We start from the raw sequence: 57,671 nt of genomic DNA, 5'->3' as shown, positions 1-57,671 counted from the left end.
AAGCGCCAGCTCTTTTGGTCATTAGTTCGGTGAACGCAACGTTTCCTGAAGGCGTTTTTTTGAGCTGAGCGAAATCATTTTTTATTGGAGAACTGTCATTTAGTTGATTCAAACTTGCAAGATTGTTTATTAAATCATTTTCTACTGTATTTTCAATCCAATCAGGATGACCTGTATTTGCCAATAAATTCAGAGCATCAACGACTTTGTTTAATATAATTAAGGATGCATCAAGTCTTCTCGATAAAGAATGCCCAGCATGTCTGGCAAAAAGGTTTTGGTCCCCCGGATAAGGTGTTTTATCCTCAACCCACTGCTGCATAGTTGGTACGGTTAGTTTCTCTGCGATTTTTTTAATCTCATGGATGGTATTGGATAACCACAATTTCTTATCCGAATTAAGATGCGAGGTGGCTAATAGTATCTGACTGTATGTTTTATCAATGTTGCTATTTAATTTGTCCAGTAGGAGTGGGTCGGCGCCTGGTGTTTGTTTATTATATCCTTTTTGTCGAAACTCTTGCGCTTCGGCTAAATGTTTATCTCGAATATAAGAGAACAGGTCAGAAAAAAATTATCTCCTTCCTCCTCCTCCACAATATTGTGTTGAATTGAGGGTGCAGTGAATGAAATATTACCTCTATTACTCCCTTCTACATAATTAACGTTACTGCCTCGTTCAGCAATTACAGATGTAGTGGTTTTTTCTACTTTTTTATTCTTGTGCTCATTACCCATGGTGTTTACCTCAAATCTTAATGACTGTCAGCATTAGACGCGAATTAGTTAATACATGTTTTTAACTACAGTTAAAGGCATGTCTGGGAGAGGAACAGGGGGAGAATACATAATTTAAATAAAGCCTGGGGTGCTATAAATGTCAAGTATTGCATGTGACATTCAAGAAAAATGTAGGGGGGGAAATAAAGCACTGATTTAAAAAACAGTTTGAGACAAATAAAGCGCATTGAAAGGAAAAGAGACAATGTATTGGGTGACTGGGTATGGTATGGATGACGGTAGGCAATAAAAAACCCGTAACCTGATGAAGGTTACGGGTTGAATGCTATTCAGTACAGCAGTGACAAATTACTGTGCAGGCTGCACGGTGTTTTCATTGGTCACCGGGGCTGCTGCGGGTTGTGCATCCGCTGCTGCATTGGCTTGAGCTTGCAGAGGCGCATCAACTGGCGTCAGTGGCTCTTCTTTCGGCGTTGCCATGTCGTTTTCCGCTACGGCAACCGGAATGCTCTGCGCATTAGGTGCACCAGCGGTGACTTTGGTTGGCATACCGCTGCGCGCCTGAATCGAGCTGTTCACCAGGCTCTGGTCAACACTCGCATCAGAAAGCAGTTTAGTGACTGAAGCGGTCAGGTTGATTGGCACGATTTCACGTGAGTTAAACTGCTCTTCCGTGGTGGAAAGCGGGTTATGCACTTCAACATAACGTGAACCGTCTGGCTCAACGGTAGCTTTAACCGGCTGATCGATGAACTGCACGCGCGTCCCTACCGGAACATGCTGGAACAGCCATTTAATGTCGTCAGCACGCAGGCGCACACAACCGTGGCTCACACGCAGGCCGATACCGAAGTTAGCGTTGGTACCGTGGATGGCATACAGGCGACCGATGTACAGGGCATAGAGGCCCATTGGGTTATCTGGGCCAGCCGGGAAGACCGCAGGAATGGTCTCACCGCGTGCAGCATAGTCAGCATGCATCTGCTTAGTAGGCGTCCAGGTTGGGCCGTCTTTCTTACGCTGTACGGTAGTGGTCCAGTTAACAGGCGTATCTTTGCCCAACTCACCGATACCGATTGGCAGCACAACCACGGTCTTGCTGCCTTTCGGGTAGTAATAAAGACGCATTTCGGCGCTGTTAATCACAATGCCTTCGCGTGGCGCGTCTGGCAGGATCAACTGTTGTGGAATGGTCATTTTGGTGCCAGCCGCAGGCAGATACACATCTACATTTGGGTTAGCTTCCAGCATGTTACTCAGGCCCATCTGATACTGAGCGGCAAAGGCCTCCAGTGGCAGTTTGCTATCCTGAGGAACGGTGATTTCGAAATTTTGCCCAATCAGACGACTGTTAGCCGCCGGTAATGGGTAGACCACAGCAAAAGCAGACTGACTAAAAGCGGCCAGTGCTAAGGCGATGGTGGCGAACGCGCGAATGCTCATTTTCATATTTTTCAACAAGTTATTGTTTTTCAGACGGCTTATGGATACGACTACCCCGATCTGGCAACTGGCCAGCTCTTCATTATAAATGCTTTGCATTGAAGTTGTGAATCTTGTTTTTATTCTTACGAGCTATTTGCGTAACTATCTGTTTCTAAAAGAAAAGATAAGCTCTGGAAATATTCGTAAAAAATAGACAACAATTGGGGTTTTACTATACTTAAAAAACATCACCACTTGCCCCTTCTGAGTGCAGTAAGAATATTCATATTTTCCCTGGTTATTATTCTCTGTGCATTTTCAGAATAATTTATTTATAAGTCTTTTGCGCGAGGAAATATCATGAATGACAAAGTTGTGAAATCTACTGAGCATCATAATGAACATTCAGTTAACACAGCGGAAGAATTTAAACCCAGGATCAGGGGAGATGGAGAAATATACGCAGCAGATTTGGAGTTAACCATTGATGACCTGGCAAGTAAAGTGCCAGAGGGTATTGTTAATCTATCAATCACAAAAACAGAGGCTTATATTTATGATGCTATCTCAGTTATTAAGTATATAACCAATGGTATGGTGAATACGACCAGTTCATTGCTGAGAAGTAAAGTGGCCAACATTATAGATAGTATTATTCATTCGGGTTTTCCTGCTTTAAGAAATTATCCTGTTATTTCAGATTTAAACTTCCTGTATCCTGTGTTTAAATCATTAACTGACACACCCGGGATAATAAATAAAATAAAAATCGCGATGGAGCAGGCTGCTCTTTTTGTCGCCAGGCTACCGCTAACAATTACCGGGAGAGGGTTGATTTCTGTTTATTTCCAACATCTTAAACTCATTCTCCCCACAGCAGTATATGCAATTCTTGATACTATTGAAGAATATAAGGAAATGTTTTCATCCTGGCTGAGTTTTATTCCTGGCTTTGAAGATCTGGATGTTGGCGATCTCAGCGTAGTGTTACTTTGTCTATTTTTATGGAGTTTTTTGATTAAATCAGGCAGTGTCCCCAGGCTCAAAACAGCTTTAGGAAAATCCATCCAGGCTGCATATAATATGACCAACTGGCTACCCTCATTCTTCGGCTGGTTGGGGTTGTTAAACAGCCCAGCGGCTCCCGCCCAGTTAGGTGATTCAGGAGGTATAGCGGTATCGGTTACGGAAGGTGAGCGAGACAGCTTCGCATCCACATCCCAGGACGACAGCGATGAACCAAAGGAATCTTCCTCCTGGTTGTCGAAATTTCTTAATAGCTTACAAGATCCACTCAAATTCCCTACTGCAATGGCAACTGATCAGCAGTCCGATGGTTCGCAAGTGGATAATTTGGCGGAGCAACAAAATAATGAGGTGGACGAAAATGCGAAAAATGAAATCTATCAATCGATTGACCATTTTATATCCGCATTACGCTCACCAGAAAAAACAGGCACCCTTTATGGGCTGAGCCTGGTGGCTATGAATGAATTAAAAAATGACCAATTGAAAACGTTAGATGTTAATAAAGCATTCAATTTTCATGTGGAATATGATGCATTTAACACGATAAATTACAAGTTTGTATTTTCTGGACGTGATTCAAGTAATAACAGTGTCGTAGTAGAGTTAACACATTTTCAGATCGCAAATTTCAGCTTGAAAAATGCATCAATATTCGAACCCACGTTTCAAGATTTTTCAAGAAAGATGGTTTCAAAATTTATTCTGCTTGATGGCCATTTTGAAAATAGTTCTTTTAGTCGAATTTTTCCTGAGAAAAAAAATTCTCCTGACAACAAAGCGTATATGTTTAATCCTATTGACGATGAACGGGTTATTTATATGAATGAAAATCCGTCATCTGCATTTCAACTTGCGGAAAATTTATATTTCTCTCCAGCGATGTCTCATCCAGATAAACAGATAATTGATAATATCTCATCAGCACTCTATGAAGTTAAAAAAATATTTCAATTTTCAAGGTTTATACATGATCGTGAATTAACTTTCCATGGGCTGAATGTTGCAGAGGTTAATGATTTTTTAAGTGCTTGTTATATTGATTTTGATTGGGATGAGATGTTCAATCTTGAGTTGCAGTATATAAACGGTGGTTACCACTTAAATATTTTCGCTAAAGATAAAAGAAGCAATGCTTTTGATGAAAAAGTATTATCTTCGACTGACTATTTTTCTGATTCTGGTTCAGTAAACACAAATGCAAATAAAGTTTTGACTGTTATTAAAATTTTGATTAATAGAGCTTCGCCAGAAGCATCACAGCGCCAGGAAGGCTATATCATCAATGATGCTGGGTTAGTGAAGTTAACACATCCAGAAAATTTCCGTCAGGATCATGCAGTTTATGCAGCCAATAAAAGACAACAAGATATCGGGAATGCAGAAAGTTTTTACATTAGAAACCAAAGTACACAAGGTCATCCTGTATATGGGATTTTCCCCGGATTTAGAACTGATGTGGAAAATTACGGGGATAAAAAAACGTATACTAAAACCATATCTGATACAGTAGTTAACCAACCTGGTTCGAAAAAAGCCTCCTTGCCCAAAGTACGAGAGCTTCTCAGTGACGAGATAAATGCGCTATTTGATTCTCTTCGTGAATATATAATTAATTATATGTTAGACCGTGGGTACCCATTGGAAAGTTATTCTTATATGGAGGCCATGTATTTAAAAGAGTTTGCAAGGAATGCCGGGTTGAACATTACCATGAATTACAGATCTAGGGTTCAATACAATAATGGTGCATGGAAAAATATAAGTCCGATTGATACATCTGGGGATTTTAATTCTTCAGAAGAAAAGAATTTTCAAGGTTATGAAAAAGTAATAACTGATTCTTTGGTAGCAATGCTAGAGTCGAGAATAAGTAATGAAGGGTTTAGTTTGCCAGTTTTTTACCCAACCTCACTACACTTCGATATAACAATCAATATTCGCTATCCAGATATTAACAAAGATGATTACAAGATGAGTGATCATTACACAAGGGCTTTTGGGATAAGTTATGATAACTTAAATAGAAAAGGCGTTTCGGGATACTCCTCAATAGAGCAGACAAACAGAGCTCTGTATCAGAAAATAAGCCAGGAACTCAAAGATAACCACAATATTTTGAGCCGCTCACCGACACTTCAGTCTGCGATTACTTACACAAATAGCTCACAACAGGGTACTAATTCTGATCAAATAGATGAAGCTGTTGTTCGGGAATACTATAAGTTGCAGGCAAATCAAATTGGATTTATGCAAGAGCATAAATTGCATACTTTGAAGTTTCAAAAGGAATTTTTAGAAAAATCATTAATGGACTATCTTAACATTAATGAATCAAAGTATGATGATTTCAAAAATATGGAAATTGGTGTTGCTCGGGTATCAGTAGGAGGAGAAAAAGCATTTAACAGAGATGTGTCATTCCTTGAGTTGTTATACAATGATGTATTGCGCAAGGCGGTAGGTAATTCATTTTTTTATCCCTTGAGGATAAGGCGCTTCCGGGAGCCATCACGCTATCCAGGAGGTCGTTGGAAAACCGACAGTTGGATAGGTAAAAATTCCCCTGAAATTATTGCTCAGATGGGTGGGTATTTATGGGACAATAGTTCTCCGGAGGTCATTGCGCAGTTTTTTGTTGATTGTAAATTAGTTAATGAAAGCGAGAAATTGGCTTTGCAGCAGAAAATGCAAACCTTGTTCGTAGATAAAATGGATACAAAGGTAGTACCAAAAGAAATTGCTAACCCGGTAGGAGAGTATAAAAAACGCAATGCTGACACTATCGATGAGATTATCGGTGAAGTATCAGCGCTGGAGGCTGATAAAATATTACTTCTCTCTGCGGATGCGCCAGAATCTCTTTACAAAGGTAATGTTAAATATGTTCAGAGATCTGAAGGTATCGATGCGAAATCATTGCTAACAGCGAATGATTTGAGAAAAATAGATAATAGAATGAAGGTGGTAAAAAATACTTTGGAAGCGGCTTATAATCATACTGTCATTGATTTTTATACTGATGATAATGTCTGGACTATGAATGATTATAAAGATCTTTTTATTCAATTGCTTCGCATCTTACCATTAGAAGAAACTCAGGCTGCAATGTTAATCTATGATATTGCCTCGGGAGCGGGTATCGAGCAAATTTCTGAAGATTTTATTTTTGTGATTGCACCATTTTTAGATGAGTTTCGTGTATTAGGATCATTGAAGTTAGGTGAGTTGCTTCAGGATGGCGTGCAGCTAAAAATATTAGCGGACAGTGTTGTACAGTTGGTTGATGCATGGAAGAAGGGAGATGCTGAAGGGTTATCAACTGCACTTTTAGGTGTGGGAATGTCAGGTCATGGCCTCATGAAAAGTGGTGCAAGAATTGTTATGCCGCGCAAATATGAGGTGCCTTACCAGGTTCATGACATCAATGGTGAGAAATTCGTTATTACCAGTGATGTTTCAGAGAGAGTGTCTTTTGATGGTAACGATAAGCCTGTAATACGCAAGGGGGGGCTAATAAAATCCTCAGAAATGACGGCCTCAGGCGAAATGACATTTTCCGAAGAGTGGGTGATCGATGAGGAGCAGGCAAAAGAAACCTATAAATGTGAAATCTTTCAAGTAAGAAGCCGAAAACGCAGGGGGCTTGAGGCCTGCCTGGTGATAGAAAATACGGCATTGACCTCGTTTGATTTTGATACCAATCAAAACCCATTGCCTGTTGAAGGAACAGATCTTCCACAGGATACGGAATTTCACCCCTGGGGAGCTGACTGGAAAATATCAGCCACTAAAGTAGATGGCACCTCAAAAAAACAACCCGTTACTGCCTGGATTCTCCCTTATGAAGGTAAGTTTTTTAAGGCAGAGCCAACAGCAACAGATAGAGTACCAAAAGTATTAAAAAGCACTGAGCTATCAGATTATAAACTCCCGCAAACACCTGAGATGCATGCGACGGTTAAGCCTAAATTATTACATCGCAAGGGTTATAATGGCCATGTGGAAATCAATCAGTTAGAAAAAAACTTACCCGATTCTAAGGCAACGTTACCTGTCTCTATCCTGCCCAGAATGCAAGTTGATCCAAATGCGCCGCAGGTGACAAATACAGGCGGTAATAATAGCCCCACGGTTCGTGTCACTGAAGATTTCGTTATGAATTTTGATGATAATTGGTATTTTGGTACAAAAACCAGAGGGGATTCAGAAAGTACAACTATTGATGAAATGACAATGAAGAGTGATGTTCAGCTCTCACCAGAGGAAAAAGAGGCGAAAAAATTACATGCCACATTAATGAGTGCCAGCTTTCATCACAAGAAATTACAAAGTCAAACCTTTAAAAAACTTGTTGCAACAATAGATTCACATCCGGTTGCTCAAAGTAGTGGTATTCAAACAAAGCTACATGATGTTGACCTGTCTACAGGAGAAAAATATCTCTTTGATAAACAACATCGCGTTACATTGCAAAAAATGCACCGGCAACAAGGAGGGAGTGTATGGGAATCTTATGACTCACCAAATTTTAGTTCTGATGATACTTATGCGGTTAACTATAACAAGGATATTATGGAGGCACTGTATCCGGATAATCTTGATTTCGATACAACCAAAAGCGATAAGGATAAAAATGTATTTTTGAAAGGGAAAAACTATGTGCTATTTACTATGGGGGATGAAAGTTTTCTTGTTTTATCCGGGGCGAAAGTAGAAAGAAAGTTTATACCGAAGGTCTTCGAGGACACTAGAGTGAGTGATAAGATTCCAAATATCAAAGTTGAAGTTACGCTGAGTGGTAATAATAATGTTGCCAGTAAGGGGAAAAAACATTATGTGACTTTCGTTAATCTGGATCCTGATTTAAACACAAAAATCACAGATATAAATAGTAACCTTGAATATCCACCTGCTTTACCAACCGCAGCAACCCCTGAACAGCTTGGCGAGCCGGTTAAAGAGTTTAAGGTGACTTTCACCCGCGAAAACGACTCTGAGAGAATGCTTGCAGCCTTCATGGCAAGTTCAAAAGTAATCGAAAATGGTCAGGATATTTTTGTGTTCAATCGTAATGATGCCTGTAAATCTTGTGCTGCTCTGCTAGAGACTCTATTTAATAAAGCGCGAGATGCAGGCACAACAAATATCAGGCATGTGTTTATCTTTCCTTACGATAAATATTAATACTCTATCATGGCTGCCACTGCGTCTCCTCGCCGCTCAGTTTGCGGTTGAGGAAGAACGCCGCGCTGATCATCGCCAGGTGGCTGAGCGCCTGGGGGAAATTCCCCAGCGCATGGCCGCGCACGTCAAACTCTTCAGCAAACAGCCCGAGTGGATTGGCATAGCTCAGCAGCTTTTCAAACTCAAAATGGGCCTCGTGGATCCGGCCCGCACGTGCCAGGCATTCAACATACCAGAAGGAACAGGCGGCAAATGAACCTTCTGCGCCTTGCAGACCATCTGCTGGAGTTTCATTGATATTATAGCGCTTCACCAGACCATCACTGACAAGGTGGATTTTGATGGCATCCAGCGTGGCTAACCAGTCGGGATCGGTGGCGCTGACAAAACGCACCAGCGGCATCAATAACATTGAGGCATCGAGATGTTTACCACCGCGTGTGGAGACAAAATGGCCCTGTTCTTTGTGCCAGAAGTTTTCCCAGATGTCCTGGCGGATCGCGCTGCGTGCGCTATCCCAGCGGGCGTAAGGCATCGGCAGCGAGCGTTTCAGCCCGAGGCGCAGCGCGCGGTCTAACGCGACCCAGCACATTAAACGTGAATGCAGGAAATGTTCAGGTTCGCCCCGCATTTCCCAGATACCGGCATCTGCCTGCATCCAGTTCTCACTCACCCAGTCAATCATCCGCGACACGTGCTGCCAGCCACGTTGCGAAATCGCCTCGCCGTACTTATTCGCCAGATAAATGGCGTCCATCAACTCCCCATAAATATCCAGCTGTGTTTGTTGCCAGGCATCGTTGCCGATACGCACCGGGCGCGAGTTGCCATAGCCTGAAAGATTAAGCAGCTCCATTTCATGCAGTTCTGTGCTGCTGTCCAGGCGGTACATCACCTGCAATCGCATCTCATCGGTATGGCTGTGCTCGACGCAACGGCTGACCCACTGCGTAAAGTGTTGGGCTTCATCCACATAGCCCAGACGCATCAAGGCGTACATGCTGAATGAGGCGTCACGAATCCATGCGGCACGATAATCCCAGTTACGCACGCCGCCTAACTCCTCGGGTAAACCAAAGGTCGCGGCGGCGGCAATGGAACCGTGCTGCCATGAGGTGAGGAGTTTGAGCACCAGCGCAGAACGCTGCACGTTCTCCTGCCAGCGTCCGCGATAGGTGCTTTGGCGGCTCCAGTGCTGCCAGTAGTGCAGGGTTTCGTCTAAGCAGTGCAAGGTGTTTAGCGCCGTGACGTGGGGATCGTCGCTGCTTCCAAAAATAAATACCACATCTTCACCGGCTTTGAGGTGAAAACTGCCGGTGGCGGCGTGCTGATCCAGCGTCATGTTAACGGTTGCCGCCAGCCGTAATGTTGGCTGGCCAGGGGCGCTAAAATCGATATAGCCAGGTCCGGCAGATGCCGTGGTTTGGGCGCGCGCGTAGTCGTGGCGTGGTGAGCAGTGGAAGGTAAAGCGTGCTTCGCCCCGTAGCATTTTTACGCGACGAATCAGGCGGGGCAGGCTGTCATGCTGCCGACAAATGGGCATGTAGTCCGTCATTTCTGCCACGCCTTCCGGGCCGAGCCAGCGGGTTTGCAGAATATTGGTATCTGGCAGGTAGAGTTGTTGCTGACGGGGATGTGCCCAATCGGGTGCCAGAGAAAACAGCCCGGCGTCGTCACTGTCCAACAGCGCCGAAAAGACCGAAGGACTGTCAAGATTGGGCCAACAGAGATAATCCAGTGTGCCGTCATTGGCGATTAATGCGCAGGTGCGCAGATCGCCAATCACACCATGATCTTCAATTTTGCGTTTAACATCGCTCATTATTCCGCTCCCTGATGACATCAAACCTTAACTATAGCCTGTTGTCCCAGCGAGGCGGGGCAATGGGTGCTAACCTGCCCGACGGTTATTCCAGCGGCGAATAAACCAGCGCAGTATCAGCGCAAACACCAGGGCGGCGATCAGCCATAACAAGTGTTTGAAGTGCTGATCGAGCTTGTGCAGCCAGGGCGTGACGACCTCTCCGGCAAAATAGCCCAGTGAGACAAAAATCAGTGACCACAGCGCGGCACCCACCAGATTCAGCACAAAGAACTTCAACGGTTTTAAGCGGCTGGCACCAATAATCACCGGGCCGATCAGGCGAAATCCGTACATAAAACGCACGCCAATCACAAACAGGCTGGGGCGACGTTGAATCAAACGCTTTGCTTTGGCAATTTTGTCGCGGTGCTTGCCGAAACGCCGCAGAATTTTCGCGCCCCAACGCCGGCCCACCCAGAACAAAATCTGATCGCCTAAGGTGCCGCCCACCATTGCCGCTAACAGCACGCCGCCGTAGTGTAATAAGCCCTCATGCGCAGCAATACCGCCTAACAGCGTAAATGTTTCCCCTTCGGCCAGACAGCCAATTAACAGCGCCAGATAACCATACTGGCTAATTAATCCATTGATATCGATATGCAAAGTATCCTCTCTGTTTTTGGTTTCCCCGTGTTCAAGTCTATACCGCATTCAGTAAAGCGTGACGCCCGGTTGATAAGCGAATTTTCTTTCCTGCGCCCCGGCAAAAAAACCAGTGCCGTTTATACTTGTATTGAAGTTGCCCGCCTGGGCAGCCAGTCGCATCAGAGAGGTGATTTTATGAATCATGTCTGGGGACTCATTGCGCATCCGGGCCAGGAAATGCGCGATATCAAACAGGAAAACGAAAGTGTTTCCCATCATTATACCCATCACGTGTTGTTGATGGCGGCGATTCCGGTGCTCTGTGCGTTCATCGGCACCACCCAGTTTGGCTGGAATCTCGGTGAGAATCAGTTTGTACAACTCAACCTGCTTACTGGTATTGGTCTTGGCATCCTCTTCTATTTGATCATCCTGGGCGGGGTTGCCGTCATGGGACGGGTCATCCACTGGATGGCGCGAGACTACCCGCAGCGTCCATCAATTCAGCGCTGCACGGTGTTTGCCGGTTATGTGGCAACGCCGCTGTTTCTCAGTGGACTCGTGGCGCTTTATCCACTGGTGTGGCTGTGTGTTCTGGTGGGGGCGATGGCGCTGGTGTATACCGGTTATCTGCTGTATGTCGGTATTCCGGTTTTCCTTAACATCGACCGTGAAGAGAGCCTGCGTTTTTCCGGTTCTACTTTGGCTATCGGGCTGCTGGTATTCGAAGTGTTGCTGGCGCTGACCGTGGTGCTGTGGGGTTATGGCCCACGTCTGTTTTGACCTATCCGTCCTGCCGTCTTTCGGCGGCAGGACGTCACGTGATTTTTAACGGACAGACACATTCATTCCAGGAAATTTCATAGTGGAACGCGTATGATGCTGCGGCCAGCTCGTGCGCGTTTTGCTGTGCGCGGGCGGCCTGTGTTCAACACAGCGCACATTTCTAGACCGGTAACTTTTCGATGCCTGTAAAACTCCGTACTTCTTTGCTCTCTCTGGCATTGCTGTTTGCTGCACCTGCAGCGATAACCCCGGCGGTTGCCGCCACCGGAATTGAGAACCTTGCACCGATTGCTCAGCCGCAAATTGCGTCTGGCAGCGCGATGATCGTGGATTTAACCACCAATAAAGTGCTGTTTTCCAGTCATCCCGATCGTGTCCGTCCGATCGCCTCTCTGACTAAGCTGATGACCGCGATGGTGGTGCTGGATGCCCATCTTCCGCTGGATGAAATGTTATCTGTGGATATCAGCCATACGCCTGAAATGCGTGGTGTGTTCTCCCGCGTGAAGCTAAACAGTGAAATCAGCCGCCGCAATATGCTGCTGCTGGCGCTGATGTCTTCGGAAAACCGCGCCGCTGCCAGCCTCGCGGCCCACTATCCCGGCGGTTATGATGCCTTTGTTCGGGCGATGAATGCCAAAGCGCGCGCGCTGGGAATGACACATACGCGTTACGTTGAGCCAACCGGTTTATCCATTCACAACGTTTCGACGGCAGAAGACCTGATTAAACTGCTGAAAGCCACCCGCGAATATCCCCTGATTGGTGAGCTAAGCACCACGAAAGAGGAGACGGCGCTGTTTAGCCATCCGGCTTACACCTTGCCGTTCCGTAATACTAACCATCTGGTCTATAACGATAAGTGGCGGATTCAGCTGACCAAAACCGGTTATACCGATGAGGCTGGACACTGCCTGGTGATGCGGACCTTTATTAATAACCGTCCGGTGGCGCTGGTGGTGTTAGATGCGTTTGGTAAATACACCCACTTTGCTGATGCCAACCGCTTACGTGGCTGGCTGGAAACCGGCAAAGCTGCACCGGTTCCGGCAGCAGCCTTAGCTTATAAAAAACAGAAGTCAGGTCTGGTTGTCAGCAACCAGGAGTAACATTTTCACGCAGGGCAGGGAGGCTCTGCTGCACTGACCTCGGGGGCATTTACGCCGTGATTCCGATAGCACCGTCACGCGCGAAGGCCTAAACTCAGCGACAGTGGGCCAGGGAATTTCCCCTGCTGTCGTTTTTGCGCTGGAATCTGATTTTCATGTTTAAGCTACGTGCCATTCTCGCTTTACTGCTCCTGACGTTGGTCACGCTAACGCCAACACTTAGCCTGGCTGCTGACGATCCGGCAGCGCCGTCGCAAGATGAGGCGACGCCGAAGGTCAATGCGGCAGTTGAACTGCCAAAAATGCAGAAGATCCTCGATAAAATTAAAGGCCAGGTGAGCGGTGATACCAACGATAACCAGCTCTCCCAGTTGAACGAAATGGCACTGGAGCTTTCGGGCAACGCCGACACGCTGGGCCAGGCTCTGATTCCACAACGTCAGCAGTTGGATACCCAGCTGGCCGTGCTCGGCCCAGCCCCAGCTGCTGATAGCCCAACCAAAGAGACGCCCGAAGTTACGCGCAAACGTAGCCAGCTGGAAAACCAAAAAAGCAAACTGGATGACCAGATTAAACAGGCAGAAAGCCTGAAAAATGGGGGGCTGCTGCTCTCCTCGCAGATTGCTAACCTGCGCCGGGACCAGCTAAAAAGCCAGTTGGCCCTCAACTCAGGAAGTATTCTTGGCCCGCGTTTTTGGGCCCCCCTGTTCAGCACCCAGGATTTAGACGGCGAAAAAATCAGTGACTTCATTGCTGAACTCAAAGATACCGCTGCGCTCTCCTGGGAGCCGGGCTGGCGCTTTGGCACTGTAGGCTGGATTCTGGCGGCGATGTTGGTGATGACGCTGGGTCGTCGCTACAGCGAAGAGTTCCTGGCATGGGTCAGTATTCATAAATTGCCGGAAGGTCGCCTGCGCCGGAGTTTTCTTGCAGCAGCAATCGCCTTGACGACCTTAGCCGCCGTCGTAATTACCTTTAACTTTACGGCACTGGCCTTTACCCGCCGCGATGAAGTCTCCAGTGATGTGCAAGACTTTGTCGATCGCCTGGTACAACTTAGCGTGTTCTGTGGCCTGATTGCGGGATTAGGGCGTGCCTTCCTCTCCACGCGTCGCCCAAGCTGGCGGTTGCCGCATATTTCCAATGCGGTGGCGCAGGCCCTGAAGCCCTTCCCACCAATTACCGCAGCGCTGGTGTTTATCTTCCAGACGGCGGAGGCGTTTAACAACAGCGTCGGCACCAGCCTGAACACCACCATTGTGGCGAACGGCCTGACGGCGCTATTGATTGGCAGCACTGCGTTGTCAATTAGCGTGCGTACCCAGCGTGTACGCCGCCGTCTCGCACAAGAGGGGGAAACGCTGGAAGAGCGTTCTACGCTGGCCGGGCTTATCCAGATTGCACTGACCTTAACTGCGCTCGCCATTCTGATCGCGCTGCTGATTGGTTATGTGATGCTGGCGCGCTTCCTGGCTTATGAAGTGGTGTGGTGTGGCATTCTGTTTGGTTCCTTCTTCTTCCTCAGCCACCTGATCAATGACGGCTGTGAAAGCCTGTTCTCAACGCAGAACAGCACCGGTAAGCGGCTGCAAAATACGCTGAACATTGATGAGCGCCACCTGCAACAGGCCGCAACGCTGCTGGCGGCAGTAGGGAAAACCCTGTTGATTATGATTGTGGCGCTGGCGTTGTTTAACGGCAGCTTCGCGTCATCCACGCCGATTGAACTGCTGCAAAAAGCGATTGAATTCTGGGGCGGAAAAGGGCTGGAGTCACTGAATATTGTCCCTGCGCACATGGTCTCTGCGCTGGTCTGTATGGTGGTGGGCATCTATATTCTGCGGTCGGTTCGTCGCTGGCTGGACACCGAATTCCTGCCAAAAACCACCATGGATATCGGCATGCGCACCTCGCTGGTGACGCTGATGAGCAATATCGGCTACGTGCTGATTATCCTGCTGACGCTGTCGATCATGGGGCTGCAATGGAACAAACTGGCGTGGATCGTCAGTGCCTTGTCAGTGGGTATCGGTTTCGGCTTACAGGAGATTGTGAAGAACTTTATCTCTGGTCTGATTTTGTTGACCGAGCGCCCGGTGAAGGTGGGTGATTTGATCACCATCAGTGGTATCGAGGGTGACATTCGTCGTATCAACGTGCGTGCGACGGAAATTCAGATGTCGGACAAATCCACCGTGATTGTCCCGAACTCGCAGCTTATCTCGCAAAACGTCCGTAACGCCACCATGGGGAATGCGCAGGGGGTCGTCACCATTCTGCTGACCTTCCCGCTGGATATCGACCCGGTACGCGTGCGTGAGCTGTTGCTGGAGGTTTACAACGAGAATGAGCGCATTCTCGAACTGCCTGAACCTTCGGTGTCATTTAAAGATCTGTCACCTCAGGGCATTGTGCTGAGTGTCACCGGCAACGTCGCCAGCCAGCGCCAGATTTCTGGAGCCAAAAGCGACCTGCTGTTTGATATTCTCACCCGCCTGCGCAAAGAGGGCATTACCCTCTCGACGCCACAGACGATGGTGATTGAACGGCGGCAGCCGGTAGTGACCACTAAACCGGACGACGAGCTGCTGCCGTAGCCGGTTAAGGCGCTTTGACCGCCCAGCCTTTGAGTTTACTGGTCTTACCGATACCAGGGTTAAAGCTGTTGGTGGGGTCAAGCTGGCGATAAAATGCCTGGAGCTGCGGTTTCGCGGCGTAGAGATGGCCGACATTGTGCTCGGCGGGATACTCTGCACCGCGTGCCGCAACCAGCTCCAGCATTTTTTCCTTCAAAGCGTGTACATCCACCCCTTTCTTCACGATGTAATCCTGATGGAAAACGTGGCAGAAGAAGTGCCCGTAGTAGAGCTTATGGCTGATTGAATCCGCAATTTCGGCGGGCAGGGTTTCAAACCAGTCACGATCGTTACGCCGCAGGGCGATATCCAGCGCCAGAATATCTTCTACCTCATCAGCATGTACCGCATGGTAACGCACTGCCGCACCGGCAGCGGCAAAGCGGTGCAGGAACGCATGGGTTCCCTCTTGTGGGGTACATTCGAAAAACTCCCCACCCCCTTCACGGAAATAGTCGCGCAGATATTCGCGCGCTTCTGCAATACCGTCTCCCGACATCTTCAACAGCAGGTGATGTTCGAAACGTGCGCGGTACTGCGTCATTCTGTCCGGCAGGTGTGACGGGAAAAGACGACTAAGACGCTGTAACTGGCGATCGACAAAGTGGGGTTTTAGCCAGGGCACTTTTGCCAGCCAGGCATCCATACGGCCTTTCAGGGTGAAAAACTGCGGCATTTTATCGGTGCCCAGTTTATCGATCATCAGGAAGGTATCTTTGCCGTACACTTCGGCGATATCGTAAATATCACGATGCATATATTCCGCTGCCACCGGCAATTGCTGGAAATGGGCCAGAACATGGCGGCGAATTTCGGTCAACATCTGGGCATCATTGGTACCGATGTAAAACACTTGCTGCTGGGGTTCGCTGGGGAAAGTATCAAGACGCACCGCGAACAGTGCCAGCTTGCCTGCACAGCCAGAGGCCTCAAACAGGCGACGGGCATCGGCATTGAAGCGTGCCGGCGTATCGGCATTCACATCGCGCACGCGTTCGGCATATTCATGGTCAGAGGCGTGGCGGCCATCATCGCGTACCGCATCTGGCTGCCAGCGATCATCATCAAGACGGCCCAAAATCTCTTCCGGCGAGGTGCCGAGGTCAATACCGAGATGATTCACCAGCCGTAACTGGCCGTGGGCATCAATTTGCGCATACAGTGCCAGTTCGCTATACGCTGGGCCGCGTTTGATCAGTGAGCCGCCAGAGTTATTGCAAATGCCTCCCAGCACCGAAGCACCAATGCAAGAGGAGCCAATCACTGAATGCGGCTCACGTCCCAGCGGCTTCAATGCTTTTTCCAACTGATACAGGGTGGTACCAGGAAACGCCAGGACTTGTTTGCCGTCGTTGATCAGTTGCAGTTTATCAATACGCAGCGTGCTGATGATCACTACAGGACGATCATAATCATTGCCTTGCGGGGTCGAGCCTTCCGTAAGGCCGGTATTGGCGGCCTGAAGTATGATGATCGCATCGGCTGCCACCAGAACCTGCAACACCCGCCACATTTCCAGCAGTGTACCGGGGAAGGCCACTGCCACGGCTTCGCCCTCGCCAGATCGGAATCCCTTGCGATAGCGGGCGGTTTGTTCTGGTTCCGTCAACAGATGGTTGGCGCCAACCAGACGACGTAGATCGGTCAATAGGGCGGTCTGATGCGATGCTGCATATTCCATGAACGTTTTCCTTTTAAGCCTGTGCGTATTTACTGTAGCACGGAGCTGTGACGCCTGTATCTGGCTGCTATCCTCTGGTTATGGCACACTGCCGCCGTTGATTTTTTTCCTTTTATGCCGTTTTTAAGAGACCCAATCTAATGAAATGGATTTGCTCTGTATCTCTCGCTGTTTCCCTGGCTATGCAACCGGCTTTTGCGGTGCAGAGTCTGCCTGCACCCCACGCGATGACGGAACAGGCCCGTGATGCCTTTGTTTCCCAACTGCTGAAAAAGATGACGCTGGATGAAAAAATTGGTCAGCTGCGCCTGATTAGCGTCGGCCCTGATACGCCAAAAGAGGCGATCCGCGACATGATCCAAAAGGGGCAGGTGGGGGCGATCTTTAATACGGTTACCCGCCCGGATATTCGTGCCATGCAGGATCAGGTAATGCAGCTTAGCCGCCTGAAAATCCCGCTGTTCTTTGCTTATGATGTGGTACACGGTCAACGCACCATTTTCCCTATTCCGTTAGGGTTAGCCGCCAGTTGGGATCGGGATGCCGTGAGTGAAGTCGGGCGTATCTCCGCTTATGAAGCGGCCGACGATGGTCTGAATATGACCTGGGCACCGATGGTGGATGTGAGTCGTGAACCGCGCTGGGGCCGTGTTTCCGAAGGCTTCGGTGAAGATACCTATCTCACTTCGGTGATGGGCAGCACCATGGTGAAGGCGATGCAGGGGAAAAGCCCGGCCGATCGCTACTCTGTCATGACCAGCGTCAAGCACTTTGCCCTGTACGGTGCGGTGGAAGGTGGGCGGGAATATAACTCGGTCGATATGAGCCCACAGCGGATGTTCCAGGACTATCTGCCACCGTATAAAGCCTCACTGGATGCGGGCAGCGGCGGTGTCATGGTGGCACTGAACTCGATCAACGGTGTGCCAGCCAGTGCCGACAGTTGGCTGCTGAAAGATCTCCTGCGTAAGCAGTGGGGATTCAAAGGCATTACCATCAGCGACCATGGTGCGATTAAAGAGCTGATTGATCATGGTGTCGCCAGCGATCCACAGGATGCGGTGCGCATCGCACTTAAGTCGGGTATGGACATGAGTATGAGCGATGAGTACTACAGCAAATACCTGCCGGGCCTGGTAAAAAGCGGTGCGGTGACGATGCAGGAACTGGATGATGCTACGCGCCATGTGCTGAATGTGAAATACGACATGGGGCTGTTTAACGATCCTTACAGCCACCTTGGCCCGCAAGAGAGCGATCCACAAGACACCAACGCAGAGAGCCGCCTGCACCGTGAACAGGCGCGTGATGTCGCGCGTAAAAGCATGGTACTGCTGAAAAACCGCCTTGAGACCCTGCCGTTGAAAAACAGCGGGACGATTGCGCTGATTGGCCCGTTGGCTGACAGCAAGCGGGATATTATGGGGAGCTGGAGCGCTGCTGGCGTCACTGAACAGTCCGTCACCTTATTGCAAGGGATGCAGGCAGCGACGGCGGGCAAGGCCACCTTACTCTATGCCAAAGGGGCCAATATTACCGATAACCGCAAAGTGCAGGATTTCCTGAATCTGTATGAGAAAGGCGTCACGGTGGATAGCCGTACTCCGCAGCAAATGCTGGATGAAGCGGTAGACAAAGCCCGTCAGGCGGATGTGATTGTTGCGGCGGTAGGGGAGGCGCAGGGCATGGCGCATGAAGCCTCTAGTCGGACCAACATTGATATTCCACTGAGCCAACAAAAGCTGCTCGCGGCGTTGAAAGCCACCGGTAAACCGCTGGTGATTGTGCTGATGAATGGCCGTCCGCTAACGCTGGTCAAAGAAGACCAGATGGCAGACGCGATGCTGGAAACCTGGTTCAGTGGCACGGAAGGCGGCAACGCTATCGCTGATGTGCTGTTTGGTGCCTACAATCCGTCGGGCAAACTGCCGATGACGTTCCCCCGTTCCGTGGGGCAAATTCCCCTGTACTACAATCATCTTTCTACCGGGCGTCCGTACGATTTCACCAACCCACAGAAGTATAAATCGCGCTACTTCGACATCAATAACTCGCCGCTTTATCCGTTTGGTTACGGCCTGAGTTACACCACCTTTACTGTGTCACCGGTGACGCTCTCTGCGCCTGCTATGGCGCACAATGGCACGATCAATGCCAGTGTCACCGTGACCAACAGCGGTAAACGTGATGGTGCCACGGTGGTGCAGCTGTATCTCAATGACCCGGTCGCCAGTATCAGTCGTCCGGTGAAGGAACTGCATGGCTTCCAGCGCATTATGCTGAAAGCGGGAGAATCACAAACCGTCAGCTTTAAAATTGATGCCGATATGCTGAAGTTCTGGAACCAGCAGCTGCAACAGGTGGCTGAACCGGGCAAGTTTAACGTGATGATCGGGCTGGATTCTGCTCGTGTTCAGAGTGCCAGCTTTGACTACCGTTAACCGACTGCTGGAGCCACTCCGCCAGCGCATTGAACGGCAGGTCTTTCGGGTTAATGGCCTGTCGCTCAACGAGTTTGATCTCACCCAGCCGCCCGGTGATGCCGGGCTGTTTGGCCCTGAGAGTGTGGTCTGGCGAGTACACGGTGATTTCCCCTCCATGCTGTGCGGCGGAATCAGTGCGCTGTTGTTGCAAATGCTACACCCGGCGGCGCTGGCCGGGGTGTGGGATCACTCCAACTTTCGCGCCGATATGCTGGGCCGTTTGCGCCGCACCAGCCAGTTTATTGCCGTCACCACTTTCGGTAATCAGGCGGATGCGAACACGCTCATTGAGCGGGTCAAAAATATTCACCTGCGCGTCAGCGGCGTGGATAACTACCAACAGCCCTATGCTGCCAGCGATCCGGCTCTGCTCACGTGGGTACATGTCGCGGAAACCAGCAGCTTTCTCGCGGCACACCTGCGTTATCGTAATCCACAGCTGAGTCTGCGTGAGCAGGATGACTATTACGCCGAGGCGGCGCGGATTGCGCAGGCGCTGGGAGCCGAATCTTTACCGACCAGCGTAGCGGAAACTCAGCGCTATCTGGAACAGATGCGACCCGCGCTACGTTTTGATGCGCGGACCGCTGAAGTGACGCGATTACTGTGGCAGGCACCGGCACCGCACTGGATGGCGTACCCGGTGATGCGCACCATGTTGTATGGCGGCACGGGACTGCTGCCACTTTGGGCGCAACAGATGTCAGGGGCAGAATTACCGCGTTGGCGGCAGCAGTTCACCGATAGTCAGATTCACCTGGTCGCACGTTTACTGCGCTGGTCAGTACGTCGTGGTGCCTGGCATCGGGCACGGGCACGGATGGGATATCCACCCTGAGTCTGCTTTTGAGAGTTTTACCCTTGTGTCGCATGGCGAGAGTGCCGATCCTGCTCTATTCTCGGGAGAAATGGATCCCTCCAGGTTTTATCGAGGTGCTATGACACATCACCCCCTGATTGCTGAAGTGTGGAATCAGCAACGCACGTTGATGGCCATCGTTGAGCAGGATTCACGAACGGCCTATTTTTATATCTGGCCAGCCGAACTGTTTCGCACTCAATATGCGGTACGCGGCTGCTGGGTACGCAATCTATCCCCTGCACCTGCGCAGGAAGATCGTGAAGCACTGGAGCAGGGGATTGCCCCGCTCCTGAGTGCGGAATATTGTCGTACGCTAGAAGCTGAACCCCCGTTGGATGCCAATGGTTTGCAGATTATCTGGGAGCCGGGCGACGAGGGCGCAGCGCTATGGTATTACGGGCAGCTCCTGGCAGTGATCCCCGGCTGGAGTCTGTATCAGCAGAAGCAGATCAGCTTTTCTGCGGGCTGTATTAAAGCTAACCGACTGACATCCCCTTTAGGTTCTGCCTCCACCAATCAACATTATGCTACCGCGGTTGACCACCGGCAGTTCTGGCGGGAATGGCAAGAAGGACCCGCCTGGGACAAGTTTCAGCAGACCATGCTCAGCCATTACCAGTCCCGATTCGGGGCGGAAGTGAAGTATTACGCGATCGATCAGGGCAGTTGGCCGCCGATGGCCATTGCTCAGTACTGGCATGAAGAGGTGTGGTATTTCTTTACGTTAGGCATGTCGATTCGTCCGATGCCGCAGGTGAATCATCTGTTTGATGAGCTGGCACCGCAGTATCGCCGCATCGAAATCGGTATGGCGATAGACAGCAACATCATGACGGAACACAGCGCAGTTCAGATGGCCAGCGCGCTGGCTGAATTCGCACCGCTGCCGTGGTCGCGCCTGACGTGGATTGGTGACTGCCATACGTTGGCGTCAGAAATGACACCGCAGGGCTTCACCAGCTTTTTACTGGCACAGGATCTCGCCAGTGAGGATCAGCGTATTAAGCTGCCAAAAAACGCCGGTGACCCGGTGAAGCTGTTGTGGGCGACACCGATCACGGCCAACGAGCAACATTTTGCCTGCCAGGATGAATATGGCGGACATCAGCTGTTAAAACGGCTTCGGGCAGAGGGTAATTCCCATATTTTCCGGCCCCGTCAGGAAGTGGTGGATGCTTCCGGGCAATAACCTGATGTGAGGATATGGCCTTGAAGCGATAAGCGTTGCGAAGGCTCATCCCGTTTTTTGTCTGCAACAATTGCTGAAAAAGCGCACGGATTGCGCAATTTTTATCAACGCAGAGGCGACCCGCAACCTGATCGTGGTGTAAAATAGTTGAGATTTTTCTTAAGGAGTTGTCATGTCCGCCATTGAAGTTATCCTTGTTGACCACCTCGATCGTCCCACCGGTAAAATGGAAAAGCTGGAAGTACATGAGAAGGGATTACTGCATCGTGCTATCACGGTGTATGTGTTTAACTCGCGCCTTGAAATTCTGTTACAACGACGTGCCAGTGATAAATATCACTGTGGTGGGCTGTGGAGTAATACCTGCTGTGGTCACCCTTATCCGCTGGAAAGCACGCAGGATGCGGCAGAACGCCGGCTTCGGGAAGAGATGGGAATGACGCTGAAGCTGCAACCGGTGTTCGAGCTCAGTTACAATTTGCCATTAAGCAATGGGCTGACGGAACACGAGTATGGTCACGTGTTTTTTGCCATCAGTGATGAACTGCCGCAGATGAACCCGGAAGAAGCAGACGATTATCGCTATCAGTCAGTGGCAGACATTGAGCAGCAGATAAAACAAGCACCTGAACAGTTTACGCCGTGGTTTTTACATACTTTCCCACGTATTCCTGCTTTTCTCGCGGCATTTACGGCCAGTAACTGATTTTGCTGGCCGTGGCTGGCGTTAACGCGTCAGGCTATTTACCAATCACAATTGAGTAGCCAATCAGCATAATTGCGCCAGCACCACCGAGTGCCATGACGGCAAAGATAAAGCCAAAGAAAAGAGTACGCCAGTTCATGCAGGATTCCAGTCAGGTAAAACGGGTGCACGATAATAGCGCGCACTTGCGTTGAGGCCAAGGACGATGCGTGCGTTGTGGATCACAACGATACATGTGATTGGATGGAAAAACCCTGTTCCTGCCAGTGCGACATCATCTCTTGCTGACGCCGGGTCAATTCCCGACCGCTCCAGACGAAAAGTGTTTGTCCCGGAAACAGCTCTGGCTGGAGGGTCTCAAGCGGTTCTGACAACACGTCAATTCGCCAGCCCTGTTGTGACAGACGCCAGCCTTCGAGCCAGATGCGGGTACGGTCATCAACGCCCCAGCCCAGTATCAAGGCATCTTTGCCGGCTTTTTTTCGTCCAGCCGCGAGGCAAAACGCGACATAATCAATTAAAGCGCCGTCCAGCAAGCTGCTCATGGCACGCGCGGTGGTTTGATCCAGACTCAGTTTTTGTCTCACAGGTACAATAACGTGGTCAATCAGTGCATCAACCGGGTTTTCACGGCCCATTGTCGCAATTTTGGTCCGCAGTTTGGCAGGACGGACATGACGCACGACGCTGATCAACTCTTCCTGTAGCTTGAACCAGCCATCATTAAGGTTAACGGTTTGGCCTTCCAGCAGCGCTTTTACTTTACCCACCGGTACGCCGCTGTTGATCCAACGTTTGATCTCTTCAATGCGTTGAACATCCTCGTCATCAAACTGACGATGGCCGCCTTCAGTGCGTTGGGGTTTGAGTAAACCATAGCGCCGCTGCCAGGCACGGAGCGTTACCGGGTTGATACCACAGCGTTCGGCAACATCACCGATACTGTAAAAAGCCATAACATTCTCAATAAACAGAGGTAGATGAGTTTACATTAACTCTGGCGACTAAGTTGTACAATAAGTTTTTCTATGTACAACTTAGCCAGCAGGTGACACAGGTTGGCGCAGGGAGTGATGGGCTATGTGCTGGTGCGGTTTTTCCGCAATCTTAGCCCGGTTATCTCTTCATGAAGTGCGCTGTTATCGCTCCTGAGCTGTTGGTTGGTCCGCATGAGATTTTCATATCTTGCGGCTTCCTGTTCTAACTCATGTGCCGTGTTTAAATGGCTTTTCTCCGCAACCAGCTGCTCTTCCATCTCTGTTTTCTTCACGTTGAGATGATCAATAGCATGGTTCACCGCCAGCGCGGCCGTGGCCGTGGCTTTGGCACCGACGTTGAAATAGTTAAACACCGAAGCATTATCAAAATAGACGGATGCCAGCGTTCCCGCACTTAATGCCCCCTGAACAATAGGAGCACCGTGATTAGCCACTTGAATGGCACGGTTTTCAGATATGCCGCTTTTTGTTCCCAACCAGTAAAGGGCATTTTTGATCGAGCTGCCTTCCATTTTTAAGCCAGGTTGATCCTGTAATACGGCTTTGTAGTGCATAGCGCTGGTGGCGGCATCAATGGCGTTGGAGGCCAGATTCACCGCCCCCATCGCCGCCATACCGTAACCTGAACCGTTCATGGAGGCTGAAAGTGTGGTCATTATGACTTGTGCGGTGGGGGCAGGAATTTTGGCAAGACCTTCAATCAAGCTATTGCGGGCTATGTTCTTTTCCAACGCACTGATTGTCTGTGAGGATCGCTCCTGTTCGGCACTGTAAGCGGCCACCTGGCTGCTGGGATCGACCTGAGAGGTGGCTGTAGCAATCGAATCGGTACTGATTTGCCGGACGGTGGGTGAGGGGACTTCGTCCTGCCTGCGTAATGGAATACCGGTCGGCGTGACATCCATTGTCTTGTGATCAAGCGAATGGGAGCGTGTGAACGGGTAATTTCCCCGTCTGGCAAACAGGGCTTTTCTGCTACTTATTGCCGTCATTCCCATCTCTTCTGCGCTGGCCGGTGCGGACGATGCGGCATTCGTCTGATTGAGTGCACTGGGACCTTGTGTGCCATGAATACCGGGTAATTGATCGATTGCCATGATGAACTCCTGAATTAATGGCCGTTAAGGCTGAGCAGTTGTGCTTCGGCCTGCGCACGCAGGTCGGCAGAGTTTGCGTTAATCGTCGGGGTGAAACTGGCCTGGACGGTTCGCTGAAAGGCAAGTACTGCACGGGGGATATCGCGGAGGATCTGAAAACATTGCCCAGAGTGGAACCAGCTCCAGATATCTTGCGGATTAAGCTCAAGGCACTGATGGTAGACCACTAATGCCTCACGGTGACGGCCTTGTATTTTTAACGTGCAGGCCAAAGCAAACAGGTAAGCGGGTTCCTGCGGGGCGAGCAGGCTAAGCAATGAAAAACAGGCGAAAGCCGTGTCGTAGTGTTGGTCATTAAAGGCCTGGTAGCCGCGCGCGTATACCGCTTCGCACTCTTCTTCGGGGAGAGGGAGAGGGAGGGGGGCCTGTTCTTTTTGTGGATGATTTTTCATTATTTTTCCTTTTTTTGATGTTGTAGTGCGCAAAGTAGGTGCGATCTTGCCGCGGCTAAGTTCACAGACATGGCGTGTATTTCTTTGCGAGTACAGATGACCAGAGATAAAAAAACACGTGGCGATTGGCGGGGAGAAATTGTCGAGCCAGCGCGAAAAAATGCAGACGAAAGCTGACGCCAGCGGCGCTACTGTGTAAAAATACAGGCTGTTTTTCTTACCCAGTGATGACCATGGCCCTGACAGCAGCAGTAAAAACCCAGATTGCACAATGGTATAAAGCATTGCAGCAACAGGTGCCTGACTTTATTCCCCGCCCACCTCAACGACAAATGATCGCCGAAGTGGCAAAAAGCCTTGCCGGGGATGAAGGTCGTCATTTGGCGATCGAAGCACCCACCGGCGTGGGTAAAACCCTCTCGTATCTAATTCCCGGCATTGCGGTGAGTCGCGCAGAAGAAAAAAGCCTGGTGATCAGCACCGCTAATGTGGCGTTACAGGATCAGATCTTCACCAAAGATCTGCCGTTGCTGAAAAAAATCATTCCCGATCTGACCTTTACTGCGGCGTTTGGCCGTGGTCGCTACGTGTGTCCGCGCAATCTGGCGGCGCTGGCGGCGGATGACGATCAGCAGGGTGATTTGCTGCTCTATCTCGATGAAGAGAACGCGGTGAGCAGCACCAAAGAAGAGCAGGCCCAGTGCGGCAAACTGGCGAAGACCCTTTCGCAAGGGGCGTGGGATGGCCTGCGCGATCACACGGATATCGCCATTAGCGACAGCCTGTGGCAGCGCCTGTCCACGGATAAAGCCAGTTGTCTGGGTGCGCATTGCCGTTGGTATCGCGAATGCCCGTTTTTTGTCGCCCGGCGCGAAATAGAGCAGGTCGATGTGGTCGTGGCTAACCATGCGCTGGTTATGGCCGCGCTGGAGAGTGAGTCGGTCTTGCCGCCGCCGAAAAACCTGCTGTTGGTGCTGGATGAAGGCCATCATCTGCCCGAAGTCGCGCGTGATGCACTGGAGATGAGCGCCGAAATTACCCCAGCCTGGTGGAACCTACAGCTTGATCTGTTTATTCGTCTGGTAGAGAGCATCATGGCGCAGCTGCGGCCGAAATCACCGCCGCCGCTTACCAATCCTGAACGACTCAAAGGACATTGCGATGAATTGCGCGATCTCCTCGATCAAACCTACCAGCAGTTACAACCGCTGTTACCCGCCAGTAATCAACCCGGTGAATATCGCTTTGTGCTGGGTGAACTCCCGGAAGCGTTAATGGTGCTCTGCGCCCGGCTGTTCAAACTGTGTGATGCCTTACGTGGGCTGGCGGAAGGGCTGATCAATGCCCTCGGCGAACAGACCGGAAAAGTGGATATTGTTCGACTGCACCGGGCGTTACTGCAGCTGAATCGGCACTTTGGTGGCTTTGAGGCGGTGAGTAAGCTCTGGCGGCTGGCGGCGATGGAAAAAGCCTCCAATGCGCCTGTTTCCAAATGGGTAAGTCGTGAAGTGCGAGACGGGCAGGCCCATATGCTGTTTCACTGTGCCGGCATTCGCGTTAGCGATCAGCTGGAAAAGTTACTGTGGCGAAAAATCCCGCACGTGGTGGTGACATCGGCGACCTTACGTTCATTAAATAGCTTTAACCGCTTACAGGAAATGTCAGGCCTGCATGAAAAAGCGGGCGATCGTTTTGTGGCACTAGACTCGCCTTTCAGTCATGTCGATCAGGGCAAACTGGTGATACCACAAATGCACTTCGAGCCGCAGATGCAGCAAGAGGCGGAGCATATTGCTGAAATGGCGCGCTTCTTCCGTCAGCAGGTAGAGGAGAAGAAGCATAAAGGCATTTTGGTGCTGTTTGCCAGTGGTCGCGCCATGCAGCAGTTTTTAACCCATGTGACCGATCTGCGCCTTTCCATGCTGGTGCAGGGCGATCAGCCGCGCTATCGCATGGTTGAACTGCACCGTAAACGGGTTGAGGCTGGCCAACTGAGCATTCTGGTGGGACTGCAATCTTTTGCTGAAGGGTTGGATCTTAAAGGCGAACTGCTCTCCCAGGTGCATATTCATAAAATCGCTTTTCCCCCGATAGACAGTCCGGTAATTTTGACCGAAGGTGAGTGGCTGAAAAGCCTCAACCGCTATCCGTTTGAAGTCCAGAGTTTGCCCAGCGCTTCATTCACGCTGATTCAGCAGGTAGGACGTCTCATTCGCAGCCATAACTGCTTCGGTGAGATAGTGATTTATGATCGGCGGTTGGTGAGTAAAAATTATGGTAGCCGGTTACTGGCGGCCCTGCCGGTGTTCCCGATTGAGCAGCCACCAGTCCCCTCGGCTGAAGTAAAAAAAACACGTACGCGCAAAAAAGTGCGTTAACAACCCAGGCTTTGTCACCAGTATGGGTGGCCCTTTTTGGAAGCGAATCATGGAACTGAACAAAATTATTAAAGAGATTGGGCGCGGTAAAAATCATGCACGTGATATCGACAGGGACACCGCATTTGCCCTTTACACGGCGATGCTGGCGGGTGAAGTAGCGGACCTGGAACTGGGCGCTGTACTGATTGCGCTGCGTATTAAAGGTGAAGGCGAAGAGGAGATGCTGGGCTTTTACCAGGCGATGCAGCAGCAGATGATGCGCCTGCAAGCGCCTGCTGAGCGTCCAGTCCCGATTGTCATTCCCAGTTATAACGGCGCACGCCGCCAGGGCAATCTGACTCCGTTGCTGGCTTTACTGCTATCGCGGATTGGTTTTCCAGTGTTGGTGCACGGCGTGAGTGACGATGCCACGCGTATCACCAGTGAAGCGGTATTTGCTGAGCTGGGTGTGCCTGCCTGCACCCACGCCGCTGAGGCACAAGCCCGGCTGGATGCAGACCAACTGGTGTTTATGACCATTGACCACCTGTGTCCGCCAATGGCCAAACAGCTCGCGTTACGCTGGAGAATGGGCGTGCGTAACAGTGCCCATACGCTGGCAAAACTGGCAACACCGTTTGCCGAGCGTGCTGCCCTGCGTATTGCCAGCGTTTCGCACCCGGAATACGTGCCGCGCGTCGGGCAGTTCTTCCAGGCGATTGATGCGCCTGCGCTGCTGCTAAACGGCACCGAAGGTGAGGTGTATGCGAATCCGCAGCGTTGTCCGGCCATCAACTGGATTGGCGGTGCTGAACAGCAGGCGGAAGTTTGGGTGGAACGCCAGCCAGAGCTTGTGCTGGATTTGGCCGAATCGAAAAGCGCTGCCGATACGGCACGCTGGATAAACCAGGTCTTGCAGCGGGAAAGAGCAGTACCGCAGTCGCTACGTCTGCAACTGGCGTGTTGTCTGCGTGCGAGTGGGCGCAGCGCATCCATTGACGCAGGTCTGGAGTGGCTGTCTCAGGCGGGCTGGTAACAGGAAGATGGCGCAGTCGATGCGCCATACGTTTGCTAATTTCCCGTGTCTGTTGTGCGGGGAGCCGTCAGTTGGAACGGCGTGGCAACAGCTGTTCGACCAGCTCCTGCCAGAACTGAATGCCAATCGGCAGCAAATCATCATTAAAATCGAAGTGCGCGTTATGCAGTGGCGCAGAAGGCGTTACGCCGTCGGCGCCGAGCCAGAAATAGGCACCAGGACAGGCTTCTAACATACAGGCGAAATCCTCTGAGGCCATAGAGGGATTAACCTGCCACTGAACTTTCTCAGCACCCAACGTCTTTTCGGCCACTGCCCGGACCTGTTCGGCAGAGGGCGCATGATTACGCGTCACGGGATAGCCCGGCAGCCACTCGATGCTGCCGCTCACGCCAAAGGGCTGGGGCAGCGTGGTGACAAACTCATTAATAAGCTGTTTAACGCGATCGCGTACATCACCTTGCAGGCAACGCACCGTACCGCGCAGTTGAATGCTATCGGCAATCACGTTAATCGCTTCGCCACCGTGGATCTGGGTCACGCTAATCACGGCGGAAGCCAGCGGTGAAAGGCGGCGCGAAGGAATGGTCTGAAGGGCCAGAATCAGCTCCGCAGCCACCACCATGGGGTCTGCGCCGCTTTCTGGCATGGCGGCGTGGCAGCTTTTGCCTTGCAGGGTAATTTCAAACGAATCCAGTGAGGCCATCATCGCATCACTGTTCACCGCCAGCGAACCTACCGGTAAACCTGGCCAGTTGTGCAGTGCATACACGGCGTCCATCGGGAAGCGCTGGAACAGACCCTCTTCGACCATCTTACGTGCGCCGCCGAGGTTCTCTTCGGCAGGCTGGAAGATGAAATGCACCGTGCCGCTAAAACATCGCGTGGTGGCCAGATGGCAGGCGGTGGCCAGCAGAATCGCGGTGTGGCCGTCGTGACCGCAGGCATGCATCACACCGGGAGTGGTGGACCGCCAGGCAGATTCCCCTTTTTCGGTGATCGGTAACGCGTCCATATCTGCGCGCAGGCCAATCACCGGGCCTGGCCCATTTTCCAGCGTTGCGATCACGCCCGTACCCGCCAGACCACGGAAAACCTGTAATCCGGCCTGTTCAAGAATTTCAGCGACCTGGCTGCTGGTCTGGTGTTCCTGATAGCCCAGTTCCGGGCGTTGGTGTAACTGGCGACGCCAGCGCAGGGCATCAGCGAGTAAAGAGGCGGGCAGGGTCATCAACAAAGTGTCTCCATAAGCGGTGAAGGCATCAATTATCGTCATCACCAAGATATGGATTTTACTGTAGTCGTAAGCGGCCACTGACGTCTATCGTACCGCAGATGAATTTTGGCTATAGGCTAAAACAATTTGGAATAAGTCAGAACGGAAAAGCGGTTGCAAGCTGTTCAGGCACCGTAACTGTACCTGAACGTTGCCATTAACGGCGGCGCGCATCCGGGCGCAGCAGATCAAACCGCTGGTCTTCACTGATGCCATAATAGGCCGATGGGCCACCGGCACGTAAAATGGGCTGGGCCTTCGCCGTTTGATAAATGCCCTCTTCAAGCAGTGCCGGATCAATATGGATGGCTACCGCTTCCCCCAGAATCAGCCAGCTATTGATCGCCTCTCCCTGCGCATCGGTTAACTGGATGCATTGCGTAAGACGACACTCAAAATTCACCGGGCTTTCGGCCACCATACTGACATTCAACTGCGAGGCAGGAATGGGCGTCACTCCCGCCAATGCAAACTCATCTTCGTGTCGTGGAATGGACGCTGAGCTTTCGTTCATCGCCTCTGCCAGCGGGCGTGTAGCCAGATTCCAGACAAACTCTTTGGTTTCGACAATATTTTGCACGCTGTCTTTCCAGCCGGTGCTGGAGAAGCCAATGATGGGGGGCGTGTAGTTAAAGCAGTTAAAAAAGCTGTAAGGGGCCAGGTTACGCTCACCGCTGGCGCTGACAGAACTGATCCAGCCGATGGGACGTGGGCCAATGATGGCATTCAAGGGATCGTGCGGTAAGCCGTGCCCGGCACGGGGTTGATAGGTATAGCGTTTATGCATGACAGTCTCCGGCAGTGAATACCGCTATCATAGTCGCTGTGCTCGCGCGGGTGTCACACTTTTGGTGAACGGATTGTGCGCTCCCTTTTTGCCACAAAGATTTATTTCCTGCGCCAGAATCGTTATTGTACGCCCGCTTCTGACAGTGAGGATCCCCATGAAGAACCTGTTTCACCCACGTAACCGCCATCAGGGCGAGTATGATTTCAACGCGCTCTGCGCAGCGCTCCCGGCCCTTAGCGGAAAAGTGCGCCCTAATGGCTATGGTAAACAGTCGATCGATTTTGCCGATCCTGAGGCGGTCATTCTGCTCAACCAGGCACTGCTGAAGCACTACTATCAGCTCAACTGGCAGCTGGCTCCGGGTTTTCTCTGCCCACCGATTCCGGGCCGTGCCGACTATATTCACCATCTGGCTGACCTGCTGATGCAGGACTGCGGCGGACGGAAGCCGGGGCAGTTGGACGTGCTGGATATCGGCTGCGGCGCTAACTGTATCTATCCGGTCATCGGGCATGCTGAGTATGGCTGGCGCTTTACCGGTACCGATATCTCAGCGGAAGCGATCAAAGCCGCGAATAAGATTGTGGCGGCGAACGCGGGCTTGCAGCGCGCGATTCGTCTGCGTCGTCAGGACGATGCTGCGCGTATTTTCGCAGGCGTGGTCCATAAAAACGAACGTTTCCATGTGACTTTGTGTAACCCGCCGTTCCATGCATCCGCTGAGGAAGCCGCAGAGGGTTCACAGCGTAAGGTGCGTAATCTTGGGCTAAAAAATGACGCTAAGCTCAACTTCTCCGGCCAGCAGCATGAGCTGTGGTGTGAAGGGGGCGAGCGCCAGTTCATCTCCCGGATGATCACAGAGAGCGAGACTTTCAGCCAGCAAATCGTCTGGTTTACTACTCTGGTATCGCGCAAAGAGAACCTCCCGGCACTGCGCAAGCAGCTTGAGGAGGCTGAGGTAGAAACCGTACGCGTTATCGATATGGCTCAGGGACAGAAGCAAAGCCGCTTCCTTGCCTGGAGCTTCCTCCCGGCTGCGGCTCGTCAACGTCGTTTGCTGGGCTAATCTGCCGCCGGTAGGGCAGGCAGGCTGGCAGCACTGGAAACATCGCTGCCGGTCTGCATGACTTGCACCGTCTGGTGTGGGGCTTTGATGCCGGCAGCATCAAAATGTTTCTTCACTTTGTCATCCAGCGCAAAGCGCACCGTCCACTGTTTCAACGGTTGGGTGGTAAAGGAGACACGCACCGTAAATGATTGATTGGTCAAACCTACCAGTCCGGCAAAGCCCGGCTCCCCAATCACCATGCTGCGGATGTCAGGATTTTCCATCAGCTCTTTGACCGCGGCCTGCAAAATAACATTCACCCGTTCACTGTCTTCCCGGCGATCAACATCATAGTTCGCGACAAACGATCCAATACCGCGAACGAAGTTAGCGAAAGTGGTAATCGAAGACCAGGGAATGATGTTGTACGCGCCGGTATCCTGACGTACCCCCACTGACCGAATCGACATGCGTTCTACCGTGCCGGTAATGGTGCCGATGGTGACCAAATCTCCCGTATTCATGCCGTTTTCGAACTGAATGAAGATGCCGGTGATGATATCTTTCACCAGCGTCTGGGAACCGAATGACACCGCCAGACCCAGTGCCCCCGCCCCGGCCAGCAGTGGCGCGATATTCACGCCGATCTCTGAAAGGAGAATCATCACGGTAATAGTGGTGATCACCACCGCCAGCGCATTACGGAACAGGGTTAACAGCGTGCGGGTACGCGCGCTGGGCATCGGACGGCCATGGGAATCCGACGCCAGTCGGCTCTCAATCACACTCGCCAGTACGGTCCAGCCAACGGCAGAGAGCAACAGGATCACCACGATACGAATCAGCACATCCACCATTTTTTGTCCGGCACCCTGTGTCACCCAGTACCACAGGTCAAACAGATTCCAGGCGCTGAGTAGCATCAATAAGGTGGCAAACACGGTGACCACCCGAGCCAGCTTAAGCAACGCCTTGATCCAGCTGTTTACCCGGCGCTGTAACTCGGGATAGTTACGGCGCGTCTCTTCCGATAAGGTGATGGTTTTCGCGATCCAGCGCGAGAGAATGCCAGAAATAAAGGCACCGATACAGATAATGGCGAGGCTACGCACGGTAGCCGACATCATGTATTTCAGGCTGTCTCCCGGATTGAACACCGAAAAGAAAAACAGGGCGATAAAGTAGGCGCTGGCGAACCAGTGCCATACCAGCGCAAAGGCGCGGATAAACAGGGCAAAAAAGGCGAGACTGCGATCTGCCAGGGCGATCAGCGCGGTATGAATATTGCGCCGATTGCGAAAAATCAGCCACAGCGCCCAGCCGGTCATAATGCCCATCACCACCACGTTCACCAGGGCGGCAACTTGCAGATTCACCTGATTCGAAACAATCGGCACCACCACCAATAAGCCATAGCCAATCACCCCGCTCAGCCAGCTCAACCGGGTATTCCAGTAACGCGCGCGGACGGCGCTGAGGTGGAAAAAGCGCAGTTCGTTATAACCGGGGCAGAAGATCAGACGCAGTACCGCTTTAAAGAATTCAATCAAAGCAAACGCATTCAGGAACAGGCCTTGCTGATAGGAGATGGTGCGGTTGCCGCCATTGTAGTTGTCACTAATGATTTGGCCGATAAACAGCGTGGCGGCCAGCAGCAGCAGGTCGATAACAAAGGCCATACCGATGGTGCCCGGCAGGTGCAGCCAGTTGTGCCGTTCAAGATTCTTACGTCGTGCCCAACTGCCCATGCGGCGATACAGGGGAGCGGCCAGAATGCGTAGTAGCCAGTAAACGGCAAACAGCGCCACGGCCAGCACCACAAAGTGCTTTGATGCGCTGAGCACGGTCTGTGGATTAAAGGCCTTGTGCGGTGCGTTCACAATGTTGTTGTGCAGGTTAATAAACTGGCTCGCCACTTCACCGCCGTATTCCCGTGTCACTTGGGTGACGCCTTCCAGCACGGTTTTATCTTGATCGCTGCTGTCAGGTGGGGTCAGTACCGGAGCCGGGGTATTCGCTGGGGTGGCGGCGGCACTGCGCAACTGGTCAATCAGCTCTTTGCGGGATTGGTCGTTATCGAGGATGTTTGCCAGCGCGGCATAAGCGGCTTTTTTATCCGCAGTGCTTGGCTCACTGCTGGTTGCACCGGCTGCGCTGCTCTGTTGCGCCACCGCCGCCTGCGGCAGTGTCACGGCAGCCTGCGTTTCAGATATCCCGCTGATAACCACTATGCAGAGTATGAATGCGCACGTACAGGTGGAGCGCAACAGCTTCAGTAACGGCATAACCATCTCCCTGATGAGGCGACTTTACCCGTTGCAAAGTATAGACAGGGATTTCAGGTGATTAGTCTTAAAGGGGGAAAGGAGGGGAAAATCGCATGGTGGGAGAGAACTCCTGAGACGAGGATAACGTGCTCAGGAGTGTGAGTGGGAGTTTGCTGATGTTGCCAGCAGAGCAAATGTTTTTAGGCTTTGGTATGAGTGATTAAACGAGGGCAACATCGTTGCGCCCTCGTTGGGATCAAAACCTGTTGCAAATTTGCTGTCTTTTGGTTTTTCTTGCAGGTACGGACTCTTGTTTTATCTCTTCAAGATCAATTTCGATAAAATTGAGTTTGCTTGAACTGTAAAAAGAGACTTCGGTGTTGCCAGACGATGAAATCCAGCATTCAGACTCGGTTATACAACTTTCAGCAGGTTTATAGCCTTCTGTTTGTAAAAACGTTCGTACCGGAGTTAAGTCCGTAGTGTTATTGAATTGGATGCTGTATATCAGTATTGATGGCCCCATAATGTTAGCAAAACTAAACGAGTAATCTTCTGAAATTCTTGGGAATTTCTTTAACAGTTCATGGGTGTAATAAAGATATTTAATTCTGTCTTGTTCAGTATAATGTACGCTGGTGGCAAAATTCATTTTCACAAATTCCCATGCAGCATAAAGTACACCGCTAACCATTAGCATGATAATGACAGTAGAAATGATTTTCTTTTTCAATTTTCTCCTAACCTCATTTTTCCACTTTCAGAACCAATCACTAAAAAAGTTTTTTCTTGATTATGTGGCGGCAAAATGACATTACCAGATAAAAAATCATCATAAGGCACAATAGTATTCATAAATGAAGGTAAAAGTCCTTTGGGTGGGTATGCATTGCGAAATTTCTCTGGGTCGGGGAACAGCAGTGGACAGAAGCTATCATTTTTCCAGCTACCTATTTTCCCATAGTAATCCCAGCGCTTGAGCGCCTCATCCTTGCTGACTGGACGTAACAGGGAAAAAGGATGTGGTGTTGAGACTATTCGGTAAAAGCCCAGTAAGTCGGAAACGAGATCTTCGCCGCTAAAGCCGCTATCGGTAACACGATAAAACGGAAATGTTCCCTGATAAGCTTCAAATTTACGGGCTATTCTCATCATCATGGCCAGTGCGATACTGTGTCTTTCCCACAAAGGACGCCCGCGCTTTATTTTCCATGTCAGCATCTTACCGGTGCGTAGCAGTCTGTATTTATCACCCATGCCTTGAGCGTAAGTCACATCATAGTATTTTTCCTGTGAAGCTTCACCAGCATTCATTGCGTTAAGTATTTTTTTGATATCGTCGCCCCTTGCATGCCCCAAGTCTACCCAACCGAGAACTTCGGTGTAGACCAATCCTTTTCCAGCATTTTTTGCATCTGCACCATCAATGATATCCGTACGTTTACTCATTTATCTCACTCCCTTGTTAATTTTGTCGGTGACATCACATTGCCACCTGTTTCAACCCTGAAAATCGGGCTGATATGTTTTAACAAAAAGGGCGTGAAACAGAGTCAAGCCTGGTCTTGGTGTTTTCCTTTTTATTTTAAAGGCGGAAAGGTGTGGGGTTTTATTCTGTTAGCTGAAAGCCTAAAATAAAAAACCCGCCGCTGTTGCCAGTGGCGGGTTATATTTACTGATTCAACTAAAGCAATCAGGAAACGTGCTGCAGGAACTCACGCAGACGATCGCTCGGCGGATTCGAAATTAACGTATCCGGGTCGCCATCTTCTGCGATGGTGCCTTTGTCGATAAAGATCAGGCGTGAAGCCACTTTCTGCGCGAAGCCGACTTCGTGGGTAACGATAACCATCGTCATGCCTTCTTCCGCCAGATCCTGCATGACTTTCAGGACTTCGTGACGCAGTTCCGGGTCCAGCGCTGAGGTTGGTTCATCAAACAGCATCATTTTAGGTTTCACAGCCAGCGCACGTGCAATCGCTACGCGCTGCTGTTGACCGCCTGAAAGCTCAGAAGGGAAGTGATGTGCGCGCTCAGCGAGGCCCACTTTACCCAGCAGCTCTTTCGCCAGTTTTTGTGCCGCGTCTTTCGAAGCGCCACGGACGCGAATCGGACCAAATGCGACGTTGTCCAGTGCGCTCATCTGTGGGAACAGATGGAACTGCTGGAACACCATACCCGCTTCCTGGCGGATCAGTCGCTCATCCACTTTAGGATCGTTTACTTTCATACCGTCAACGATCAGGTCACCGGTGGTGATCTCTTCCAGCTTGTTAATGCAGCGCAGCAGGGTGGATTTGCCGGAGCCAGAAGGCCCGATAATCACCACGACTTCGCCTTGATTAATTTTCAGGTTGATATCGTGCAGGACTTTAGTCTGGCCGAAGTTCTTTGAGACGTTCTTAAATTCAATCACAGGATTTTCACCCTTTTCTCAATGCGGCGCAGCACAAAGCTCAACACCAGCGTAATCACGAGGTAAATAATGGCAACTGCACTCCAGATCTCCAGCGCGCGGAAATTTCCGGCGATGATCTCCTGGCCCTGGCGGGTCAGTTCGGCAACGCCGATAACAATAAAGAGTGAGGTATCTTTGATGCTGACGATCCACTGGTTCCCCAATGGTGGCAGCATACGGCGCAGTGCCAGAGGCATAATCACATAACGCAGGGTTTCACGGCGGGACAAGCCCAGAGCCAAACCGGCTTCACGGAACCCTTTGTTAATTGACAGCACAGCACCACGCGTGATTTCCGCAATATAAGCACCGGAGTTAATCGTGATGGTGATCACCGCTGCGGTGAAGGGATCGATACGGAGATCCGGGAAGGCCATCGGCAGGGCAAAGTAGATGAACATCACCTGCACAACAATTGGCGTACCGCGAATCAACTCGATAAACACCAGGGCGATGTTGTTGGCAATCCAGCCGCCGTAGGCGCGGGCAAAGCCAGCAATCAGGCCAATGATCAAACCGCCGATCAGGCCAATAATCGAGATTATTAAGGTCATTTTGGCACCGGCCAGCAAAGCTGGCATAGCAGGCCAAATGACGCTCCAGTCAAACTCCATGGTGCGACTCCAAATACAATGTTGCAGTGGAAAAGGGCAGCGAAAAATTCGCTGCCTAAATTTTAGTCAAAATCACGCTTACTTAGGCTCTGTCCCGAACCATTTTTTGTAGATAGCGTTATAAGTGCCGTTGTCTTTCAATGTCTTCAGCGCGCCGTTCACTTTGTTACGCAGGTCGTCGCTGCCTTTCGGGAATGCGATACCATAATCTTGCGCTTCAATAGAGCTGCCTACTGCTTTAAAGCGGCCTTTACCTGCGGTGTGGATGAAGTACAGGATGTTTGGCGTGTCATGCAGCACAGCGTCTGCACGATTGGTGCCGAGTTCCATGTAAGCATTGTCGATATTTGGGAACTGGCGCAGATCTTTGGATTTGATATGCGCTTTCGCATAATCAACCGAACCGGTGCCGCTCTTCACAGCCACGACTTTGCCGTTCAGGTCATCAATTCCTTTGATGTCATTTTCGTTGTTACGCACCATCACTAACAAACCACTTTTGTAGTAGCCGTCGGAGAAGTCGATGGCTTTCTGACGCTCAGGCGTGATGGTGATACCCGCCAGTGCAACATCAACGTTCTTGGTTTGCAGCGCAGGAATAATGCCGCTGAAGTCCATTGGCTTCAGGGTGTAGTCCAGCTTCAGCTCTTTAGCGATAGCGGCCCATAAATCAACGTCGAAACCGACATAGTCATTGCCCTGTTTGAATTCAAACGGAACAAAGGCGGTGTCAGTAGCGACGACCAGTTTTTTATCTGCTGCGGTGGAAGAGAGTGAGAAGGCCAGCGCCAGCGCTGCCACAGAAACTTTCATCAAAGACTTCATCATTTTTCCTTATCAGGGCCGGGTGCAACCCGGGTGGTCTGGATTTCGTAAGCAATAAACGTGCCAACTCCAGCTATTATAATCATATCAGTACGTTATGGTCGCATGCTGACACGATTCTCCTACGCCACCCATGAGGGCACTATTTTGGTGCCCCATTTTGGTGCGTAGTGCTATTTTGGTGCGAGCACAGTGTGCACGACTTCTTTCCAATGTGAAGATAAAAGAAAAAGAAATGTTAACAAAGTCAAAAAAATGTTTCGTTATTTGCAGCGGGTACAAAAAAGGCGGGATAACCCGCCTTATTATTAGCAACGAAATTATTCAATATTCGCTTCGATGAACCACAGGAATTTATCCAGGTCGCGAGAAGCAGCCGTGAAAATATCTGCGGTATCTTCATCAGAGACTTCACTGATCGCTTTGCGGGTGGCATTTGCCACAATCGCATAACGGTCTGCCAGCGCTTTAAGATGATCCTGCACGCTGTGAATATTTAACGGGTAGCTTTTCAGTGGAGTCTTGTCGTTGACCACCTGAGTGGTACCTAGGGCGATGCCGCCTAACTGCACTGCGCGTTCAGCGATGGTGTCCTGATGATCAGCGATGGCTGCACGGAAGCCATCCAGCATTTCATGTACGCCGATGAAGTTAGCGCCACGCATGTTCCAGTGGGCCTGCTTGGTGATCAGAGAAAGATCAATAAAGGCGACAACCAGGCGATTCAGCACGTCGATAGTGGCTTTTTTATCTGCATCCGACACATCGTTGCGGGTGTAGATCAGCTCTGCATTTTTAGTTTTTACCAGTTTTGCGGTACTCATCAGTTCAATCCTCTCGATGATGGTGTGCCTAATTAACAACGAAACTAAGTATAGCAGCGGGTGCTGATTCTGCCTTCCCGGTATGAGCGATAGCTGAAATAGAGATAACTTAACAAAGCAGTAGGGGGTTATTTTAGAAAAACAGGTAACGTGATTTGATAATCGTTCTTATTCATGTTCGCAATCGGGGATTTTATATTAAACGTCAAACATGGCAGCGTAATGACAAGTTAGAGAGTGCCATTACGCTGCGGCAATTTATTATTGGTTTTCGAGCTTGATCGGACTGACCTGACTCTTTTTGGGGCGCATGGTGAGCGTGGAACCGGCAGAAGCGAAGATAATCGCGATGATAGCCAGCGCCTGTTGTGTGTTTAGCGTTTCCCCTAAAAACATAATCCCGGAGAGTGCCGCTACCGCAGGTTCCAGGCTCATCAGCGTACCGAAAATGCGTGCTGGCAGGCGCGTCAGTGCCACCATTTCCAGCGAGTAGGGCAGGGCTGAGGAGAGAATTGCCACAATCAGCGCCAGTGGAACCACATTCCAGTGCCAAATCCCCTCACTGGCGAAGGTCAGCCCGAGGGGCACGAAGATAACCGAACCAATCAATGACCCCATTGCCACGGTTGCCGGGCCATGGCTGCTGCCCGCACGTTGCCCAGCCAGAATGTATACCGCCCAACACGCACCGGCACCAATCGCAAATACCGCACCCAGTGGATCAATGTGTTGCATATTTGCACCAATAGGAAGCAGGAACGCGAGGCCAGCTACCGCGAGTGCGACCCAGATGAAATCCAGCGCGCGCCGCGATCCTGCCAAGGCTAACGTCAGTGGACCGAGGAATTCAAGTCCCACGGCGACGCCAAGCGGCAGGGTGCGTAGCGATAAATAGAAAAGAAAATTCATACAGCCAAGCGCCAGGCCATAATAGATCAGCGGACGACGCTGTCCGGCACTGAATTTCAGCCGCCAGGGTTTAAAGATCAGGCATAACATGACCGTGCCGAAGCCAAGACGCAATGCGGTAACGCCAGTCGCGCCCACTTGTGGAAACAGGGATTTTGCCAGTGCAGCACCACCCTGCAGGGAAACCATGGAGATCAGCAGTATTGCAACAGGTAACAAGGCAGAGGTGAGGTTTTTACTTTTTAATGCTGGAGACATCCTTTATAGCCTTTTTAGTTTGTATGTTCCGTCAGAGATAGACACTGCTCAGTGTAACTCAGGAGTGCTGAGTAAAAATGCGTAGACGAAAATTAAAAAAAAACAATCTACAGAAGGGCAATAAGTAAGCTTTTTTACACTGTTTCTGTAAAGAATTGTCAGGCATTTTTTAGGATAAAACTTAAAGGCAAAAAAGATGTGAACTAATTTAAGGGCGAATTTTTTGGTATTTTTATCAATTATTTCAATTGGATAGATTGATTCATTAACGTTCTGTTACACCAAACAATTCGTTAGACAACAAAATTCGAGCAGAGTTTCTTTCTGTTCTTTGTTATATTTTTAGAGTTGTCAGGAGAAAGTATTATCACATTTGAGGTGGTTATGAAAAAAATTGCATGTCTTTCAGCACTGGCTTGTGTTCTGGCTGTTTCTGCAGGTTCCGCAATGGCACAGAGCACTGTGTCTGTCGGCTACGCGCAGAGCGACTTCCAGGGCGTGGCTAACAAAGCTAACGGTGTCAACCTGAAGTATCGCTGGGAAGACGGTACCGACCCACTGGGTTGGATCGGCTCCTTTACCTACACCACAAAGAACAACACCATTGATGGTTTCTACAACAAAGCCAACTTCTACAGCCTGAGCGGTGGTCCAGCTCTGCGTCTGAATGACTGGGCAAGCATCTACGGTGTAGTTGGTGTTGGTTACGGCACCCGTAAATTCAACAGCAACGTTCCACGTAACGAAAACCAGAATGACCGCTGGGGCTTCGTATACGGTGCGGGTCTGCAGTTCAACCCAATCCAGGATATCGCTATCGATGCAGGCTATGAGCAGAGCCGCCTGAAAAATACCGATATCGGCACCTGGATCGTGGGTGTAGGCTACAGCTTCTAATTTAGCGCTGTAGTAACGAAAAGGCTCATGCATCGCATGGGCCTTTTTTGTTACTGACGACGATTATTTCTGCTCAGCCTTCAGCCACGCAATCTCATCTTTCCAGATATCCGGATTAATGGTCTCTAGAATCATTGGAATGCCATCAAAACGCGCATCTTTCATTAGCCAGCTAAACACCGTTTTGCCAATATTGCCTTCGCCCAGACTGTGGTGGCGGTCAACGCGGCTACCCAGAGCACTTTTTGCATCATTCAGGTGCATGCCACGCAGGTAGTTAAAGCCCACCGTCTGTTCAAATTCACGGAACGTTGCCACACAAGCCTCTTCGGTACGCAGATCGTAGCCGCCGGCAAAGGCATGGCAGGTATCAATACAGACACCGACGCGGGTTTTATCTTCAACGTGTTCAATGATAGTCGCTAACTGCTCAAAGCGAAAACCCAGGTTGCTGCCCTGACCTGCGGTGTTCTCAATCACCGCCGTCACCCCTTCGGTCTTATCCAGCGCAATATTGATGGATTCCGCAATTCGTTTCAGGCATGCCAGTTCATCAATTTGCTGGAGGTGGCTACCGGGGTGGAAGTTAAGCAGCGTCAGCCCCAGTTGACTGGCCCGGTTGAGTTCATCAATAAACGCTTCACGGGATTTTTCCAGTGCTTCTTCTACGGGATGGCCGAGGTTAATCAGGTAGCTGTCATGGGGAAGGATCTGCTGCGGGCCGTAATTATATTTCTCGCAGGCGGCTTTAAAAGCGCTAATCACACTTTCCGATAGCGGTGCTGCACGCCACTGGCGCTGGTTCTTGGTAAACAGGGCAAAAGCCGTGGCTTCAAGTTCGTGTGCGCGAATAACGGCCTGATCCACGCCTCCTGCTGCGCTAACGTGCGCGCCAATATATTTCATGCCAATCTCCTGTCAGGCGTTGCACTGGTGCAAACGCTGCATGATACCTGATGCCCGTCGAAGAAACGACTGCGCAAGCCTGGGCAGTATGGCGCAGTAATAGTATGCTCAAAGCCGCAAAATACGCGTCATTAATACTAAAAATGATTATTTATCGATAATCAACCACTATAATTGCTTGATTGCGGTACCTACGGCCGCTTTGCATTGTGAGGAGTACGCATGCACATTACGCTGCGTCAGATAGAAGTCTTTACCGAAGTCCTGAAAAGCGGATCAACCACCCAGGCCTCGCAGGTGTTGTCGCTGTCTCAGTCTGCTGTGAGCGCCGCACTGGCGGATTTGGAAAACCAGCTTGGGGTGCAGTTGTTTGATCGGGTAGGGAAGCGGTTGGTGTTAAACGAGCATGGCCGTTTGCTTTATCCGCGCGCCATTGCGCTGTTAGAGCAGACCAGCGAAATCGAACAGCTGTTTAAAGAAGACAACGGTGCCATCCGCATTTACGCCAGCAGTACCATCGGCAACTATATGTTGCCGGGGATGATCGCCAGTTATCGCCGGGATTTCCCGACGCTGCCGCTGGAACTCAGTGTGGGCAACAGTCAGGACGTGATTAACGCGGTGGTCGACTTCCGGGTGGACTTAGGCTTGATCGAAGGGCCATGCCATGTGCCAGAGCTGATCAGTGAGCCGTGGCTGGAGGACGATTTAGTGGTCTTCGCCGCACCGAATGCGGCTATCTTGCACTCTCCCATTACTCTGGAGAGCCTGGCTGAAGCGCCGTGGATCCTGCGTGAACGCGGATCGGGCACGCGGGAAATCGTCGATTTCCTGCTGCTCAAGCACTTGCCAGCGTTTCAACTCGGTATGGAGCTAGGCAATTCAGAGGCGATCAAGCATGCGGTGCGTCATGGCATGGGGATTAGCTGCCTGTCGCGCCGGGTGATTGAAGATTTACTCGAAGCCGGAACCCTGGTCGCACTGGATATTCCGCTGCCGCCGCTGACGCGAACGCTGTATCGCATTCGCCATCGCCAGAAGCATCTTTCTAAGGCAATCAATCGTTTCCTCTCTTATTGCAGTGAGTAACCGCTAATGATCGTCCTGCGATCATGAACGAAACTAATAACCTCTGCACTGCCGCTATACAGCGCAGTGCAAGCTGTTACAATCGCGCCTTATTTTTATCCCGCGTAGCGTTTCCACATGCATAATGACTCAAATACAACACAACAACCTGCGCTTAGGCGCGAACTCAAGGCACGTCATCTGACGATGATTGCCATCGGCGGCTCAATCGGTACTGGGCTGTTTGTGGCATCTGGCGCCACCATTTCTCAGGCAGGACCCGGTGGGGCTCTGCTCTCCTATGCGCTGATTGGCTTAATGGTCTACTTCCTGATGACCAGCCTCGGCGAACTTGCCGCTTTCATGCCGGTTTCCGGTTCTTTCGCGACTTACGGTTCCCGCTATGTTGAAGAGGGCTTTGGTTTTGCCCTGGGGTGGAACTATTGGTACAACTGGGCGGTGACCATTGCCGTCGACCTTGTCGCCTCGCAACTGGTCATGAATTACTGGTTCCCGGATACCCCTGGCTGGATCTGGAGCGCACTGTTCCTCGGTCTGATGTTCCTGCTTAATTACATTTCGGTGAAGGGATTTGGTGAGGCCGAATACTGGTTCTCATTAATCAAAGTCGTTACCGTCGTGATCTTTATCGTGGTGGGCGTGCTGATGATTGCTGGCATTATGCGCGGCGGCGAAACGGCAGGCTGGCATAACTGGCAGGTTGGCGATGCGCCGTTTGCCGGTGGCTTTGCGGCGATGATTGGCGTAGCAATGATTGTCGGGTTCTCTTTCCAGGGCACTGAGCTTATCGGTATTGCTGCGGGCGAATCAGAAGATCCGGCGAAGAATATTCCCCGCGCCGTGCGTCAGGTGTTCTGGCGTATTCTGCTGTTCTACGTGTTTGCGATTCTGGTCATCAGCCTGATTCTGCCATACACCGATCCTAAACTGCTGCGCAACGATGTAACCGATATCGGCGTCAGTCCGTTTACGCTGGTCTTCGAGCATGCGGGCCTGCTCTCTGCGGCGGCGGTGATGAATGCGGTGATCCTGACTGCCGTGCTCTCAGCAGGGAACTCCGGCATGTACGCGTCAACGCGTATGCTGTACACCCTGGCTTGTGATGGCAAAGCGCCGAAAATTTTCGCCAAACTGTCTAAAGGCGGCGTGCCGCGCAATGCGCTGTATGCAACCACCGTGGTGGCAGGGCTCTGCTTCCTGACCTCTAAATTTGGCAACCAGGAAGTGTACCTGTGGCTGTTGAACACCTCAGGGATGACCGGCTTTATTGCCTGGTTGGGCATTGCCATTAGCCATTACCGTTTCCGTCGTGGTTATGTGGCACAGGGGAATGACCTGGCCGCGCTGCCATACCGTTCGGGTTTCTTCCCGCTGGGGCCGATTTTCGCCTTTGTACTGTGCCTGATCATCACTCTGGGCCAGAACTACCAGGCGTTCCTCGCCGATCGTATTGATTGGTATGGTGTTGCCGCAACCTACATTGGTATTCCGCTGTTCCTGATCATTTGGCTGGGCTACAAGCTGACGCGCGGCACCCGTATGGTCAAATACAGTGAAATGACGTTTGATAACAAGCAGTAACGTCTTTGGCTGGCGCAGTTTTTTACTGCGTCAGCACATCGTATCCTTCCGGTTTAACTGATAATTGTTATCATTCTTTTTACACGTTGCCTCTATTGGCCATATTTCGTGATAACAGGACCGATCATGAGCCTTACCGATTCCACCTCAGCGCTTCCCCGTCAACAGGATGCGCTGGGCCGCTACCACCAGGTGCTGCGCAAACGCCTGCTGATTATTGGCGTGTTGGCGCTGTTTATCCTCGCCTCTCTATTGCTTGATTTTACGCTGGGCCCAGCCGGGCTATCCCTTTCTACTTTGTGGCAGGCGCTGGTCCATCCGGCGGTTGCGGATGCGGGTACGCGAGTAATCGTCTGGGATATCCGTTTGCCTTACGCGTTAATGGCGGTGGTGGTGGGGTTTGCGCTTGGTCTTGCAGGTGCAGAGATGCAAACCATTCTGAATAACCCACTTGCCAGCCCATTTACCCTGGGCGTCTCTTCTGCGGCGGCGTTTGGCGCGGCCCTGGCGATCGTGTTAGGCATCGGTATTCCGGGGATCCCGGATTCGTGGTTTATCTCCGCTAATGCGTTTATTTTCGCGCTGCTCGCCGCGCTGTTACTGGATGGTATTACGCGCTGGACGCGCGTCGCCAGTTCCGGGGTGGTGCTGTTTGGTATCGCGTTGGTGTTTACCTTTAACGCGCTGGTGTCGATGATGCAGTTCATCGCCAGTGAAGATACGCTTCAGGGGCTGGTGTTCTGGACCATGGGCAGCCTGTCCCGTGCTTCCTGGGACAAACTGGGGATTCTGTTCGGTGTATTTATTGTCCTGTTACCGCTTTCGCTGCGCAGCAGTTGGAAACTTACGGCGCTGCGCTTAGGGGAAGATCGTGCCATTAGTTTTGGTATTGATGTTCGTCGTCTGCGTCTCACCACGCTGTTGCGTATCAGTATTCTTTCGGCGCTGGCCGTGGCGTTTGTGGGGCCTATCGGCTTTATTGGTCTGGTGGCACCGCATATCGCGCGCATGTTGTTTGGCGAAGATCACCGCTTTTATCTGCCAGCCAGCGCATTGATAGGCGGGCTGGTACTGTCACTGGCTTCCGTTGCCTCTAAGAACCTGATTCCGGGCGTCATTATTCCGGTGGGGATCGTCACTTCATTGGTCGGCGTGCCTTTCTTCCTGTCGATTATCTTGCGTCACCGGGGGAATGTGTAATGGGCGAGGGATTACGTTTACAGCAGTTTTCGGCCGGATATCCGCGTCGTCAGGTGATTGATCAGCTGGATGTGCCGGTACTGCCTCGCGGTAAAATCACCGTGCTGTTAGGGCCAAACGGCTGTGGGAAATCGACGTTATTGCGCGCAATGGCCGGGCTAGGCAAGGGCAGTGGCGAGCTGTGGCTAAACGGTGATGAGTTGATGTCACAGCCGTTCACGCGTCGGGCCCAGCGGGTGGTCTATTTGCCGCAGACACTGCCTGCGGGGGTTCACCTGCATGTGCTGGAATCGGTGATTGTCGCGCAGCGGGCTTCTGGCGGTGAAACCACCTCGGAAGAAGATGTGATGCACCTGTTGCGCCAGTTAGGGATTGCTCACCTGGCGATGCACTATCTTGATCAACTTTCGGGCGGTCAGAAGCAGTTAGTGGGCCTGGCCCAGTCGCTGATCCGCCGCCCTGAGCTGTTACTGCTCGATGAGCCTCTGAGTGCGTTGGATCTTAACTATCAGTTCCACGTGATGGATCTGGTACGGCGGGAAACGGCGTTACGCAACATCGTTACGGTGGTGGTGGTGCATGATATTAATATCGCCTTGCGCCATGCCGACCATGCCTTGATGCTGAAAGAGGGGAAAAAAGTCGCCGATGGCGCACCGGTGGACGTGATCACTCCGCAGACTCTGGCAGAAGTGTATGGCGTTCAGGGGCGTATTGAGTGCTGTTCCCAGGGGATGGCGCAGGTGATGATTGATGGGCTGGTTGCAGCGCCCCTGCTGTAGGGGCGCTGAAAGACTACACCAGCAGATGGCGGGCGTGGAAGCGCAGGTGATCTTCCACAAAGCTGGCGATGAAGTAGTAGCTGTGATCGTAGCCAGGCTGAATGCGCAGGGTGAGCGGGAAACCGATCTCCTGCGCGACGCGATCCAGCTGCTCCGGCTGAAGCTGATCGGCAAGGAACTGATCGCTGTCGCCCTGATCGATCAGGATCGGCAACTGATGTCCGGCGTCACGCAGCAGTTCGCAGCTATCCCACTCGCGCCACTGGGTCTTATCTGCACCCAGATAAGCGTTAAAAGCTTTCTGGCCCCAGGGGACGTTGCAGGGGTTCACAATTGGTGCGAATGCCGAAGCGGACGCAAAGCGGCCAGCCTGACGCAGCGCCAGAACCAAAGCACCGTGACCGCCCATGGAGTGGCCCATAACCGACTGACGATCGCTGACTTTAAACTCGCTGGCAATCAATGCAGGCAGTTCATGAGCGAGGTAGTCGAACATCCGATAGTGTGCTGACCACGGAGCCTGGGTCGCGTTAAGGTAGAAACCCGCCCCCTGACCGAGGTCGTAGCCTGCATCGTTCGCGACATCATCACCGCGTGGGCTGGTATCTGGCATCACCAGCACCAGACCCAGTTCGTCAGCCACGCGTTGTGCGCCGGCTTTAGTGGTAAAGTTCTCATCGGTGCAGGTTAACCCGGCGAGGAACCACACCACAGGGGGCGCAGTATCACCCTGCGTTGGCAAAAAGATGCTGAAGGTCATCGGACAGTTCAGGACTGTCGATTGATGCCGCCAGCGTTGTTGCCAGCCGCCAAAGCTGCGATGCTCCTCCAGCAGTTCCAGTCTGGATGTCATACGGCCTCCGTTACTTGTCGAAGTGAATCACGGTACGGATAGATTTGCCTTCGTGCATTAAATCAAATGCATCGTTGATCTCTTCCAGTGGCAGATTGTGGGTGATGAAGTCGTTCAGCGCGAATTTACCGTCGAGGTAATCCTGCACAATACCCGGCAGCTGGCTACGGCCTTTCACACCGCCGAATGCAGAACCACGCCATACGCGGCCAGTCACCAACTGGAATGGACGGGTTGAGATCTCCTGACCTGCACCAGCAACCCCGATAATCACAGATTCGCCCCAACCTTTGTGGCAGCACTCCAGCGCTGAACGCATCACGTTAACGTTGCCGATGCACTCAAACGAGTAGTCCACGCCGCCGTCGGTCAGTTCAACAATCACGTCCTGGATCGGTTTTTCATAGTCTTTCGGGTTGATCAGGTCGGTGGCACCCAGTTTGCGGGCCAGTTCAAATTTACTGGTGTTAATATCGATACCGATGATGCGGCCCGCTTTCGCCATTTTTGCACCGATAATCGCCGACAGGCCAATACCACCCAGACCAAAGATGGCGACAGTATCCCCTTCTTTAACTTTTGCGGTGTTCATTACAGCACCCATACCGGTGGTGACGCCACACCCTAACAGGCACACTTCTTCCAGCGGGGCTTCTTTACTGATTTTTGCCAGTGAAATTTCCGGCACAACCGTGTATTCAGAGAAGGTAGAGGTCCCCATATAGTGGAAGATAGGCTTACCGTCTTTGAAGAAGCGGGTGGTGCCATCGGGCATCAGGCCTTTGCCCTGGGTGGTGCGGATGGCCTGACACAGGTTGGTTTTACCTGACAGACAGAATTTACATTTGCCGCACTCTGGGGTGTACAGTGGAATGACGTGATCGCCAACTTCCACGCTTGTCACGCCTTCGCCCACTGCTTCAACAATCCCGCCGCCTTCATGGCCCAGAATCGCCGGGAACACACCCTCAGGATCGCTACCGGACAAGGTATAAGCATCGGTATGGCATACGCCTGTCGCCACGATGCGCACCAGCACTTCACCTTTTTGCGGTGGCATCAAATCAACTTCTTCAATTTTCAGTGGCTCACCAGCGGCCCAGGCAACGGCAGCACGGGTTTTGATCATGTTCATACAATCCCTCTTGTCAGTAATCAGCGCATCGCGCCTAGATGGTCGTGAATAATCGTGTGGTTCAGGTTGAAGAGACCGGAAAGCGCAGCTCATCGTTCTGCGGCCGGTCATCAAACATCTCAATAATCAGGTATTTCAGCGCCTCTACGTTGGGGGTAAAGGCATCACGTCGCCACAATAACCAGGTGGCGGTATTCTGGTAGGCATCGGGCAGGGTGTGGCTCTGGACACGGGCGCGCTCTCCCATCTGCCCCAGTACGGAAGCGGGGATCACCGCGACGCCAGCGCCACCCGCTACGCAGGCCAACATGGCGTGATAGGACTGAATTTCCATCACGCTATGGGGCGCAATATTGCTATCGCGGTACCAGGCCTCGGTTTTGGTGCGGTAGGAGCAGCTGTTACGAAAAGCAAACAGCGTGTCATGTTGCACATCCACCGCGCTCTCAATAGGGACATGTTCAAGGCTGCTGATCAGCACCAGCTGTTCGCGAAAAGCGATGCAGCCGTTTAAATCGTCATAGGGGGCCGGGCCATCCACCAGCGCGGCAGCCAGTGTGCCTTCACGCACTTTGTCGATAATTTCACCGGATGTATTGGTGATCAACGAGAGTGACACCTGCGGATAGCGCTGGTGATAAGCCGCTAGCAGGCGTGGCAGGCGCGTGGCCGCAGTACTTTCCATCGACCCCAGCGCAAAGTTTCCCGCGGGTTCGCCAGCGCGGCTGATGCTTAGCGCTTCATCACTCAGTGCCAGAATACGCTGGGCATAGCAGAGAAAGTTGTGACCCATGGGTGACAGGCGCAGACGCTGTTTTTCCCGGATAAACAGGTCAACCCCCAACTCCTCTTCTAGCTGGCGTAGGCGCGTCGTCAGGTTCGACGGAACCCGGTGCAGTTGCTCCGCCGCACGCGCCAGCGAGCCACTTTCCGCCACTGCACAGAACATACGTAACTGGACTAAATCCATACATTCTCTTTTTGTAAGCAACTATGGTTGGTTTGTTCACTAATCGTGAGTTTAGCCATTATGCTTTATCATGGCAAGTGCTGCAAAGCTGGGCATAAAGCGTGACGATAATGAAAAGCTTTCATCCCCAATCAGATTGATTGCTGGATTACCCGCGCGGAGTGCTTCACAATACGGCCTCAGAAATATTGCCCGCTGGCAAGATCCGGCGGATGCACTACCCAGCCGGAGAAAGAAACAATGAGTACCTTAAGTCAGGCCGCTTCCCTCGTGCATGAAACGCTGTTGGCACGCGGTCTTGAGACCCCGCTACGCGCACCTGCACGTGATATCGATGATGAAACCCGTAAGCGCCTGATCGCTGGTCATTTGACCGAAGTCATGCAGTTACTCAATCTTGATCTGGAAGATGACAGCCTGATGGAGACGCCACACCGCATCGCTAAGATGTATGTGGATGAGATTTTTTCTGGTCTCGATTACGCCAACTTCCCGAAAATCACCCTGATTGAAAACAAAATGAAGGTTGATGAGATGGTCACGGTGCGTGATATCACCTTCACCAGTACCTGTGAGCATCACTTTGTCACTATCGACGGTAAAGCAACCGTAGCTTACATTCCGAAAGATAAAGTGATCGGCTTGTCAAAAATTAACCGTATTGTGCAATTCTTTGCGCAGCGTCCGCAGGTTCAGGAGCGTCTGACGCAGCAGGTCCTGATTGCCTTACAGACTCTGCTCGGTACCAACAACGTGGCCGTTTCAATGGATGCGGTACACTACTGTGTGAAAGCGCGTGGCGTAAAAGATGCTACCAGCGCCACCACCACCACCTCGCTCGGTGGCTTGTTCAAATCTAGCCAAAACACCCGTCAGGAATTTTTACGCGCGGTGCGCCACAGCTAACAGCCTTGCCAGGCTGGCATAACAGGACGTCCTATGCAGCGTTATCAAGCGATCGATTTTATTCGCGGCCTGGCAATTCTTGGCATTCTGCTTCTCAATATCGTCGGTTTCGGCCTGCCTTCGGCGGCGTATCTCAATCCCGCCTGGGCGGGCAGCATCAGCCTGGTCGATGCCTGGAGCTGGGCGCTGATGGACGGCCTGGCACAGCTAAAATTCCTCACGCTGTTCGCCTTGTTGTTTGGGGCAGGGCTGTCGCTGTTACAGCCGCGCGGCACCAGCTGGATCACCGCACGCCTTGTGCTGCTGATGCTGTTTGGCTTGATCCACGGGCTGCTATTCTGGGAAGGCGATATTCTGTTGGATTATGGCCTGATTGGCCTGCTTATCTGGCGGATGCTGCGCAATGTGCCTGACAATGGCGCGTTATTTAAAACCGGGGTACTGCTGTATTTAATGGGCTGCGGTGTGCTGCTGGTGTTTGGTGCCATTTCCAGTCCAAACCCTGGCGAAAGCTGGTTGCCTGGCCCAGCCACGCTGGAGTATGAGCGTTACTGGAAGCTGGCGGGCGGACTGGAAGCCTTTACTAACCGGCTTGATCACCTCTCAAACGGCCTGATGGCGCTGCTGTCACAATATGGCTGGCAGTTGGCGGGGCTGATGCTGATGGGGGCGGCCCTGCTACGCAGTGGCTGGCTGAAAGGCGAGTTTCCGCTGGCGCACTATCGGCGCTGTGCCGCGATTATGCTCAGTATCGGCGCGCTGCTGGCGTTGCCGGGCATTGTATTACAGTGGCAGGTGCAGTGGGCATTCCGCTGGACCGGCTTCTATTTGCAGCTGCCACGGGATTTAGCCAGCCCGTTTATCAGCCTCGGCTATGCGGCATTATGTTTCGCTTTTTGGCCACACATTTCCCGCTGGCGTCTCTGTTATGCGTTGCAATGCGTTGGACGTATGGCGCTGAGTAATTATCTGCTGCAAACGTTGATTTGCACCACCTTCTTCTATCATTTTGGTCAGTTCATGCACTATGGCCGCGCACAGCTGCTGATGTTTGTGCCACTGGTATGGCTGATTAACCTCACGTTCTCACTGCTCTGGCTGCGCTATTTCCGCCAGGGGCCGATGGAGTGGCTGTGGCGTCGCCTGACTGACCGCATCGCACAACACTTTTCTTAATCCAGATGATGACCGCCGTCACAAACCGAGCAGGTTTGATGTAACCGCTTTCATTGATGTGACGCAATTCACGCTGTTACTGCTGCCAGGCTGACACAATAGCGCCGAAAACTTTCATCGGCGTAAGCCGTTTTTTTCCTCTGTGGAATAGCTGCATGATAACAATCCGTGATGTTGCCCGTGTGGCTGGCGTCTCAGTGGCCACGGTGTCCCGAGCACTTAACAACAGTAGCGCAGTGACGCCAGAAACCCGTGAATCGGTGCTGCAAGCCGTTGAGTCTTTGGGATATCGCCCGAATGCCAATGCCCAGGCACTGGCAACCCAAATCAGCGATACCATTGGTGTCGTGGTAATGGATGTGTCCGATCCCTTCTTTGGCGCGCTGGTAAAAGCGGTCGATACCGTGGCACAGCGTGTGCAAAAGCATGTGCTGATTAGCAACTCCTGGCATCAGGAAGAGAAAGAGCGCCATGCGATCGAGGTATTGATCCGTCAACGCTGCAATGCGCTGGTGGTGCACGCGAAAACGCTTTCAGACGCAGAGCTGGCAAACTTTATGCGTCAGGTGCCGGGTATGGTGCTGATTAACCGTATCGTGCCGGGTTTTGCCCATCGCTGTGTGTGTCTGGATAACGTAGCGGGTGCCGTCACTGCCTCAAATATGTTGTTACAACAAGGGCATAGACGAATTGGTTATCTCTGTTCCAGTCATCATATTGAAGATGCCGAGCAGCGGCGCAGTGGCTGGCTCCAGGCCCTTGCAGCTCAAGGCATTCATCCGCCGGAGAGCTGGATAGCCAGCGCGGAGCCCGATATGCAAGGCGGAGAAGCGGCTATGGTGGAACTGCTTGGGCGTAATCAACAGCTAACGGCCGTGTTTGCCTACAATGATGGCATGGCTGCGGGGGCGCTAACCGCCCTGAAAGACAACGGCATTCAGGTGCCTCAGCAGGTTTCCGTCATTGGTTTTGATGATATTCCAATGTCACGCTATACCGATCCTCAGCTCACAACAGTGCGCTATCCAATTGTTTCTATGGCGAAACTGGCCACTGAGCTGGCATTGAAAGGGGCGGCAGGTGAGTTGGATGACAACGATCAGCACTGTTTTATGCCCACGCTGGTGCGCCGCCACTCCGTTGCGCCGTTACAAAATGTGGCATCCGTCACTATTTCCACAAACAGCACCATGTAACCGTTTTCAATCTGTGATTGTATTCACAGTTAACTGGCCCTGCGCTCAACTATGATGGCGGCGTCATTACTGAATGAAACATTATGTAACGCCACACCAGGCCGCTGGGGCAGTTTCTCCGGTCGGCAGAAAAAGTTCACGACATATATCAGGATGCAGCGTTACACGGACAGTGAAGGTTTTAATGAAATATTTAACCGCTGTTTCTGCGCACCCTGTCGGGTGCCAGAACCAAACGACCCTGCACAAGAACCGGAGTTATTATGAATAAGAAGGTTTTCACCCTCACAGCACTGGTTGCCGGCATGATGATGGGCTCTGTGGCACATGCTGCTGATACACGTATTGGCGTCACCATCTATAAATACGATGACAACTTCATGTCGATGGTGCGTAAGGATATCGAGAAAGAAGCGAAGACCCTGGGCGGCGTACAGCTGTTGATGAATGACTCACAAAACAGCCAGTCTACCCAGAACGACCAAATCGATGTGCTGATGGCAAAAGGGGTTAAGGCGTTAGCGATCAACCTGGTTGACCCAGCGGCTGCGGGCACTGTGATTGATAAAGCACGCGCAAACGATGTGCCGGTGGTGTTCTTCAACAAAGAGCCGAGCGCGAAGGCCTTAGCCAGTTACGATAAAGCCTATTACGTTGGCACCGATTCTAAAGAGTCAGGTATTAAACAGGGCGAGCTGATTGAGAAACACTGGAAGGCTACGCCAGCATGGGATCTGAACAAAGACGGCCAGATTCAGTACGTGCTGCTGAAAGGCGAGCCAGGCCACCCAGATGCGGAAGCCCGTACCAAGTATGTTATCGATACCCTGAACAAAGACGGCATCAAAACCCAGCAGCTGGCGATGGACACAGCAATGTGGGATACCGCACAGGCTAAAGATAAAGTCGATGCCTGGTTGTCTGGCCCGAACGGCAAGAAAATTGAAGTGATCATCGCCAACAACGACGCGATGGCAATGGGTGCGGTAGAGGCGCTGAAAGCGCACAACATGAGCAACGTGCCGGTCTTCGGCGTGGATGCGCTGCCAGAAGCGCTGGCGTTGATCAAATCAGGCGCAATGGCCGGTACCGTGTTGAACGATGCTGAAAACCAGGCAAAAGCCACCCTCGATATCGCCAACAATCTGGCGCAGGGTAAAGAGCCGACGGCGGGCACCAGCTTCAAGATGGAAAACAAAGTTGTCCGCGTACCTTATGTACCGGTAGATAAAGATAATCTGGCCCAGTTCCAGAAATAAGTGGGTTTACAGGCGCGGAGTCTTCCGCGCCTGAATCCGAATCATCACCGTTTTGTTAGCCAGGTAAATTATGGCCAGTGATAATCCGACCGCACAGCGTGAATATCTGCTGGAGATGACTGATGTCAGTAAGTCATTCCCAGGAGTGAAAGCCTTAGATAACGTGAATTTAAAAGTGCGGCCTCACTCCGTTCACGCCTTAATGGGTGAAAATGGTGCCGGTAAATCCACTTTATTAAAATGCCTGTTTGGTATTTATAGCAAGGATACGGGGAGCATCCTGTTTCAGGGTGAAGAAGTTAATTATAAGTCTTCGAAAGAAGCGCTGGAAAATGGCGTTTCTATGGTGCATCAGGAGCTGAACCTGGTGTTACAGCGCACGGTCATGGACAACATGTGGCTGGGGCGCTATCCGCGCAAAGGTTTTTTTGTCGATCAGGATAAGATGTATCGTGATACCAAAGCGATCTTCGATGAACTGGATATTAATATCGACCCGCGCGATAAAGTGATCGATCTTTCTGTCTCACAGATGCAGATGATTGAAATTGCTAAGGCATTCTCGTATGACGCGAAAATCGTCATTATGGACGAGCCAACGTCGTCATTAACCGAAAAAGAAGTTAATCACCTGTTTACCATTATCCGTAAGCTGAAAGATCGTGGCTGCGGGATTGTGTATATCTCCCACAAGATGGAAGAGATTTTCCAGCTGTGTGATGAAATCACCATTCTACGCGATGGTCAGTGGATTGCGACCCGCCCGCTGGAAGGGCTGGATATGGACAAGATCATCTCAATGATGGTGGGTCGTTCATTGAATCAGCGCTTCCCGGACAAGTCCAACGTTCCGGGCGAAACCATCCTGGAAGTGCGCAATCTGACTTCGCTGCGTCAGCCTTCGATTCGGGATATCTCTTTTGATCTGCACAAAGGAGAAATTCTGGGGATTGCGGGCCTGGTCGGGGCGAAGCGTACCGATATCGTTGAGACGCTGTTTGGTATCCGTGAAAAGTCAGGCGGTACGATCAAGCTGCATGGTAAAGCGATTAATAATCACAGCGCGAATGAAGCTATCAATCATGGTTTTGCGCTAGTGACTGAAGAACGTCGTTCAACGGGTATTTATGCTTACCTGGATATTGGTTTTAACTCGCTGATTTCCAATATCAAGAAATATAAAAATTCAATCGGGTTGCTGGATAACAAGCGCATGAAGAGCGATACCCAATGGGTAATCGATTCTATGCGTGTGAAAACACCAGGTCAGCATACACAGATTGGTTCTCTTTCTGGCGGTAACCAGCAGAAAGTGATTATCGGGCGTTGGTTATTAACGCAGCCCGAAATTTTGATGCTTGATGAGCCAACGCGTGGTATTGACGTTGGGGCAAAATTCGAAATTTACCAGCTTATCGCTGAGCTGGCGAAGAAAGAGAAAGGCATCATTATTATCTCGTCCGAGATGCCGGAATTGTTGGGCATTACCGATCGTATTCTGGTGATGAGTAACGGTCAGGTTGCGGGCATTGTTGATACCAAAACCACCACGCAGAACGAAATATTGCGTTTAGCGTCATTACATCTCTGATGAGCAAGGGCTGTTAACATGAAAGCGACTACAAAAAAGAATGCGCTAACCTGGTTAAAAGAGGGCGGTATTTACGTCGTCCTACTGGTGTTGCTGGCAATCATTATTTTCCAGGATCCGACGTTCCTGAGTTTGATGAACCTGAGTAACATTCTGACGCAGTCTTCAGTGCGTATTATTATTGCCCTCGGTGTAGCGGGTCTGATTGTGACCCAGGGTACGGACCTGTCTGCCGGACGTCAGGTGGGCCTGGCAGCCGTTGTGGCAGCAACCTTGCTACAGGCAATGGATAACGCCAATAAAGTGTTCCCGCATCTGGATACCGTGCCGATCCCGGTGGTGATGCTGATTGTGTGTGTGATTGGTGCGCTGATTGGCCTGGTGAACGGTGTGATCATTGCCTATCTGAAGGTGACGCCGTTTATCACCACGCTGGGTACCATGATTATCGTGTATGGCATTAACTCACTCTATTTTGACTATGTGGGTGCTTCGCCAGTTGCAGGATTTGATGCCGGTTTCTCTAAATTTGCTCAGGGCTTTTTCCGCTTCGGTGATTTTAAGCTCTCTTACATTACTTTCTATGCGGTGATTGCTATCGCGTTTGTCTGGATTCTGTGGAACAAGACCCGCTTTGGTAAGAACATTTTTGCCATCGGCGGTAACCCGGAAGCAGCAAAAGTGTCTGGTGTGAATGTGCCTTTCAACCTGATTCTGGTGTATGCGCTGTCCGGGGTGTTTTATGCCTTTGGCGGGATGCTGGAAGCGGGCCGTATCGGCAGTGCAACCAATAACCTCGGCTTTATGTATGAGCTGGATGCGATTGCAGCCTGTGTGGTTGGTGGTGTTTCCTTCGCCGGTGGGGTGGGGACTGTCGCTGGGGTTGTTACCGGCGTGTTAATTTTCACCGTCATTAACTATGGTTTGACCTATATTGGTGTGAACCCATACTGGCAGTACATTATTAAGGGTGGCATTATTATTTTCGCGGTCGCTCTGGACTCACTTAAGTACGCCCGCAAGAAGTAATTGCCCGGTTATTTGCAGCAGGTTCGAAACGGCCCCTGAGTGGGCCGTTTTTTTTGTTTTTATCTCAGAAATAAACGTTATCGAACTGATTGGTAAATAAAGCGTTAAAAGTGTCATTTTTCATAGGGATAGCTTCGCTGGAATCAATTGGAAAGCGGGCGCTAACTTACTGAAGATAAAAATTTTAAATGGATGAGCAGCAAAAAATGCTGGGGCAAAATTATGCTCGTTGACTTTATTTAAAGCAGTGGCAAACTGCGCGCAATATCCTTCTTTCCTTTGGATTTTTAATCCCTATGTCTACCTGGACTCGCCCCGTGCTGCTGCTGCTGTGCGGCCTTATGCTGTTGACTGTTTCCATTGCGGTGTTAAACACCCTGGTTCCGCTTTGGCTGACGCACGATCAGTCAGCAACCTGGCAGATTGGAATGGTGAGCTCTTCCTATTTTACCGGCAATTTGCTGGGGACGATTATCGCCGGAATGTTAATTAAAAGTTACGGGTTTAACCGTTGTTATTATTTCGCTTCGGTGGTGATTGCCGTGGCTACCGGTTTACTACTGCCTTTGGCTGGATTCTGGTCGTGGAGCCTGCTGCGTTTTATTGCCGGCATTGGCTGTGCGCTGATTTGGGTCGTGGTTGAGAGTGCGTTATTACGCAGCGGTACGGTACGGAATCGTGGTCAGCTTTTAGCGGCCTATATGATGGTTTATTACCTGGCAACGGTTGCGGCCCAGTTGTTAGTGAGCAAGTTACCTACGGCCTTGTCCCACGTTATTCCGTGGGTCACGGTACTGATTTTGTGTGCGATTTTGCCGCTGGTGTTTACGCGCGTCGCTTCTGCACAGGAAGAGGTGATTGAGCCGAGTTCTGCCGCCCGTATCTGGCCGATGTTCCGTCGTCGCGGTTCGCGCCTGGGCATTAATGGTTGCATCATTTCCGGCATTGTTTTGGGTTCACTGTATGGCTTGATGCCGCTGTTTCTGTCCCATCAGGGAATGAGCGATGCCAGCGTGGGCTACTGGATGGCGCTGTTAATCAGTGCCGGTATTCTAGGACAGTGGCCAATCGGCAAGCTGGCCGACCGTTTTGGTCGTCTGCTGGTGCTGCGGGTGCAGGTGTTTGTGATTATTCTTGGTGCTCTGGCGATGCTGTCTGGCGCAGCGATGGGACCTTCACTGTTTGTGTTGGGTCTGGCGGGCTTTACCCTTTATCCGGTTGCGATGTCCTGGGCTTGTGAAACGGTTTCTCATCATGAGTTAGTTGCCATGAATCAGGCATTGTTGCTGAGCTATACCATCGGCAGTCTGGTGGGGCCAGGCATGACGGCGGTGTTGATGCAGAGCTATTCCGATCGTCTGTTGTTCGTGACCATTGCTACCGTGGCGTTGGTGTATCTGTTTATGCTGCTGCGCAAAGCCGATCGCAGCGCTACACCGGTTGCTCACGCCTGATTTTCTGCTGGAAAGTTGCTGTGGGTTCTGGTGGCAGGTCAGACAATGGGGGGTATGCCTGCAAAGGAACCCGCATCCTGCGATCCGCTGGCACATCCATGTGCCAGAGGCATTTGCTGTCATACCCCCCATCATCTTCCCAATAGCAGCAGTGC

The 57,671-nt window shown here is 51.3% G+C and carries 46 protein-coding genes (1 of these 46 running past the window's edge); 23 read left to right on the top strand and 23 right to left on the bottom strand.

Annotated features, from left to right (window positions below; translation table 11 throughout):
- Both B880_RS0121020 and B880_RS0121010 read right to left on the bottom strand, forming a co-directional pair.
- On the bottom strand, positions 1-385 hold the start of the coding sequence (locus B880_RS0121020; protein WP_157060600.1) for a hypothetical protein. The gene continues 4,733 nt to the left of window position 1, outside the view; 385 of the gene's 5,118 nt are visible here — the first part of the coding sequence; it begins with the start codon at positions 383-385; its stop codon lies beyond the left edge, outside the window.
- A gap of 704 nt (positions 386-1,089) precedes the next feature.
- Complete coding sequence (locus tag B880_RS0121010) at positions 1,090-2,190, bottom strand: L,D-transpeptidase family protein (protein ID WP_036646580.1); 1,101 nt, start codon at positions 2,188-2,190, stop codon at positions 1,090-1,092.
- A gap of 336 nt (positions 2,191-2,526) precedes the next feature.
- Here B880_RS0121010 and B880_RS0121005 point away from each other — a divergent pair, with 336 nt between their 5' ends.
- Positions 2,527-8,379 (top strand): hypothetical protein, encoded by a 5,853-nt coding sequence (locus B880_RS0121005; protein WP_017349435.1) that lies wholly within the window; start codon positions 2,527-2,529, stop codon positions 8,377-8,379.
- A gap of 7 nt (positions 8,380-8,386) precedes the next feature.
- On the opposite strand, the gene B880_RS0121000 is transcribed toward B880_RS0121005, so the two are convergent.
- The 3 genes from B880_RS0121000 to B880_RS26785 all read right to left on the bottom strand — a co-directional run bounded on the left by B880_RS0121000 (position 8,387) and on the right by B880_RS26785 (position 11,032).
- On the bottom strand, positions 8,387-10,201 hold the full coding sequence (locus tag B880_RS0121000; RefSeq protein ID WP_017349434.1) for a glycoside hydrolase family 15 protein: 1,815 nt from the start codon (positions 10,199-10,201) through the stop codon (positions 8,387-8,389).
- 69 nt (positions 10,202-10,270) lie between these two features.
- Complete coding sequence (locus B880_RS0120995) at positions 10,271-10,846, bottom strand: DedA family protein (RefSeq protein ID WP_017349433.1); 576 nt, start codon at positions 10,844-10,846, stop codon at positions 10,271-10,273.
- A 48-nt stretch (positions 10,847-10,894) separates the two neighbouring features.
- Positions 10,895-11,032: a hypothetical protein gene (locus tag B880_RS26785; RefSeq protein WP_157060599.1), complete on the bottom strand. Its 138-nt coding sequence runs from the start codon at positions 11,030-11,032 to the stop codon at positions 10,895-10,897.
- Between B880_RS26785 and B880_RS0120990 the strand changes: the two genes are divergently transcribed.
- The 3 genes from B880_RS0120990 to B880_RS0120980 all read left to right on the top strand — a co-directional run bounded on the left by B880_RS0120990 (position 11,024) and on the right by B880_RS0120980 (position 15,320).
- Complete coding sequence (locus tag B880_RS0120990; protein ID WP_026042822.1) at positions 11,024-11,611, top strand: Yip1 family protein; 588 nt, start codon at positions 11,024-11,026, stop codon at positions 11,609-11,611. The two genes, B880_RS26785 and B880_RS0120990, sit on opposite strands and share 9 nt — an antisense overlap.
- Before the next feature lie 182 nt (positions 11,612-11,793).
- Entirely contained in the window at positions 11,794-12,723 is a 930-nt protein-coding gene (pbpG, locus tag B880_RS0120985) for a D-alanyl-D-alanine endopeptidase (protein WP_017349431.1), read from the top strand.
- Positions 12,724-12,878: 155 nt separating this feature from the next.
- Positions 12,879-15,320: a DUF3772 domain-containing protein gene (locus B880_RS0120980; protein ID WP_017349430.1), complete on the top strand. Its 2,442-nt coding sequence runs from the start codon at positions 12,879-12,881 to the stop codon at positions 15,318-15,320.
- Between the two features lie 4 nt (positions 15,321-15,324).
- Here B880_RS0120980 and dld read toward each other — a convergent pair whose 3' ends face one another.
- Complete coding sequence (dld, locus tag B880_RS0120975) at positions 15,325-17,040, bottom strand: D-lactate dehydrogenase (RefSeq protein ID WP_017349429.1); 1,716 nt, start codon at positions 17,038-17,040, stop codon at positions 15,325-15,327.
- 140 nt (positions 17,041-17,180) lie between these two features.
- Here dld and bglX point away from each other — a divergent pair, with 140 nt between their 5' ends.
- The 4 genes from bglX to idi all read left to right on the top strand — a co-directional run bounded on the left by bglX (position 17,181) and on the right by idi (position 22,280).
- On the top strand, positions 17,181-19,481 hold the full coding sequence (bglX, locus tag B880_RS0120970) for a beta-glucosidase BglX (protein WP_026042821.1): 2,301 nt from the start codon (positions 17,181-17,183) through the stop codon (positions 19,479-19,481).
- Positions 19,450-20,361, top strand: a complete 912-nt coding sequence (locus tag B880_RS0120965) for an oxygenase MpaB family protein (protein WP_443146820.1) — start codon at positions 19,450-19,452, stop codon at positions 20,359-20,361. Before bglX ends, B880_RS0120965 begins: the two co-directional genes overlap by 32 nt.
- Before the next feature lie 100 nt (positions 20,362-20,461).
- Positions 20,462-21,574, top strand: coding sequence for a suppressor of fused domain protein (locus B880_RS0120960; RefSeq protein WP_017349426.1), 1,113 nt, complete (start codon positions 20,462-20,464; stop codon positions 21,572-21,574).
- Positions 21,575-21,746: 172 nt separating this feature from the next.
- Positions 21,747-22,280: an isopentenyl-diphosphate Delta-isomerase gene (gene idi, locus B880_RS0120955; RefSeq protein WP_017349425.1), complete on the top strand. Its 534-nt coding sequence runs from the start codon at positions 21,747-21,749 to the stop codon at positions 22,278-22,280.
- 221 nt (positions 22,281-22,501) lie between these two features.
- Here the strand turns inward: idi and B880_RS0120945 are convergent, their stop codons facing one another.
- The 3 genes from B880_RS0120945 to B880_RS26780 all read right to left on the bottom strand — a co-directional run bounded on the left by B880_RS0120945 (position 22,502) and on the right by B880_RS26780 (position 25,112).
- Positions 22,502-23,236: a MerR family transcriptional regulator gene (locus tag B880_RS0120945; protein WP_017349423.1), complete on the bottom strand. Its 735-nt coding sequence runs from the start codon at positions 23,234-23,236 to the stop codon at positions 22,502-22,504.
- Positions 23,237-23,358: 122 nt separating this feature from the next.
- Positions 23,359-24,375 carry a hypothetical protein gene (locus B880_RS0120940; RefSeq protein ID WP_017349422.1) on the bottom strand — a complete coding sequence of 339 codons (1,017 nt, stop codon included), beginning with the start codon at positions 24,373-24,375 and terminating at the stop codon, positions 23,359-23,361.
- A gap of 14 nt (positions 24,376-24,389) precedes the next feature.
- On the bottom strand, positions 24,390-25,112 hold the full coding sequence (locus B880_RS26780) for a tetratricopeptide repeat protein (RefSeq protein ID WP_157060598.1): 723 nt from the start codon (positions 25,110-25,112) through the stop codon (positions 24,390-24,392).
- On the opposite strand from B880_RS26780, the gene dinG reads away from it, so the two are divergent.
- Together dinG and ybiB are read left to right on the top strand one after the other, a co-directional pair.
- Positions 25,061-27,205 carry an ATP-dependent DNA helicase DinG gene (dinG, locus tag B880_RS0120930; protein ID WP_026042820.1) on the top strand — a complete coding sequence of 715 codons (2,145 nt, stop codon included), beginning with the start codon at positions 25,061-25,063 and terminating at the stop codon, positions 27,203-27,205. The two genes, B880_RS26780 and dinG, sit on opposite strands and share 52 nt — an antisense overlap.
- A gap of 49 nt (positions 27,206-27,254) precedes the next feature.
- Positions 27,255-28,223, top strand: coding sequence for a DNA-binding protein YbiB (gene ybiB, locus B880_RS0120925; RefSeq protein ID WP_026042819.1), 969 nt, complete (start codon positions 27,255-27,257; stop codon positions 28,221-28,223).
- A gap of 67 nt (positions 28,224-28,290) precedes the next feature.
- Here the strand turns inward: ybiB and B880_RS0120920 are convergent, their stop codons facing one another.
- Both B880_RS0120920 and B880_RS0120915 read right to left on the bottom strand, forming a co-directional pair.
- On the bottom strand, positions 28,291-29,454 hold the full coding sequence (locus B880_RS0120920; RefSeq protein WP_026042818.1) for a M20 aminoacylase family protein: 1,164 nt from the start codon (positions 29,452-29,454) through the stop codon (positions 28,291-28,293).
- A 202-nt stretch (positions 29,455-29,656) separates the two neighbouring features.
- Positions 29,657-30,286: a flavin reductase family protein gene (locus tag B880_RS0120915; RefSeq protein ID WP_017349417.1), complete on the bottom strand. Its 630-nt coding sequence runs from the start codon at positions 30,284-30,286 to the stop codon at positions 29,657-29,659.
- Positions 30,287-30,443: 157 nt separating this feature from the next.
- Here B880_RS0120915 and rlmF point away from each other — a divergent pair, with 157 nt between their 5' ends.
- The gene (gene rlmF, locus B880_RS0120910; protein ID WP_017349416.1) at positions 30,444-31,355 is read left to right on the top strand and encodes a 23S rRNA (adenine(1618)-N(6))-methyltransferase RlmF; all 912 of its coding nucleotides are present in this window, start codon (positions 30,444-30,446) and stop codon (positions 31,353-31,355) included.
- Here the strand turns inward: rlmF and ybiO are convergent.
- From ybiO to rhtA, 8 genes are all read right to left on the bottom strand, one after another.
- Complete coding sequence (ybiO, locus tag B880_RS0120905) at positions 31,352-33,622, bottom strand: mechanosensitive channel protein (RefSeq protein ID WP_017349415.1); 2,271 nt, start codon at positions 33,620-33,622, stop codon at positions 31,352-31,354. The two genes, rlmF and ybiO, sit on opposite strands and share 4 nt — an antisense overlap.
- A gap of 238 nt (positions 33,623-33,860) precedes the next feature.
- Entirely contained in the window at positions 33,861-34,337 is a 477-nt protein-coding gene (locus tag B880_RS25365) for a hypothetical protein (protein WP_017349414.1), read from the bottom strand.
- Positions 34,334-35,053, bottom strand: a complete 720-nt coding sequence (locus tag B880_RS0120895) for a hypothetical protein (RefSeq protein ID WP_017349413.1) — start codon at positions 35,051-35,053, stop codon at positions 34,334-34,336. Before B880_RS0120895 ends, B880_RS25365 begins: the two co-directional genes overlap by 4 nt.
- A gap of 244 nt (positions 35,054-35,297) precedes the next feature.
- Positions 35,298-36,020, bottom strand: coding sequence for a glutamine ABC transporter ATP-binding protein GlnQ (gene glnQ / locus B880_RS0120890; protein ID WP_017349412.1), 723 nt, complete (start codon positions 36,018-36,020; stop codon positions 35,298-35,300).
- Positions 36,017-36,676 (bottom strand): glutamine ABC transporter permease GlnP, encoded by a 660-nt coding sequence (glnP, locus tag B880_RS0120885; RefSeq protein WP_026042816.1) that lies wholly within the window; start codon positions 36,674-36,676, stop codon positions 36,017-36,019. Before glnP ends, glnQ begins: the two co-directional genes overlap by 4 nt.
- A 78-nt stretch (positions 36,677-36,754) precedes the next feature.
- Positions 36,755-37,501, bottom strand: coding sequence for a glutamine ABC transporter substrate-binding protein GlnH (gene glnH / locus B880_RS0120880; RefSeq protein ID WP_017349410.1), 747 nt, complete (start codon positions 37,499-37,501; stop codon positions 36,755-36,757).
- Positions 37,502-37,821: 320 nt separating this feature from the next.
- A complete protein-coding gene (gene dps / locus B880_RS0120875) occupies positions 37,822-38,325 on the bottom strand; it encodes a DNA starvation/stationary phase protection protein Dps (protein WP_017349409.1) in 504 nt (167 codons plus the stop codon).
- A gap of 261 nt (positions 38,326-38,586) precedes the next feature.
- Positions 38,587-39,492: a threonine/homoserine exporter RhtA gene (rhtA, locus tag B880_RS0120870; protein ID WP_017349408.1), complete on the bottom strand. Its 906-nt coding sequence runs from the start codon at positions 39,490-39,492 to the stop codon at positions 38,587-38,589.
- A gap of 384 nt (positions 39,493-39,876) precedes the next feature.
- Here rhtA and ompX point away from each other — a divergent pair, with 384 nt between their 5' ends.
- Complete coding sequence (ompX, locus tag B880_RS0120865) at positions 39,877-40,389, top strand: outer membrane protein OmpX (RefSeq protein ID WP_017349407.1); 513 nt, start codon at positions 39,877-39,879, stop codon at positions 40,387-40,389.
- Between the two features lie 63 nt (positions 40,390-40,452).
- On the opposite strand, the gene nfo is transcribed toward ompX, so the two are convergent.
- Complete coding sequence (nfo, locus tag B880_RS0120860) at positions 40,453-41,295, bottom strand: deoxyribonuclease IV (protein WP_017349406.1); 843 nt, start codon at positions 41,293-41,295, stop codon at positions 40,453-40,455.
- A gap of 222 nt (positions 41,296-41,517) precedes the next feature.
- Between nfo and yieE the strand changes: the two genes are divergently transcribed.
- From yieE to B880_RS0120840, 4 genes are all read left to right on the top strand, one after another.
- Complete coding sequence (gene yieE, locus B880_RS0120855; RefSeq protein ID WP_017349405.1) at positions 41,518-42,384, top strand: DNA-binding transcriptional regulator YeiE; 867 nt, start codon at positions 41,518-41,520, stop codon at positions 42,382-42,384.
- A gap of 117 nt (positions 42,385-42,501) precedes the next feature.
- Entirely contained in the window at positions 42,502-43,965 is a 1,464-nt protein-coding gene (locus tag B880_RS0120850; RefSeq protein WP_026042815.1) for an amino acid permease, read from the top strand.
- Between the two features lie 126 nt (positions 43,966-44,091).
- Positions 44,092-45,165, top strand: coding sequence for a FecCD family ABC transporter permease (locus B880_RS0120845; RefSeq protein ID WP_017349403.1), 1,074 nt, complete (start codon positions 44,092-44,094; stop codon positions 45,163-45,165).
- Positions 45,165-45,947 (top strand): ABC transporter ATP-binding protein, encoded by a 783-nt coding sequence (locus B880_RS0120840; RefSeq protein WP_017349402.1) that lies wholly within the window; start codon positions 45,165-45,167, stop codon positions 45,945-45,947. The genes B880_RS0120845 and B880_RS0120840 overlap by 1 nt, the downstream gene beginning before the upstream one ends.
- Positions 45,948-45,960: 13 nt before the next feature.
- Here the strand turns inward: B880_RS0120840 and fghA are convergent, their stop codons facing one another.
- From fghA to ptrR, 3 genes are all read right to left on the bottom strand, one after another.
- The gene (gene fghA / locus B880_RS0120835; RefSeq protein WP_017349401.1) at positions 45,961-46,800 is read right to left on the bottom strand and encodes an S-formylglutathione hydrolase; all 840 of its coding nucleotides are present in this window, start codon (positions 46,798-46,800) and stop codon (positions 45,961-45,963) included.
- Positions 46,801-46,810: 10 nt separating this feature from the next.
- Positions 46,811-47,935, bottom strand: coding sequence for an S-(hydroxymethyl)glutathione dehydrogenase/class III alcohol dehydrogenase (locus B880_RS0120830; RefSeq protein WP_017349400.1), 1,125 nt, complete (start codon positions 47,933-47,935; stop codon positions 46,811-46,813).
- Positions 47,936-47,996: 61 nt separating this feature from the next.
- Positions 47,997-48,905: a putrescine utilization regulator PtrR gene (gene ptrR, locus B880_RS0120825; protein WP_017349399.1), complete on the bottom strand. Its 909-nt coding sequence runs from the start codon at positions 48,903-48,905 to the stop codon at positions 47,997-47,999.
- 240 nt (positions 48,906-49,145) lie between these two features.
- On the opposite strand from ptrR, the gene folE reads away from it, so the two are divergent.
- The 7 genes from folE to B880_RS0120790 all read left to right on the top strand — a co-directional run bounded on the left by folE (position 49,146) and on the right by B880_RS0120790 (position 57,516).
- Positions 49,146-49,811 (top strand): GTP cyclohydrolase I FolE, encoded by a 666-nt coding sequence (gene folE / locus B880_RS0120820; protein WP_017349398.1) that lies wholly within the window; start codon positions 49,146-49,148, stop codon positions 49,809-49,811.
- A 33-nt stretch (positions 49,812-49,844) separates the two neighbouring features.
- A complete protein-coding gene (yeiB, locus tag B880_RS0120815; RefSeq protein ID WP_017349397.1) occupies positions 49,845-50,987 on the top strand; it encodes a DUF418 domain-containing protein YeiB in 1,143 nt (380 codons plus the stop codon).
- A 155-nt stretch (positions 50,988-51,142) separates the two neighbouring features.
- Positions 51,143-52,183, top strand: a complete 1,041-nt coding sequence (galS, locus tag B880_RS0120810) for an HTH-type transcriptional regulator GalS (protein WP_017349396.1) — start codon at positions 51,143-51,145, stop codon at positions 52,181-52,183.
- 263 nt (positions 52,184-52,446) lie between these two features.
- On the top strand, positions 52,447-53,442 hold the full coding sequence (gene mglB, locus B880_RS0120805) for a galactose/glucose ABC transporter substrate-binding protein MglB (RefSeq protein ID WP_017349395.1): 996 nt from the start codon (positions 52,447-52,449) through the stop codon (positions 53,440-53,442).
- A 70-nt stretch (positions 53,443-53,512) separates the two neighbouring features.
- Positions 53,513-55,033, top strand: a complete 1,521-nt coding sequence (mglA, locus tag B880_RS0120800; RefSeq protein WP_017349394.1) for a galactose/methyl galactoside ABC transporter ATP-binding protein MglA — start codon at positions 53,513-53,515, stop codon at positions 55,031-55,033.
- An 18-nt stretch (positions 55,034-55,051) separates the two neighbouring features.
- Positions 55,052-56,062, top strand: a complete 1,011-nt coding sequence (gene mglC / locus B880_RS0120795; RefSeq protein ID WP_017349393.1) for a galactose/methyl galactoside ABC transporter permease MglC — start codon at positions 55,052-55,054, stop codon at positions 56,060-56,062.
- A gap of 296 nt (positions 56,063-56,358) precedes the next feature.
- Positions 56,359-57,516 carry an MFS transporter gene (locus B880_RS0120790; RefSeq protein ID WP_026042814.1) on the top strand — a complete coding sequence of 386 codons (1,158 nt, stop codon included), beginning with the start codon at positions 56,359-56,361 and terminating at the stop codon, positions 57,514-57,516.
- Positions 57,517-57,671: the final 155 nt, after the last annotated feature.

The sequence above is a fragment of the Pantoea sp. A4 genome (genome assembly GCF_000295955.2).
Taxonomy (GTDB): domain Bacteria; phylum Pseudomonadota; class Gammaproteobacteria; order Enterobacterales; family Enterobacteriaceae; genus Pantoea; species Pantoea multigeneris.
This window is presented reverse-complemented; position numbering and strand designations above follow the sequence as displayed.

Excerpts from the sequence above, each read along its gene's own strand:
- B880_RS0121010 (WP_036646580.1), bottom strand. The coding sequence starts at position 2,190 with ATGAAAATGAGCATTCGCGCGTTCGCCACCATCGCCTTAGCACTGGCC.
- B880_RS0121005 (WP_017349435.1), top strand. The coding sequence starts at position 2,527 with ATGAATGACAAAGTTGTGAAATCTACTGAGCATCATAATGAACATTCA.
- B880_RS0121000 (WP_017349434.1), bottom strand. The coding sequence starts at position 10,201 with ATGAGCGATGTTAAACGCAAAATTGAAGATCATGGTGTGATTGGCGAT.
- B880_RS0120990 (WP_026042822.1), top strand. The coding sequence starts at position 11,024 with ATGAATCATGTCTGGGGACTCATTGCGCATCCGGGCCAGGAAATGCGC.
- B880_RS26785 (WP_157060599.1), bottom strand. The coding sequence starts at position 11,032 with ATGATTCATAAAATCACCTCTCTGATGCGACTGGCTGCCCAGGCGGGC.
- pbpG (WP_017349431.1), top strand. The coding sequence starts at position 11,794 with ATGCCTGTAAAACTCCGTACTTCTTTGCTCTCTCTGGCATTGCTGTTT.
- B880_RS0120980 (WP_017349430.1), top strand. The coding sequence starts at position 12,879 with ATGTTTAAGCTACGTGCCATTCTCGCTTTACTGCTCCTGACGTTGGTC.
- dld (WP_017349429.1), bottom strand. The coding sequence starts at position 17,040 with ATGGAATATGCAGCATCGCATCAGACCGCCCTATTGACCGATCTACGT.
- bglX (WP_026042821.1), top strand. The coding sequence starts at position 17,181 with ATGAAATGGATTTGCTCTGTATCTCTCGCTGTTTCCCTGGCTATGCAA.
- B880_RS0120960 (WP_017349426.1), top strand. The coding sequence starts at position 20,462 with ATGACACATCACCCCCTGATTGCTGAAGTGTGGAATCAGCAACGCACG.
- idi (WP_017349425.1), top strand. The coding sequence starts at position 21,747 with ATGTCCGCCATTGAAGTTATCCTTGTTGACCACCTCGATCGTCCCACC.
- B880_RS0120945 (WP_017349423.1), bottom strand. The coding sequence starts at position 23,236 with ATGGCTTTTTACAGTATCGGTGATGTTGCCGAACGCTGTGGTATCAAC.
- B880_RS0120940 (WP_017349422.1), bottom strand. The coding sequence starts at position 24,375 with ATGGCAATCGATCAATTACCCGGTATTCATGGCACACAAGGTCCCAGT.
- dinG (WP_026042820.1), top strand. The coding sequence starts at position 25,061 with ATGGCCCTGACAGCAGCAGTAAAAACCCAGATTGCACAATGGTATAAA.
- B880_RS26780 (WP_157060598.1), bottom strand. The coding sequence starts at position 25,112 with ATGCTTTATACCATTGTGCAATCTGGGTTTTTACTGCTGCTGTCAGGG.
- ybiB (WP_026042819.1), top strand. The coding sequence starts at position 27,255 with ATGGAACTGAACAAAATTATTAAAGAGATTGGGCGCGGTAAAAATCAT.
- B880_RS0120920 (WP_026042818.1), bottom strand. The coding sequence starts at position 29,454 with ATGACCCTGCCCGCCTCTTTACTCGCTGATGCCCTGCGCTGGCGTCGC.
- B880_RS0120915 (WP_017349417.1), bottom strand. The coding sequence starts at position 30,286 with ATGCATAAACGCTATACCTATCAACCCCGTGCCGGGCACGGCTTACCG.
- rlmF (WP_017349416.1), top strand. The coding sequence starts at position 30,444 with ATGAAGAACCTGTTTCACCCACGTAACCGCCATCAGGGCGAGTATGAT.
- ybiO (WP_017349415.1), bottom strand. The coding sequence starts at position 33,622 with ATGCCGTTACTGAAGCTGTTGCGCTCCACCTGTACGTGCGCATTCATA.
- B880_RS0120895 (WP_017349413.1), bottom strand. The coding sequence starts at position 35,053 with ATGAGTAAACGTACGGATATCATTGATGGTGCAGATGCAAAAAATGCT.
- glnP (WP_026042816.1), bottom strand. The coding sequence starts at position 36,676 with ATGGAGTTTGACTGGAGCGTCATTTGGCCTGCTATGCCAGCTTTGCTG.
- glnH (WP_017349410.1), bottom strand. The coding sequence starts at position 37,501 with ATGAAGTCTTTGATGAAAGTTTCTGTGGCAGCGCTGGCGCTGGCCTTC.
- dps (WP_017349409.1), bottom strand. The coding sequence starts at position 38,325 with ATGAGTACCGCAAAACTGGTAAAAACTAAAAATGCAGAGCTGATCTAC.
- rhtA (WP_017349408.1), bottom strand. The coding sequence starts at position 39,492 with ATGTCTCCAGCATTAAAAAGTAAAAACCTCACCTCTGCCTTGTTACCT.
- ompX (WP_017349407.1), top strand. The coding sequence starts at position 39,877 with ATGAAAAAAATTGCATGTCTTTCAGCACTGGCTTGTGTTCTGGCTGTT.
- nfo (WP_017349406.1), bottom strand. The coding sequence starts at position 41,295 with ATGAAATATATTGGCGCGCACGTTAGCGCAGCAGGAGGCGTGGATCAG.
- yieE (WP_017349405.1), top strand. The coding sequence starts at position 41,518 with ATGCACATTACGCTGCGTCAGATAGAAGTCTTTACCGAAGTCCTGAAA.
- B880_RS0120850 (WP_026042815.1), top strand. The coding sequence starts at position 42,502 with ATGCATAATGACTCAAATACAACACAACAACCTGCGCTTAGGCGCGAA.
- B880_RS0120845 (WP_017349403.1), top strand. The coding sequence starts at position 44,092 with ATGAGCCTTACCGATTCCACCTCAGCGCTTCCCCGTCAACAGGATGCG.
- B880_RS0120840 (WP_017349402.1), top strand. The coding sequence starts at position 45,165 with ATGGGCGAGGGATTACGTTTACAGCAGTTTTCGGCCGGATATCCGCGT.
- fghA (WP_017349401.1), bottom strand. The coding sequence starts at position 46,800 with ATGACATCCAGACTGGAACTGCTGGAGGAGCATCGCAGCTTTGGCGGC.
- B880_RS0120830 (WP_017349400.1), bottom strand. The coding sequence starts at position 47,935 with ATGAACATGATCAAAACCCGTGCTGCCGTTGCCTGGGCCGCTGGTGAG.
- ptrR (WP_017349399.1), bottom strand. The coding sequence starts at position 48,905 with ATGGATTTAGTCCAGTTACGTATGTTCTGTGCAGTGGCGGAAAGTGGC.
- folE (WP_017349398.1), top strand. The coding sequence starts at position 49,146 with ATGAGTACCTTAAGTCAGGCCGCTTCCCTCGTGCATGAAACGCTGTTG.
- yeiB (WP_017349397.1), top strand. The coding sequence starts at position 49,845 with ATGCAGCGTTATCAAGCGATCGATTTTATTCGCGGCCTGGCAATTCTT.
- galS (WP_017349396.1), top strand. The coding sequence starts at position 51,143 with ATGATAACAATCCGTGATGTTGCCCGTGTGGCTGGCGTCTCAGTGGCC.
- mglB (WP_017349395.1), top strand. The coding sequence starts at position 52,447 with ATGAATAAGAAGGTTTTCACCCTCACAGCACTGGTTGCCGGCATGATG.
- mglA (WP_017349394.1), top strand. The coding sequence starts at position 53,513 with ATGGCCAGTGATAATCCGACCGCACAGCGTGAATATCTGCTGGAGATG.
- mglC (WP_017349393.1), top strand. The coding sequence starts at position 55,052 with ATGAAAGCGACTACAAAAAAGAATGCGCTAACCTGGTTAAAAGAGGGC.
- B880_RS0120790 (WP_026042814.1), top strand. The coding sequence starts at position 56,359 with ATGTCTACCTGGACTCGCCCCGTGCTGCTGCTGCTGTGCGGCCTTATG.